Annotated in this window: 44 protein-coding genes; 20 read left to right on the top strand and 24 right to left on the bottom strand. The window is 41.6% G+C overall.

Annotated elements, in window-relative coordinates; genetic code table 11:
* Nucleotides 1-100 precede the first annotated feature (100 nt).
* Nucleotides 101-1,390 (bottom strand): alkaline phosphatase, encoded by a 1,290-nt coding sequence (locus GMES_RS04890; RefSeq protein ID WP_006991475.1) that lies wholly within the window; start codon nucleotides 1,388-1,390, stop codon nucleotides 101-103.
* Between the two features lie 434 nt (nucleotides 1,391-1,824).
* Here GMES_RS04890 and GMES_RS04885 point away from each other — a divergent pair, with 434 nt between their 5' ends.
* The 3 genes from GMES_RS04885 (at nucleotide 1,825) to GMES_RS04875 (ending at nucleotide 6,907) form a co-directional block, all read left to right on the top strand.
* Entirely contained in the window at nucleotides 1,825-3,426 is a 1,602-nt protein-coding gene (locus GMES_RS04885; RefSeq protein ID WP_006991474.1) for an isocitrate lyase, read from the top strand.
* 263 nt (nucleotides 3,427-3,689) lie between these two features.
* Entirely contained in the window at nucleotides 3,690-4,634 is a 945-nt protein-coding gene (locus GMES_RS04880; protein WP_006991473.1) for a LysR family transcriptional regulator, read from the top strand.
* Between the two features lie 98 nt (nucleotides 4,635-4,732).
* Entirely contained in the window at nucleotides 4,733-6,907 is a 2,175-nt protein-coding gene (locus tag GMES_RS04875) for a malate synthase G (protein WP_006991472.1), read from the top strand.
* Nucleotides 6,908-6,928: 21 nt separating this feature from the next.
* On the opposite strand, the gene GMES_RS04870 is transcribed toward GMES_RS04875, so the two are convergent.
* From GMES_RS04870 to GMES_RS04850, 4 genes are all read right to left on the bottom strand, one after another.
* Nucleotides 6,929-8,065 (bottom strand): nucleotidyltransferase family protein, encoded by a 1,137-nt coding sequence (locus tag GMES_RS04870; RefSeq protein ID WP_039986605.1) that lies wholly within the window; start codon nucleotides 8,063-8,065, stop codon nucleotides 6,929-6,931.
* Nucleotides 8,062-8,973 carry an HprK-related kinase A gene (locus GMES_RS04865; protein WP_006991470.1) on the bottom strand — a complete coding sequence of 304 codons (912 nt, stop codon included), beginning with the start codon at nucleotides 8,971-8,973 and terminating at the stop codon, nucleotides 8,062-8,064. Before GMES_RS04865 ends, GMES_RS04870 begins: the two co-directional genes overlap by 4 nt.
* Before the next feature lie 274 nt (nucleotides 8,974-9,247).
* A complete protein-coding gene (locus tag GMES_RS04855) occupies nucleotides 9,248-9,790 on the bottom strand; it encodes a hypothetical protein (protein WP_006991468.1) in 543 nt (180 codons plus the stop codon).
* A gap of 143 nt (nucleotides 9,791-9,933) precedes the next feature.
* Complete coding sequence (locus tag GMES_RS04850) at nucleotides 9,934-10,716, bottom strand: S1 family peptidase (RefSeq protein ID WP_006991467.1); 783 nt, start codon at nucleotides 10,714-10,716, stop codon at nucleotides 9,934-9,936.
* Between the two features lie 111 nt (nucleotides 10,717-10,827).
* On the opposite strand from GMES_RS04850, the gene GMES_RS04845 reads away from it, so the two are divergent.
* From GMES_RS04845 to GMES_RS04770, 16 genes are all read left to right on the top strand, one after another.
* Entirely contained in the window at nucleotides 10,828-11,844 is a 1,017-nt protein-coding gene (locus GMES_RS04845) for an NAD-dependent epimerase (protein ID WP_006991466.1), read from the top strand.
* Nucleotides 11,845-11,854: 10 nt separating this feature from the next.
* A complete protein-coding gene (locus tag GMES_RS04840) occupies nucleotides 11,855-12,610 on the top strand; it encodes a YdcF family protein (protein WP_006991465.1) in 756 nt (251 codons plus the stop codon).
* 91 nt (nucleotides 12,611-12,701) lie between these two features.
* Nucleotides 12,702-13,541, top strand: a complete 840-nt coding sequence (locus GMES_RS04835) for a patatin-like phospholipase family protein (RefSeq protein ID WP_006991464.1) — start codon at nucleotides 12,702-12,704, stop codon at nucleotides 13,539-13,541.
* A 31-nt stretch (nucleotides 13,542-13,572) separates the two neighbouring features.
* Complete coding sequence (locus tag GMES_RS04830; RefSeq protein WP_006991463.1) at nucleotides 13,573-14,382, top strand: PEP-CTERM/exosortase system-associated acyltransferase; 810 nt, start codon at nucleotides 13,573-13,575, stop codon at nucleotides 14,380-14,382.
* 312 nt (nucleotides 14,383-14,694) lie between these two features.
* Nucleotides 14,695-16,320, top strand: coding sequence for an FAD-binding oxidoreductase (locus GMES_RS04825; RefSeq protein WP_006991462.1), 1,626 nt, complete (start codon nucleotides 14,695-14,697; stop codon nucleotides 16,318-16,320).
* 152 nt (nucleotides 16,321-16,472) lie between these two features.
* Nucleotides 16,473-19,229 carry an XrtA/PEP-CTERM system TPR-repeat protein PrsT gene (gene prsT / locus GMES_RS04820; RefSeq protein WP_006991461.1) on the top strand — a complete coding sequence of 919 codons (2,757 nt, stop codon included), beginning with the start codon at nucleotides 16,473-16,475 and terminating at the stop codon, nucleotides 19,227-19,229.
* 37 nt (nucleotides 19,230-19,266) lie between these two features.
* Nucleotides 19,267-20,403: a GNAT family N-acetyltransferase gene (locus tag GMES_RS04815; protein ID WP_006991460.1), complete on the top strand. Its 1,137-nt coding sequence runs from the start codon at nucleotides 19,267-19,269 to the stop codon at nucleotides 20,401-20,403.
* Nucleotides 20,404-20,410: 7 nt separating this feature from the next.
* A complete protein-coding gene (locus tag GMES_RS04810) occupies nucleotides 20,411-23,023 on the top strand; it encodes an RIFT barrel domain-containing protein (RefSeq protein ID WP_153811050.1) in 2,613 nt (870 codons plus the stop codon).
* A 30-nt stretch (nucleotides 23,024-23,053) separates the two neighbouring features.
* Entirely contained in the window at nucleotides 23,054-24,010 is a 957-nt protein-coding gene (locus GMES_RS04805) for a glycosyltransferase family 2 protein (protein ID WP_039986602.1), read from the top strand.
* 41 nt (nucleotides 24,011-24,051) lie between these two features.
* Nucleotides 24,052-25,137 carry a glycosyltransferase gene (locus GMES_RS04800; protein ID WP_039986600.1) on the top strand — a complete coding sequence of 362 codons (1,086 nt, stop codon included), beginning with the start codon at nucleotides 24,052-24,054 and terminating at the stop codon, nucleotides 25,135-25,137.
* The gene (locus tag GMES_RS04795; RefSeq protein ID WP_006991456.1) at nucleotides 25,137-26,144 is read left to right on the top strand and encodes a polysaccharide deacetylase family protein; all 1,008 of its coding nucleotides are present in this window, start codon (nucleotides 25,137-25,139) and stop codon (nucleotides 26,142-26,144) included. Before GMES_RS04800 ends, GMES_RS04795 begins: the two co-directional genes overlap by 1 nt.
* Nucleotides 26,141-27,208 (top strand): GNAT family N-acetyltransferase, encoded by a 1,068-nt coding sequence (locus GMES_RS04790; protein WP_006991455.1) that lies wholly within the window; start codon nucleotides 26,141-26,143, stop codon nucleotides 27,206-27,208. Before GMES_RS04795 ends, GMES_RS04790 begins: the two co-directional genes overlap by 4 nt.
* A gap of 73 nt (nucleotides 27,209-27,281) precedes the next feature.
* On the top strand, nucleotides 27,282-29,198 hold the full coding sequence (gene asnB, locus GMES_RS04785) for an asparagine synthase (glutamine-hydrolyzing) (RefSeq protein ID WP_006991454.1): 1,917 nt from the start codon (nucleotides 27,282-27,284) through the stop codon (nucleotides 29,196-29,198).
* Nucleotides 29,199-29,211: 13 nt separating this feature from the next.
* Nucleotides 29,212-30,327 (top strand): glycosyltransferase, encoded by a 1,116-nt coding sequence (locus GMES_RS04780; RefSeq protein WP_006991453.1) that lies wholly within the window; start codon nucleotides 29,212-29,214, stop codon nucleotides 30,325-30,327.
* A 3-nt stretch (nucleotides 30,328-30,330) separates the two neighbouring features.
* The gene (locus GMES_RS04775; RefSeq protein WP_006991452.1) at nucleotides 30,331-31,380 is read left to right on the top strand and encodes a sulfotransferase; all 1,050 of its coding nucleotides are present in this window, start codon (nucleotides 30,331-30,333) and stop codon (nucleotides 31,378-31,380) included.
* Nucleotides 31,377-32,531 (top strand): glycosyltransferase family 4 protein, encoded by a 1,155-nt coding sequence (locus tag GMES_RS04770; RefSeq protein ID WP_006991451.1) that lies wholly within the window; start codon nucleotides 31,377-31,379, stop codon nucleotides 32,529-32,531. The genes GMES_RS04775 and GMES_RS04770 overlap by 4 nt, the downstream gene beginning before the upstream one ends.
* Before the next feature lie 77 nt (nucleotides 32,532-32,608).
* Here the strand turns inward: GMES_RS04770 and GMES_RS22000 are convergent, their stop codons facing one another.
* The 14 genes from GMES_RS22000 to GMES_RS04700 all read right to left on the bottom strand — a co-directional run bounded on the left by GMES_RS22000 (nucleotide 32,609) and on the right by GMES_RS04700 (nucleotide 48,034).
* Nucleotides 32,609-32,791 carry a DapH/DapD/GlmU-related protein gene (locus GMES_RS22000; RefSeq protein WP_052013383.1) on the bottom strand — a complete coding sequence of 61 codons (183 nt, stop codon included), beginning with the start codon at nucleotides 32,789-32,791 and terminating at the stop codon, nucleotides 32,609-32,611.
* Between the two features lie 330 nt (nucleotides 32,792-33,121).
* On the bottom strand, nucleotides 33,122-34,231 hold the full coding sequence (locus GMES_RS04760; RefSeq protein WP_039986597.1) for a hypothetical protein: 1,110 nt from the start codon (nucleotides 34,229-34,231) through the stop codon (nucleotides 33,122-33,124).
* Nucleotides 34,232-34,260: 29 nt separating this feature from the next.
* A complete protein-coding gene (locus tag GMES_RS04755; RefSeq protein WP_153811049.1) occupies nucleotides 34,261-34,929 on the bottom strand; it encodes a hypothetical protein in 669 nt (222 codons plus the stop codon).
* A 342-nt stretch (nucleotides 34,930-35,271) separates the two neighbouring features.
* Entirely contained in the window at nucleotides 35,272-36,123 is an 852-nt protein-coding gene (locus tag GMES_RS04750) for a glycosyltransferase family A protein (protein WP_006991448.1), read from the bottom strand.
* Entirely contained in the window at nucleotides 36,120-37,244 is a 1,125-nt protein-coding gene (locus GMES_RS04745) for a hypothetical protein (protein WP_039986595.1), read from the bottom strand. The genes GMES_RS04750 and GMES_RS04745 overlap by 4 nt, the downstream gene beginning before the upstream one ends.
* 19 nt (nucleotides 37,245-37,263) lie before the next feature.
* A complete protein-coding gene (locus tag GMES_RS04740; protein WP_006991446.1) occupies nucleotides 37,264-38,730 on the bottom strand; it encodes an oligosaccharide flippase family protein in 1,467 nt (488 codons plus the stop codon).
* Nucleotides 38,731-38,821: 91 nt separating this feature from the next.
* Nucleotides 38,822-40,171, bottom strand: a complete 1,350-nt coding sequence (locus GMES_RS04735) for a glycosyltransferase (RefSeq protein ID WP_006991445.1) — start codon at nucleotides 40,169-40,171, stop codon at nucleotides 38,822-38,824.
* A 168-nt stretch (nucleotides 40,172-40,339) separates the two neighbouring features.
* Complete coding sequence (locus tag GMES_RS04730) at nucleotides 40,340-40,921, bottom strand: acyltransferase (protein WP_039986592.1); 582 nt, start codon at nucleotides 40,919-40,921, stop codon at nucleotides 40,340-40,342.
* Nucleotides 40,905-42,134 carry a TIGR03087 family PEP-CTERM/XrtA system glycosyltransferase gene (locus GMES_RS04725; RefSeq protein WP_039986589.1) on the bottom strand — a complete coding sequence of 410 codons (1,230 nt, stop codon included), beginning with the start codon at nucleotides 42,132-42,134 and terminating at the stop codon, nucleotides 40,905-40,907. Before GMES_RS04725 ends, GMES_RS04730 begins: the two co-directional genes overlap by 17 nt.
* 139 nt (nucleotides 42,135-42,273) lie before the next feature.
* Nucleotides 42,274-42,639: a hypothetical protein gene (locus GMES_RS04720; RefSeq protein WP_006991442.1), complete on the bottom strand. Its 366-nt coding sequence runs from the start codon at nucleotides 42,637-42,639 to the stop codon at nucleotides 42,274-42,276.
* Nucleotides 42,636-44,228 carry a GMC oxidoreductase gene (locus GMES_RS04715; protein WP_006991441.1) on the bottom strand — a complete coding sequence of 531 codons (1,593 nt, stop codon included), beginning with the start codon at nucleotides 44,226-44,228 and terminating at the stop codon, nucleotides 42,636-42,638. The genes GMES_RS04720 and GMES_RS04715 overlap by 4 nt, the downstream gene beginning before the upstream one ends.
* The gene (locus GMES_RS04710) at nucleotides 44,225-45,580 is read right to left on the bottom strand and encodes an O-antigen ligase family protein (protein ID WP_006991440.1); all 1,356 of its coding nucleotides are present in this window, start codon (nucleotides 45,578-45,580) and stop codon (nucleotides 44,225-44,227) included. Before GMES_RS04710 ends, GMES_RS04715 begins: the two co-directional genes overlap by 4 nt.
* 246 nt (nucleotides 45,581-45,826) lie before the next feature.
* Nucleotides 45,827-47,173, bottom strand: coding sequence for a hypothetical protein (locus tag GMES_RS04705; protein ID WP_006991439.1), 1,347 nt, complete (start codon nucleotides 47,171-47,173; stop codon nucleotides 45,827-45,829).
* A gap of 141 nt (nucleotides 47,174-47,314) precedes the next feature.
* Nucleotides 47,315-48,034 (bottom strand): hypothetical protein, encoded by a 720-nt coding sequence (locus GMES_RS04700; protein ID WP_006991438.1) that lies wholly within the window; start codon nucleotides 48,032-48,034, stop codon nucleotides 47,315-47,317.
* A gap of 185 nt (nucleotides 48,035-48,219) precedes the next feature.
* Between GMES_RS04700 and GMES_RS04695 the strand changes: the two genes are divergently transcribed.
* Complete coding sequence (locus tag GMES_RS04695; protein ID WP_226990245.1) at nucleotides 48,220-49,308, top strand: right-handed parallel beta-helix repeat-containing protein; 1,089 nt, start codon at nucleotides 48,220-48,222, stop codon at nucleotides 49,306-49,308.
* Here the strand turns inward: GMES_RS04695 and GMES_RS04690 are convergent.
* The 5 genes from GMES_RS04690 to GMES_RS04670 form a co-directional block, all read right to left on the bottom strand.
* Nucleotides 49,295-50,341 (bottom strand): acyltransferase family protein, encoded by a 1,047-nt coding sequence (locus GMES_RS04690; RefSeq protein ID WP_006991436.1) that lies wholly within the window; start codon nucleotides 50,339-50,341, stop codon nucleotides 49,295-49,297. The genes GMES_RS04695 and GMES_RS04690 overlap by 14 nt on opposite strands.
* A gap of 17 nt (nucleotides 50,342-50,358) precedes the next feature.
* A complete protein-coding gene (locus tag GMES_RS04685) occupies nucleotides 50,359-51,258 on the bottom strand; it encodes an FkbM family methyltransferase (RefSeq protein ID WP_033186309.1) in 900 nt (299 codons plus the stop codon).
* 11 nt (nucleotides 51,259-51,269) lie between these two features.
* Nucleotides 51,270-52,763, bottom strand: coding sequence for an exosortase A (xrtA, locus tag GMES_RS04680; protein WP_006991433.1), 1,494 nt, complete (start codon nucleotides 52,761-52,763; stop codon nucleotides 51,270-51,272).
* Between the two features lie 21 nt (nucleotides 52,764-52,784).
* Nucleotides 52,785-53,630: an XrtA system polysaccharide deacetylase gene (locus tag GMES_RS04675; RefSeq protein ID WP_006991432.1), complete on the bottom strand. Its 846-nt coding sequence runs from the start codon at nucleotides 53,628-53,630 to the stop codon at nucleotides 52,785-52,787.
* 2 nt (nucleotides 53,631-53,632) lie between these two features.
* The coding region (locus tag GMES_RS04670; RefSeq protein WP_039986586.1) for a TIGR03013 family XrtA/PEP-CTERM system glycosyltransferase at nucleotides 53,633-54,962 on the bottom strand (1,330 nt) is incomplete at its 5' end.

Below are 54,962 nucleotides of genomic sequence, written 5' to 3'. Positions count from 1 at the left end.
GTATAGTATTGTCTCTATCAGCGTTTTTTATTGGCTGCTTAAAAATCGTAGTCGTGAACACTGACGACCTGAGCACTCAATAATTAGCCGATTAGATTGGTTACTCTCGGCCAAGCAAGGTGAAAATATTATCTGCGACCTGCGTGTTGTTTAACATACCACGGAATTTTTCGCTGCCAGGCCCTATGGCGTATACCGGCACGTCGACCCCGGTGTGCCCTCCCGTCGTCCACCCTGTATTGGTGCGAATATCTAATAAGGTTTTCACTGTTTGATACGCTAATTCGTCATCTTGAGTATCTATTGCGTCCAACATGGACTTTTCCTCATCATTAAGAGAAAAACCAAGAAGATCAGCAGCTAACGCACTTTTATTCTTAGCTGTCATTAATTGCTTAGCAATAGCGTACGGCGATGCTTTAAGGTTATCGAGCCATTGCGGCTCCCAACGATAAATTTTATTAGCACCAATGGTAAAACCGCCCGTACTGTGATCGGCGGTTAATACCACCAATGTATCAGGGTGCTCACTAACGTATTGCTCTAGCCACGTCATAGTGTCCGCTAAGTCTCGCATCTCTGTCATCGCTGCGCCGACATCATTTGAGTGGCCGGCCCAATCAATTTGACTGGCTTCAACGAGTAAAAAGAAACCTTTATCGTTTTCAAGGTGTTTAACAGCGGTTTGAGTGAGCGTTTGTAAGCGCTGTTTCGCCGGCATGTCTAACGACCAATTTAAGCCTTGGTCTGCAAATAAACCCAACAATGGTTTATTTTTGTCTGTGGCACTCAAGTCGGCTATTTTATCAACATATTGGTAACCGGCACCCTCGAACTCTGCGACTAAATTGCGATCATCACGAATGAAGTAGTCCCAACCACCGCCGAGCATGACATCAAGTACGAAACGGTTATCCACTTTGTCATCAAAATAACTGTCAGCTATCTCGTTGTAATTCTTCCTACTCTCGTTATGTGCTGAATATCCTGCAGGAGTCGCGTGGTTAATTTGTGAGGTAACAGCAACACCTGTTTTCAATCCATGCTCTTTTGCCCACTCAAGTACCGTAGAAACAGGCTTTTTGTCGACATCAACAGCAATCGCGCCATTATAGGATTTTACGCCTGTGGCCAAGGCCGTTGCACCCGCCGCCGAATCAGTGACATAACCAGAGACTTGCGCTGGGTACGTACTGGCCATACCTACCAGCATGCGGTCAAAAACGGTTAGCTCTACCAGTGGCGTATTTTTGTTATCTGCAAAGTAACGATATGCGGTGGTATACGCTGGCCCCATTCCATCACCAACGACCATAATTACATTCTTAGGCTCTTGCGCTACGGCTCCCATACACAGGGCTGATAGCAAAACGGTACTCACAAACTTCATCTCAATCCTATATTTGCTTAATATTCAAACGCTTGATTATACGCAGCCTTTTGTGACAAGGCGTAGTATTGGGGCGATATTTTTGAAAAAACCTTGGCGTTTTTTGTCGCAAAATATTTGAATTATAATTTTTAGGTACATCACGGTATAGAAAACCGTCCAAAATGGATAAAACGAAACAGATGTTGCTGGGATCTACATTTTTATTACGACCTTAAAAAGGCGACTTTATGCTGTTTTACAGGGCTTATTAATTCTCTTCGCCTTTATATTTAAAGCGAGCCAACAATCATTCATTAAGTAAATATCGAAAATCAATATCATTTCCTTTCGTTATTTTAATTCTGTTAGTAGGATTTGGTCATCGGTTAGCAGCAACATTCAGTTTACAACCTGCTAATCAAATTTTACCTACAAACATAAGGAACATCGTCATGTCTAACTACACAAATGACATTCAAGCTGCCCAAACCTTAACTGGCGAAAATAGCCAAACGTGGAGTGCTATCAACCCAGAGTATGTAGCACGTATGAAAGCTCAAAACCGCTTCAAAACGGGCTTAGACATTGCGAAATACACTGCGGGTATCATGCGTAAAGATATGGCTGATTACGATAAAGACTCAAGCTCTTATACTCAGTCTCTAGGTTGCTGGCATGGCTTTATAGGTCAACAAAAAATGTTGGCAATTAAAAAACATCATGGCACCACAGACAAACGCTACTTGTACTTGTCTGGTTGGATGGTAGCAGCTCTACGCTCTGAATTCGGTCCTTTGCCTGACCAATCAATGCACGAAAAAACGTCAGTACCTGCGTTAATCGAAGAGCTTTATACCTTCTTGCGCCAAGCCGATGCGAAAGAGCTTGGAGAGCTGTTCAGCGCACTTGATAGTGCCAAAGAAGCTGGTCAAGACACCCAAGAAATTCAAGCTAAAATCGATAACTACCAAACCCATGTCGTTCCTATTATTGCTGATATCGATGCAGGCTTTGGTAATGAAGAAGCAACCTACTTACTTGCTAAGAAGATGATTGAAGCAGGCGCGTGCTGTATTCAAATTGAAAACCAAGTATCTGATGCTAAACAATGTGGTCACCAAGACGGTAAAGTAACCGTGCCTCATGAAGACTTCCTTTGTAAAATCAATGCCGTACGTTACGCGTTTCTCGAGCTAGGCGTAGACGATGGTGTGATTGTTGCGCGTACCGACTCTTTAGGTGCTGGCTTGACTCAAAAAATCCCAGTGTCTCAATCGCCTAACGACTTGGCTGCCCAGTACAATGCCTTTTTAGAAACCTCAGCAGTTGATTCTGTTGATGATTTGAAAGATGGCGATTCAGTATTGAAACTTGACGGCAAGCTAGTAAAACCAGTTCGTTTACCGAATGGTTTATACAAATTCAAAGCAGACACTGGCTTTGACCGCGTAGTACTTGACTGCATTACATCGCTGCAAAATGGCGCTGACTTATTGTGGATTGAAACTGAAAAACCGCACGTTCAACAAATTGGTGAAATGGTAAGTGCTATTCGTAAAGAAGTACCTGATGCGAAATTAGTTTATAACAACTCACCTTCGTTCAACTGGACGCTAAACTTCCGCCAGCAAGTTTTCGATGCTTGGTCTGAAGCAGGTAAAGATGTGTCTGGCTACAATCGTGAAGAGTTAATGTCTGCGCGTTATGATGCCTCTGAATTGGCTCAAGAAGCAGATGAAAAAGTACGTACATTCCAAGCGGATGCAGCACGTGAAGCGGGTATATTCCATCACTTGATTACGTTACCTACTTACCATACGGCAGCACTGTCAACTGATAACCTAGCGAAAGGTTACTTCGGTGAAGAAGGCATGCTAGCTTATGTTAAAGGTGTTCAACGTAAAGAGCTACGTGAAGGGCTAGCGTGTGTTAAACACCAAGCAATGGCGGGCTCTAACCTAGGGGATGATCATAAAGAGTATTTCTCTGGCGACCAAGCGCTTAAAGCGTCAGGCAAAGACAACACCATGAATCAGTTCGACGTTGCAGTCTAACGTCTAACTTTCAAAGTATAAAAATAGCAGGGTAACCTGCTATTTTTTTGCCTGCAGAACAGCATTCATTTGTAAAATGAGTATTTCTTTAACATCAAACTTTTATATTAATCTTTCTACTAAATTCATCAGCACACGCAGTCAATAAAAAAAATAATCCTTTTAATACATAAACTTAAAATTTTTCACTCACCTACTAGTATCTTTTTCTCATCTGAGTACAATCTGCTTACACAATAGAAAACATTAAGTGCATTAATATTATGAATATTTCAAAAGTAGACCTCAATTTATTGGTGTATCTGGACGTATTGCTGCGAGAAGGCAGCGTCACCCGCGCAGCAAATCAACTCAGTATCACCCAACCTGCCATGAGCAATGGTTTAAAGCGCCTGCGAGATCTTTTTAAAGATCCCTTACTGGTGCGCACCAGTGACGGGATGACACCAACAAAGCGAGCTCTAGAACTGCAACCCGTTATACGCGATGTGTTATCTAAACTTGAGGCCTCTATTCAACCAGAGACAGACTTTGTACCTGAAACCAGTAAGCGTACATTTAGGATCATGGCCAGCGATTACGCTGAGTCCACGTTGCTCCTTGAGGTGATACGCCAGTTGGCCAAAGTGGCACCAAACATAACGCTGGATATGATTACCCCAAGCGACGTGACCTTTCATGATGTTGAGCAAGGTAAAGTGGATATGGCCATTAACCGCTTTGAAGAGTTACCGTTATCGTTCCACCAAAAAGTCGTTTGGTACGATCGCTTTGCCTGTGTTGTTAGCAGTAACAATCCCATAGTAGATAACTTTACGCTGCAAAATTACATCGACAGCAAGCATATTTGGGTAAGTAAAACCGGCTTTGGTGTGGGTGTCGGGATAGATCCGAATGAAGTGCAAAAATTGGGATGGGTAGATGCCGAGCTGACTAAAATTGGTCAAAAGCGCGACATCAGGGTGTTTACTCGCCATTATCACGTCGCTTTACAACTCGCCAAGGTGCAGAACTTAGTGGCAACATTGCCAAGTAAAGCAGCTGCGCTATATGAAAACGACCCAAATATTGTGATCTTAGACCCACCGTTTGATATCCCACCGATTGGCCTAAAAATGGCCTGGAGTGCTTTGTTGCACCACGATGCTGGGCATATTTGGTTACGTCGCTTGATAACAGACGTTGGCGAAACCTTGTCTGCACAATAATCATTCATAAAATAAATAGCTGAGATAGAAACCATAAATTAAACAAACTAAGTTTTAGTTCGTAGACTGGGTTCATAGCCTTATCAATGGAGTAGAGCATGCAACAATATATTCAACGTGAACAATTACAGGTAGCGCCTCAGCTTGCTGCCTTTATCGAAGAGCAGGCTTTACCTGGTAGTGAAGTCGCCCCCACAGAATTTTGGGCTGGTTTTAGCAATATTCTAGCCCAGCTTACACCAGTTAATGATGCCTTATTGGCTAAGCGCGACTTGCTACAACAAAAAATCGATGCGTATTGCCAGTCTCATCCAACCTTAGAGCCTGTCAGCTACAAAGCTTTCCTTCAAGAAATTGGCTACTTGGAAACGCCACCAGCGGATTTCTCTATTACCACCGATAACGTCGACGATGAAGTAGCTACCATGGCCGGCCCACAACTTGTAGTGCCTATCAATAACGCGCGCTTCGCTCTTAACGCTGCTAATGCCCGATGGGGGAGTTTATATGATGCAGCCTACGGTTCAGATGTTATCCCTGAAGATAACGGCGCTACGCGGACAAAAGAATACAATCCCGCAAGAGGGCAAAAGGTTATACAGTACGCAAGAAAGTGGCTCGATGTTATCGCACCATTAACCAATGGCTCCCATATCACCAGTCAAGGTTATGATATTACTTCGGGTCAGCTAGTGGTAACGCTAGCCGATGCGAGCACAGCGACCTTGTCTCATCCTAGCCAGTTACTTGGATTTATTGGCGATAAGAACAACCCTAGCGCCATTTTGTTGCAACATAATGGCCTGCACGTAGAACTGCAATTTGATCGCACTCATCAAATAGGGCAAAGCGACCCCAGTGGCATGAAAGACATATTAGTTGAATCAGCACTGACAACTATTATGGATTGTGAAGACTCAGTTGCCGCAGTGGATGCTGAAGATAAAACCTTGGTGTATCAGAACTGGCTAGGACTGATTAAAGGCACGCTTGAAGTAAGCCTAAGTAAACCAAGCGGCTCCTCCGTCAGGCGTTTAAGTGCAGATCGAAATTACACTACGCTTACAGGCAAGCCCTTTTCGCTAAATGGTCGCAGTATGATGTTTGTACGTAACGTAGGCCATTTAATGACGAACGACGCAATCTTGTTTCAGGGTAAGCCCATCTACGAAGGGATAATGGACGCGGTTATCACCAGCCTAATCGCCAAACATGATTTGCTAGACAATGGCCAATATCGCAACAGTAAAGCGGGCAGTATTTATATTGTTAAACCTAAAATGCATGGCTCAGAGGAAGTGGCGTTCGCTGACACGTTGTTTAGCCAAGTAGAAGATGCTTTGGCACTGCCTAAAAATACATTGAAAATGGGCATTATGGACGAAGAACGCCGTACAAGCGTGAATTTGAGAGCATGTATCAATGCGGCCAAAGCGCGCGCCGTATTCATTAATACGGGCTTCTTGGATAGAACTGGGGATGAAATTCATACCTCTATGCATTTAGGGCCGTTTGCGTTAAAAGCTGAAATCAAGCAACAGCCTTGGTTGACTGCCTACGAGTTGGCCAACGTAAAAATTGGTGTAGACGCAGGTATGTCAGGCAAAGCGCAAATTGGGAAAGGCATGTGGCCAATTCCAGATAACATGGCAGACATGATGCAAAGTAAAACCAATCACCCTCAGTCGGGTGCCAACACCGCTTGGGTTCCCTCCCCGACCGCTGCGACCTTGCACGCCTTGCATTATCACCAGATTGATGTATTTAGCCTGCGTAATCCGATTGCAAGCAATAACTTTGATGGGCTGGATGATATCTTAACCGTACCTCTTATGGCTAACCGTTCCAGCTTGAGCGAGCAAGACATTCAGCGTGAGCTAGACAATAATGTTCAAGGGATTTTAGGCTATGTGGTTCGCTGGGTTCACCAAGGGATTGGCTGCTCTAAAGTGCCGGACATCAATAACGTTGGCCTAATGGAAGACAGAGCAACGCTGCGTATATCAAGCCAGCACATCGCTAATTGGTTGTTGCATGGCTTAATTAACGAGGCGCAAATAAATGACTCAATGTTACGTATGGCGCAGTTAGTCGATGAACAAAATAGCTCAGATAAGGAATACATCCCTATGATGCCTGATCCTATAGAATCAATTGCGTTTCAAGCCGCTCAAGAGCTGATACTACAAGGAACGGAGCAGCCAAATGGTTACACCGAACCTGTTTTGCACGCTAAGCGCAGAGAAATGAAAGATAAACTAGTCACTCAGTAGCGGTTCTTTTAAACACAGACGTTAAATGCCTGGTGGCGCGTTGTTCTTCGCGCTATCCGGCTTATTCACTCCTTTGCCAGCCACCCACTTCAACATATTTCTGTAACCTTTGGCAGCCGTATGCATGAGCAAAATATGCACTGGCATTTTTATCCAATGCCCTCTCACCAACGCCATCGTATTGGCTAAGCCCAACCCACTCACGTTACATAATGTATGATGCGGTTGCAGTACTCTAGAGTAGATCCAATCAAATATTTTTAGTTTAATTTTAGGTGGCAGCCAAAGTTGGCTTTTATGTAATTCAGCTTGTGGAATATGGGTATCGAACAGCATATTTACATAACGTAATGCTAGGGCGAGCTCTAAACCAAATCCTGTTTTTTGCGCCAGAATAAATAGCTCATCCCAAAATGCTTGCTCACATCCAAACTCGCTAAACAGCAAGTGCAAGTCCGACAAGTCGCGAAAGCCATGATGGTATTCTTCTTGATAAAACAAGTGCACAGCGCTGTGCAATATCATAGCACCTGGCGATAAGACGCGCGCGCCACAGGATAACGTCCGAGCACCAGCGGTAAAATCATTTATATCTGGGGCTTTACCACTGATAAGCGGCACTAAATTATGGTGTACATCTAATATTGTGCCTCGCCCTGAGTGCTTCAAAGGCGGAATTTCATGGGCCCACTGACGATAATACATATCATCATAGTCATCTGTTGGCTGAGTAAACCATGCATATACGCTTAAACGTGCTTCAACTTCACGTAAATTGGTTTTTGATACCAACATATCAATATCAGAGAAAACACGCCCTCTACCTGCGGTACATCCTGATAATGTGTAAGCAGCTCCTTTTAGATAAATAATTTCGGCTTGCAGCTCAACAGGTAAAATTCGCTTGAATTCGCGGGCCTCAAATTGCACTTGCTGAGCGAGTAATTTTGCATGATATTTAGCGGAAATAAGGTGCGTTTGCGCGTACTCAGGAACCGATTCCATGACAGTATCAAGCGCATAAGCAACTCTTGGTAAGACCGATGCTTCACGAGCGATCCTTATAAGCAATTCCCACTCTACGAGCGAAATAGACTTTGGCACACTACCTGACAGCAGTGTGACTAAGTGGCCTGTATACCTAGTTATAGCATTCACGGTGCAAACTGCCCTTCATTCAAAAAGGCCGAGACTTCGGCTAAGTCGTTATAATGTATTTCCACTGCGTCCGTACTTTCGACTAACTTTTGCAGTGCGAGAAAACCGTCAGCTCCTAATACCGAGTCGTTGAACGCATTGTCTGACAGCGCTTGAAACGCATCTGCCTTGGTTAAACTGTAGATATCTAACATAACATCAGCTGTGTATTTGGGTAATACAACAGCTATCACCTGAGCTGTTTGCTTAATATTATCAATACTTGCAATAGGCGGCTTGACGTGAGCCACATCGCCTTTGTTAGTGTCTCTGGCGATATTTGAGATAGTCACCTCAGGAAACCACGATTTTACCAAATCTATTGAATTATTCTTTAAACAGATTGGACGAACAAACGGGTGAACTAGGCCGGTTTCTAAATTAATAACCGTCATTTCGTCTGAGAGTAAGCGCCAACCGCTATGGGCCAAGTAGGCCGTTAACGTGCTCTTACCTGAGCCAGGTGGTGCCGGGAAAATTATCGCTTTGCCGTCTTTTTCAAGCACAGCACCGTGAAGCAATAAATATCTGTGCATATGAGACGCCATACACCAGTTCATTCCCCACTCTAACACTGGATACGCTTGCGAGCGTGGTAAGGGTAAAAATGGCACGAACTCATCGAGAAGAAAGTGAATTTGCGGTTTATACCAGCGTCTCAAGGATTGAGGCGATTGCACGGCAACCCGAAAATCCGCAGGAGATGCTTCATCAAGTAACTTATAGTCACCATACAGCTGATAGAACACACGCTGCACATCGGGCAATGAAGATTGAACACCAAATGCTGCCACGCCCAAATCGATGTTGATTTGACCCTTTATCAATCTCTCAGCGGCTTCACTTTCTGATATGTTCTTAAGTCTCAATGGGTTCGACCTTCTGAATGACGCACTCAGATTCGAGGTGCCTGATTGATTGTTGAATGTCGAACAAGGAGGAATCGGGAAATAGAGCGAGCATTTGCTCTTCATTAAAGCGAATACCAGAATGATACTGAGTAAAAAAAACCAAAAATTGGTCACTCAATCTCAGAGAGTTGCCCGTGATAGGCACAAACACAAAAACGCCAGACGAATCGCTGGCGTTATAGAACAATATGTTTGGATTGACTTGGTAAAAACTCAACGGCAGTGGTTTCAACTATCGCGTATAGGTTTGACTCAAGGCATCCATAAGCGCACCCTGATTGTTCATCGCTTCTTCCTCAAGCATTGAAGCATACATCTCAGGGGTCACTTCCGACGACAATGGATAATTTCCATAATAAGCATTCAAGTAACCAGCGACTAAACTTTTGTCGATGTCAGAACCTTGCCATAAAACACGATACAGATGAGGTCGGCTAACCACTCCCCCATTATTGTTTGTATACGTACCTGTAGTAGAAATACTAAAAACGGTGTCCCACTTAACCGCTTTTAGCGAGTCTTTTAGGTTTTGATCATTCTTAGCATCTACTAGCCAAGTAGCGGGTGATACTCCAGCAATCGTTGTGGTGGTACACGCTTGTGATAAATTTCCTGACAAGTTGCCCGATACCGTAAAACCATTGGCCGTTGTAGCCCAGGTAGCTTTCGATGGAAGGCTCACTATGAGTGCAGCGGCAGATCCCTTTAACAGAAACTTACGTCGGTTAGAAACAGCATCTTGGCTATTCTCAGTTTTTTTGTCGACGACATTCATTGTTTTTAATACTCCGTTGGTAACGCTTATCAGGCAGTACAAGCAAAATCCGGGCCCATACTCAAACCGCTGATTTTTAAAGATATATTTAGCATTGATTTAAAAACTGTAAAGTTTAGTGACAGATTTTAACAAACTAATAATTAGTTTACTGCAATCCCTTTCTTTTTGCTTAATAATCTTAAATATTTGACGGGAATAGCATAGCTGATGCCACTTGGTTTTTCTAAAACCGCTTCCTTTGTTTCTTTGATAAAAACTTTATTAATTATCCCTACAACACTGCCTGTTTCTGCATCGTAAATAGCACTACCACTATTGCCAGGGTAAGCTGTCATATCCAATTGATAAATCATGAAAGGATTCTCTAAACGATTGCGCATTTTCATGGTTAAGTTGCGCGCATTGGCACTTGGTATCACATCTGGGGTTAGTGCTGCGATCATTCCTTTGTGAGTCGCTGGATATAATCCTAATATCGAACCAATTGGGAAGCCTGTCATTAATATATCTTGTCCATCATCAACATACTCATCCGGCCCAAGCTGCAGGGCTGGTAATGTGTCACGAATTTTTAATATTGCTAAGTCGTGCACTGGGTCCTTAGCGATAATTTCAGCTTTATGGATTTTAGGCTGTCTCCCCGTTCCCGAAAAGACAATATGATATTGGACAATTTGCGGATCAAGCGGTTCTGATACAACGTGGAAGTTAGTCGCAATTAGCGTTCCATCACCAAACACAAAGCCACTTCCCCGCAGCTGATGCGAAACAGCAGACATTGCATCATACAATCCTACCCCCACTACAGATGGTTTAACTTTTTTGACCACACCCGTTTTTTGCGATGCACTGACTGACATCGTTAAAAACACCAAAGAAAAAACCACACAAATGATTTTATAAATATAATTTTTCGTTATCATAATAAGCTACTTACTATTTCGTAGGGCTAGTGTGAACAGAAACTTTGTCACAACAATAGCGTAACGTGATTAATATCTTAGGGTTATACACAAAATATTAGGATTAATGAAATGAAAGTATTAGTCACAGGGGCTGCCGGATTTATCGGTTTTCATGTTTGTCAGGTGTTGTTATCACGCGGTGACGAGGTCGTGGGTATCGACAATATAAACGATTATTACGATGTTAATTTAAAGCATGGCCGTTTGGCAGAGCTTGATGCTCACGAAAAGGCACAAAATTTCAACTTCGTAAAAATGGATATAGCTCAACGCAACGAAATGGAGTCTCTGTTTTGTGAACACAAATTTGACAAAGTAGTGCATTTAGCGGCTCAAGCAGGTGTGCGTTATTCGATTGAAAATCCCCATGCATATATTGACAGCAATATTGTTGGATTTACTAATGTTTTGGAAGGGTGTCGTCACAATGCAGTCAAGCACTTAGTGTATGCTTCATCAAGCTCAGTTTATGGCGCTAACGAGTCTATGCCTTTCTCGGTATCTGACAATGTTGACCACCCAGTATCTTTGTACGCTGCAAGCAAAAAAGCCAATGAATTGATGGCGCATACTTATAGCCACTTGTACGACTTGCCTACCACCGGCCTGCGTTTTTTCACCGTTTATGGGCCATGGGGACGGCCTGACATGGCACTCTTTAAATTCACCAAGGCGATACTCGAGGGTGATCCTATTCAGGTATACAACTTTGGGAATCACAGACGCGATTTCACCTATATTGATGACATTGTCAGCGGCGTTATATCCACCTTGGATCACAACGCAGTGGGTGACCTATCTTGGCAAGGCAAAGAACCAGATCCAAGTACCAGTAAAGCCCCATGGCGCGTATACAACATTGGCGCACAAACTCCGGTCAATCTACTAGATTTTATTACAACCTTAGAGGGCGCATTAGGTAAAGAAGCGGAAAAAGAGCTATTGCCAATGCAACCAGGAGACGTCCCAGATACCTTTGCTAACGTTCAGGCGCTTGTTGACGATGTCGGTTATCAGCCCAAAACCCAATTAAAAGAAGGGATCACCAACTTTGTGGATTGGTATAAAAGCTTCTACAAGATTTAAGGAAATGTAAATGCTGCAGTCATTAGCAAATAGTTTAAGCTCGCCGTTAGTTCATGGGCTTTTGCTGTTTGTTATCTTGCAGCTATTGTCTCGCCTGCCGCTTCGAGGTCGGCATATATATCGATGGGCGTCTTGCGTGCCAATCTTATGGATATTTTTTTGTAGTCTCGTTTATCCCAGTGTTCTGTTAATTAAGCCATTGGAAGACCAATATCCGACCATCAAACTCTCTTCAAATGAATGGCAACTGACCGATGGTATCGTAGTGTTAGCCTGCAATCATTTCGATGATGATGGCTTACCTTTTGTGAGTAAATGGCCACAGTGCACGATGCAGCGAAATTTACACGCGGCATTAATGTACAACGAAAAGCCCCTGCCAATATACCTAGCCGCTGGGATCTTAAATGAGACGGACTCAAAATCTCAAGCGCAATATAACAAGGACTTTTTGGTCACTTTAGGTGTAAACCCAAAGGATATTCATATCTTTCCTCAGGGGCATGACACAGAATCAGAAGTAAAGGCATTAGCGCCGCATTTACAAAACAAATATATTGCATTAGTAAGCTCAGCGAGTCACCTGCCTCGCGCAGTGGAATACTTTAGGCTACATGGGCTCTCCGTATTACCCATACCTGTAGAGCACCTCAGTCGGAAAAACGTTTCATTCACCTTAGGCTTGCCCAACGCGTATAGTCTTTATCGCAGCGAACGAGCAATTCACGAGTACTTAGGTCTAATATACCAGCGCTATATTAAGTGATAAAACTAGTTAACAATGCATTGACGCTATAAATCACCAGTCAGATTACAGGCCATAGTAGGTTCGGCGAAGGATAAGCAAGGAACTAAACATGAAATCAATAGTGCCAATTTTTTCGGGGGGCGGAACCCGGTTAACAGTACATATTGGCGTGTTCGATGCCTTACAAAAGCTCGATATTCAGTTTCAACATATGGTGGGGGTTTCTGGCGGCTCCATCGTCGCAGCTCTCTTCTGCTGTGGCGTGCCCTTGGCAGATATTAAACACCTAGCCATGACAACTGATTTCAAAAAGTTCAAAGGCTTTTCGTTACTCAGATTATTACGTCAAGGCGGTTTGAGTTCAGGGGATCAATTTGAGGCGTGGATGGACAAGCACCTTAAAGGCCTAACGTTCTCAGACATAGATAAAGACTTGCACATTTTAGCGACCGATGTTAACGGCGGCGGTCCGGTGGTATTTAGCCGTAAAACGAGTCCCGATTTAAAGATATCGAAGGCGGTGCGATTTTCAATGTCGATCCCACTTTTTTTCAGCTTTCAAGCCTATAAACAGCATGTCCTTGTAGACGGTGCTATTTTATCAGAAGATGCATTATATCAAGATTGGGCAGGTGATGGCTCACCTGTGATGTGTTTTAAATTAAAAAGCGAGCATGTGACAGATCCGAACTTCAAAAAAAGTTGGCTGCCATTACGGCAATATGTGATGATGCTGATTAGGACCTTCATGACGGCAATGTCGCGAGAGTATGTGCATGCAGAGTATTGGCGTAATACTATAATCATTAATACGGGTAAATTATCTCCCGTTGACTTTAATATTACGGCGCTACAAAAAGAGGAGTTGTACAATATTGGTTATAACACCGCGTTTGAATTTGTGCCTAAACGAATGCAGATTTATACCGATACACAACTAAGGAACTAGATGTGGACTACCGTTTTAAAGAAATGAATCTATGAAGCAACTTCGAAAATACGCTGATCTCCCTATTATTGGGCCAGTGGTAAAAAAAGTAATGAATTTGGTGGTAAGCCAGAAGGCTAATCAGATCTCTAGACATTTCGCGGAATACCTCAGTCCTGTTGTTGCCCTGTCAGACGATCTGCGTAATGAATCTTATAAAATTAGGCACAAAGTTTATTGCGAAGAATTAAAGTTTGAAGATGAACGTTCAGACAAAATGGAAACCGATCAATTTGATAGTCACTCTACCCATTGTCTAATCAAGCACCTTCCTACCGGTGAATATGCCGGTACGGTTCGTATCGTGCGCTCTATGAGTGAAGAGCAACTCCTACCAATAGAGAAATATTGTATTAGTTCTATCGCTGACGATGCGGTACACCCAAGTGACTTTCCGCGAAGTGAAATATGTGAAATATCACGATTGGCAGTCCCCGCTCAGTTTCGAAAGCGTGCCACGGATAAATTTAAGGGTTCAGCCACAGGTGCCATTAATGAGCATATCTACTCTGAGCGCGAGTTACGCTGTTTCCCATTTATTGCGGTGGGACTCTATTTGTGCGCCGCGTCCACCTCTCGCAAGCACGACATTAAACATTGTTTTGTGATGATGGAACCCAGACTGGCCCGCAGTTTACGTTTTGTAGGGATCCCATTTCAGCAAGTAGGTCCCGTTGTGGAATATCACGGCAAGAGAGCCCCATACTATATCAGTCGTCACCTATTGATGAGCGGCCTGACACCTGGCTTCAAACGCATGCTGAAAAATATCGAAAAGAAAGTCGCTACACAGTTTAAATAAAAATCAAAACCTTGTTTTAGCATGTATATTCAGAACAAGTTTTATACCTGCAAAATAGGGGAAGATATTTAATATCTTTCGTCAGTGGCTTTTGACGGAATATAAATATGCTTTGATCGATAAGCCCATGATGGTTAATCGCCAAATAACACCGTATATCTTTTCTTTGAGTAAAAATATTTAGATAATCTGTGCTCTTTTATTCGTTTTTACTCATAAAATTCAAGATTCCCCATTAATTTACATTTACTCTTTGTGCTACCAGTTTGTATAGTATATTCACCTTGCTTCGTGTCTAACCTAGGAAAAAAAATGGACGTAAAGGAACTTATCCAAACAGCTATCTCTAAAGAAGAAGCTGCAGTATTTGAGCAAGTTCAAGCAACTGAGCTTTACGGAAAAACGACTTTTTCCACTGACATCCATATCGATTTAGCAGTAAAAATCTTTGACGAGGCTGCAATCCCTAAGCTTCTGCACTTAGCAAATGAGCTTAAACTTCATCTTTACCCTGTCAGCACCGGAAATAATTGGGGATATGGCTCAGTTCAAAATACGCCTGTCACCGGCATGAGAATCGTCGTCGATTTAAGCCCACTTAAGACAATTATTCCCAATAATAAAAAAGCGGGGTTAGTGACCGTTCAACCGGGTGTAACCCAGCAGGATTTATTTGATTTTTTACAAGAAAACGACTGGCCATTCATGGTGCCCGTTACCGGTGCTGGGCCCCACTGCAGCATTCTAGGAAATGCATTGGAGCGAGGTTATGGTATCACCCCCAGAACGGATCACTTTGCTGCTGCCAACGCGTTAAAAGCATATCTTCCTCACCCTAATTTGTGTCACACGAAATTTGAATCCGCGGTTTCTGCCCTAGATGGTTCTTCCGATGACTATATCGATAAAACGTTTAAATGGGGTTTAGGCCCTTACATAGATGGTCTATTCACCCAAAGTAATTTTGGAATTGTCACCGAAATGACAATTCGCCTCGCCCCTAAGCCCAAGCACTTTAGTGCATTCTATTTGCAAGTCTTTGATTTAGAGAAGTTCACTGATGCAGTCGCCCTTATTGAGCAGACCTTACTAGAGTCTGATGGCATTGTTGGCTCTATAAATTTGATGGACCGCCGTCGTCTTGTATCGATGGTCGCGCAAAATCCGAACGGTCAAGGTCAGCACAGTGTAATGACTGATAGGCAAGTTGAGGCTATCGCCAGTGAACAGCGCTTACCGCACTGGATGATCGTGGGTACAATTTACGGTTCCAAAAAAGTGGTTTCAGGCACCCAAAAGCAATTTAAGCGTCGAGCAAAGCACTTAGGTCAACTGAACTTTTCAAATAGTTGGCTGATTAACGTCGCTAAGTTTGTTGTTAACCTACCATTGCCATCTATCGGGGCCATTGACAAGATAAGAGCGCAACTAAGCACCCTGGACGAGGGTATTGAAATCATGCTAGGTAAACCCAATCAGGTTGCCCTTCCCCTTGCTTATTGGCGCAATCCAAGAATAAAAGTGAATAAAGCCAACGCCCTCTTGCCTGATAAAGATAAGTGCGGTTTGTTGTGGTACGCCCCCCTCATAAAAATGTCGCCGGAAGTACTAACTGATTTTGTTGCGTTTGTCAGAAAAACCACACCTAAATTCGGAATCGAGCCTTTGGTTACGTTCACTAACCATAAACATGACTGCATTGATTCCACCGTGCCGCTTGTTTTCGATTTAGAAAATCCTGAGGCGGTGTCCGCCGCTCACAACTGCTTAGAAGAACTCTTTATCGAAGGATGCAAAAAAGGTTTTGTACCTTATCGGATCAGCACAACACAGCAAGCTACTTTATCGTCTGATGATATTTTCTGGCAGACAACAACTGTTTTAAAGCAAGCCATTGATCCAAATAACATTTTGGCTCCTAATAGGTATAACCCTTAATATATACACCAGTATTTCCCCCTTTATGTTTTAACATCTCATATTGTTCCTAATATGATAATACAATAAAGTGGTAGTACCCTTCCGCTGTGCCTCTGCCTCAACGGTATGTGAATACACAACGGCAAGAAGAATTAACTAATGGAGTTAGTATGCGTATCAAGCTTTTATCATCTCTAGTCGCAGTTTCAGCACTTACCCTTATAGGGTGCGATAGCAAGTCTGCAGAAGAATACATCGCAGCTGCGAAGGTTCAATATCAAAAAAACGACACACAAGCCGCTATCATTGATTTGAAAAATGCCATTGCTTTAGCACCACAAAACAAGGACGCGCGCGCGAATCTCGGGAAATATTATTTGGCGGGGGGTTCTTTCGTAGAGTCCGAAAAGGAGCTGCGTAAAGCGTTAGAATTGGGAGAGAGCAAAGACACCATTTATCCCGATTTGGTAAAAGCGATTTATTATCAAAATGACTTTGATAGATTATTGAGGTTAGTAACAGATTTTATGAGTGCTGATCCGGTGGTGCAAAGTAGCGTTGCTCTGTATTCATTCTTGGCAAACCTGAAGCAAAATAACAATGACGTGGAAATAGACACTGATTTTTCACTTATGCTGGGCGATGATAAATTATTAGCGCAAGTTTACTACGCTTTTTCACAAGGTGATCTCGAATCAGCAGATCAGCTTCTATCAACTTTTCGAACACCAGAACAAAATCATATTGAAAAGCTTATTGTGACCGGGCTTCTCAAAGCACAATTGAAAGAGTATGCCCCCGCAATAGCGGCCCTTGAGCAAGTAGTCGCCTTATCTCCAGAGTATTTTGTTATTCAGTTTCAATTAGCCGAGATATTAATTAACGCACAAGAATACAAAAAAGCCAGGAAACTCACAGATGAGCTACTGAAGATAAATGCTCGAAGTGCTTATGCCAATTTATTAATGGCAAAAATAGAGTTACACGATGAAAACTTTAAAAACGCGTTCGATGCCGCCGAAATAGCAATCCAAAATGGCATAGACAGCACTCAAAGCAATTTGTTAGCCGGTGTTAGTGCCTATAAAATAGAGCGTACTGAAAGTGCCTACAGATATTTAGCGAAAGCGTCGAAAAATCTACCACCAAATCATATGGCAAATCGTCTTTTGGCGGATGTAAAAATAAGACTTGGAGAAACGGATAATCTTGTTGAAATGCTTGATGGTATTTCAGGACAAGATGCACAGAAGTCATCTCTTTTAGAAAACGCGGCAATGCTTAAGTTTCGGGAAGGTGACATTGAGAGCTCTAAGAGCTTATTTACTCAAGCAAAAGAAGGCGCTCCCGATAACGCAGTAACTCTACTTCGCGAAGGATTGGTAAAACTGTCATCTGGTGATCAATCAGGCATTGAGAGTCTTGAGTCGGCAATAAAGCTTGACCCTACGCTAAATGAAGCTTGGAGCCTTCTTGCGCAAGCCCATATGCAGGCCAACGAACCGCAAAAAGCAATTTCTGTTGCGAAGCGCTGGCAAAGTGTTAATGAAGTAGACGGTTTGGTATTGGAGTCATATTTACTTCAGCAACAAAATAAGGATACTCAAGCGAGAGTCTTACTCGATAAAGCTCTATCGATAGAGCCTAACAATTTTCCCGCTATGCGCTTCCTGATGTTAATGAATGCGCGAGAGAAACGTTTTTCTGAAGCGCGCGAACTAGCAGAAAAATTAATAAAATCTTCAGATAACCTTGATGGAAGATACCAATTAGTATTGACTTTAATCAACATATCTATCGCACAAGATGACATGTCATCGGTAGAAGCATTATTCAAGTCGTTAATCAACGAGAGCGAAGACCCCGAGACAGGTAGTGTACTTCAACTAAAAGTCGGACTAGCTACGCTATATAATTATCAAGGAGAGTACCCAAAATCACTTGCCCTTCTAGAACCCATCGAGGACTCGAAAGACTTTTTCGTTCTCTCAGCATTAGGGGAAACCTACGCTGGGTTGAATGAATTTAATAACGCGAAATCGACTTTTCAGGCGCTGATTAATGCATTTCCAAGAGACACGCGAAGTTGGGTACAGCTAGTAAATTTACTTAATCAATTCAACTTTCAACGTGATGCAGTTGATACCGCTGCTCGTGCAGAAGCGGCTATACCAAATGATCCACGCTTAACAGTTCTAAGCATTCGAGCACTTATTCGTTCAGGTGATGTTAAAAAAGCAAAGCAGAAAATGGATGCTATGAAAACTAAGGGAAATAGCTCTCCTATGTTTGACTTATTCGATGGCGAGATGGCGTTAGCTAACAAGGATTATGAAAAGGCCAGTGATGTCCTCACCCAGTACTATAACAATCGCCCTTCTTGGGACTCAGCAATACCTTTGGCAAAAGCGTTAGCGTTTCAAGGCAAGGCTGAATTAGGTGGAAAATATTTAGTTCAACAAACGGCTAAGAGTAACTCTAAGCTAAGTAAAATCCATTACATTGCGGAATATTATGCTAAACACGGTCAGCTGGAGTCTGCCGCAGAGTACTACGAAGCACTTTTAGATATCATACCTGAAGACTTTGTCACTCTTAATAATTATGCCAACCTCGCAATCGCCCAAGGGAACACTGAGCAGGCCATAAACCTCGCTCAACAAGCTATTCAGATACAACCAAATTCACCTTATGCTATGGATACACTTGGCTGGGCACTATTTAGAAATAATCAATTTTCAGACGCGCTAACTTACATCAAAAAGGCAAATGCGGAATTACCCAAGAACAACGAAATTACCCTCCATCTGATTGAGCTGTTGATCGCTACAGGCAGTAAAGATAAAGCTAAAGGGCTTATCAATCGATTTAAGCCTGCTAATGATACTGAGAAAGACAGATTATCGCGCCTAAGCGCCAGTATTTAAGTCACGGCAGTCACAGGCCAAGCAAAAGTTTTTTTGCTTGGCCTGTTTAATATATTTCAACCGAGTAAATCGTATCTATACCATCACTCATTATCCATTAGAAGATATCGCGCTGCATGAGGCTCTGTGGGGCGAGCTTTATAAACAGTCTGATGCTAGCGTTTTTCTTAATTGGTCCTGGATAAAAGCATGGTTAACGTCAATAGATTCTGTACCGGTTGTGTTAGCTGCGTATGAAAATACTCGCTGTGTAGGTTTAGCTTTTTTAACGCAGCGAAACGCCCGTTCTTCGAGCAGAATAAATATCAAACAGCTATGGCTGCATAGAAAAGGTGAGCAGGCGTCAGATCAAATGTGGATTGAGCATAACGATTTTCTGGTGCATCAAAACAACAAAGAACAGATACGTTTAGCCATGTTGGAATATCTGTTTGCGCAAAAAAAACTTTGGCACGAATTGTATTTTGGTTTAACGAATTCAAAAGTGATTGATTCACTCAAACTAAACTGGCCATCCTGTCGAGAAGTTATTAGCTCCCCCGATTTCGAAGTCGATTTACGTCACAAAGCGAATTTAAATGATTACTTAGCTGATTTATCGAAAAACACTCGTTCACAAATTAGGCGTACAAAAAAGCTATTAACACAATCTGGTGAACTAGAGCTTACCTTGGCTCAAACCGCAGCCCAAAAAGAAACGTTCCTAGAGGATATATCTCGACTTCACAAAGATAAATGGAGAGATACAGAATTTGGCAGTGGATTTGATAACCCAATTTTTGAGCAATTTCACAGACATCTTATTTTTGAAGATGATGTAACTAATAAAACCCGACTTTACTGTCTCACTCTCGATAAAAAACCAATCGCCTACATATATCTATTAATAGATGATGACACTTGGTATTTTTACCTGTCCGCCATAAACGGCCATGACGACAACAGAGTCAAAGTCGGATTAATTGCACATGCATATATAATTGAACAAGCCATAGCTGAAAAAGTCGGTAAATATAGCTTTTTAGCAGGGGAAGCACGCTACAAGCGTTCGTTATCAAACCTCCCTGAAACAAGCCAAACACTGGTTTGTTTTTATCAACCTACTGTGTTTATGCGTCTACGAGAATGTGCAAGACGATATAAAAACGCATTACCAAACATACTGAGACATTAGAATACAAATGATGACTGAAGATGCCGGTGACTACTCTGTTCCCATAAAATTAGACACATTGCAAAACAGCGCTGTTACTTCTGTGAGCGTGCCTCTAGCAAAAGGCGTATTACATGAACTTACAGCAAGTCAGCTATTAGCAAATGGAGCACCAATACCTTGTGGTGCAAAAGCACTCACCAATTGGCCTGATGGCAGTATTAAATGGCTACATCTAACCTTTGCCGTTCCCAAACACTTAACAGGAGACCTAATATTCAGGGTTGCTAAGGCCAAGCAAAGCGAGACCGCTAATGCACCAGAGAGCCTATCTTATATTTCGAATGACTCACACACCACAGTCACTCATTCGCTTTATCGCTTTACGTTAACCCATGCTGATGGCAGCTTTTCAATCGCGCCAGGCACAGCAGATGACGCCAATAAGGTTATCCGAGGTTGTCTGAACTTACATGACGCCCATAGCCGATTAGGCGCCGTTTCATCTTGTCAGGTATCCATAGACCACACCCAATCGCTACTTGATGGCGCTATCTACGCTTTATCAGTGCAGGTCGATATGACTTACGCGCTCGTAGATGACGACACTGTTTCGAATATTACGTCAACAAGCGTTTTTTTATTCACCTCCGCCCATGAAGCGATAAAGTTAGATGTCACCCTACATAACGCGAATGCGGCAGTGCACTCAGGGGGGAGTTGGGATTTAGGAGATGCCAATTCGTTTTACTTTTCAGCACTTACCCTTGCTATGAAAGGCGATAATGCTTCAACTTTTAGTTATCGAACAGAACAGGACAGTCCGTGGCAGACTCATCTAACAGAGGCGGCCACAGATACAAGTAACGTGAGTATTCAGCAATTTTCAAGTGGTGGTGAGAATTGGCTAAGCCCTGTGCACGTTGACCATAGAAACACCCTCCCATTTAGTGTTAATGGTTACCAAGTCGACAAAGAAGGCGAAGTCATTACTTCGGGTCAACGGGCGACGCCTTTAGTATCTTGGGCCGACAAGGTAAGTGTTACGATTGAGAACTTTTGGCAGAAATTTCCTACATCGATAAACATGACACCTAATGAGATGCTAATCAGCTTTTTTCCTGCACAGAAAAACCACCTGCACGAGCTTCAAGGTGGCGAAAAAAGTACGCATTCAGTATGGCTCTCAACTAACGATAAACCTGACTCACTTGACGAACTCACTAGTAGTAGTAAAGGTATCCTTTTTTGCGGTGAATATTTACATAGTGAAATACCGCTGTACACAGAATGTCAAAATGCACACAGCACCATACAGGACTTGATAAATAACGGTTTACACTCACAAAATAATTTCTTTGAAAAACGTGAAAAGCTTGATGAATACGGATGGCGGAATTTCGGTGATATTTATGCTGATCACGAAACGGCAGAACACCAAGATGATTCAATTTTCGTTTCACACTATAACAACCAGTACGATCCAATTTATGGTTTCTTGCGGCAATTTATACTAAGCAATGACCAACAGTGGTTTACGCTAGCCGATGATCTCGCCAAGCATGTTATGGATATCGATATTTATCATACTAAACAGGACAAGGACGAATATAATGGCGGCCTTTTTTGGCACACTGATCATTATTTGCAGGCTTTTACATCGAGTCATCGTTCATATTCAAAACATCAAGGTATAGGTGCCTATCAGGATCACGCTGGCGGCGGCGGACCCGGCGGCCAACATTGTTACACATCAGGTCTAGCGCTGTATTACATATTAACTGGCAACCCAAACGCCAAAGAAGCCGTGCAAACACTGACTCAATGGATCACTTATGTGTATGAGGGCGGCAATACATGCCTAGAGCTGTTACTCGCCCTTAAAAACAGACATGTACTCGGCCTAAAGAACCATTTTACCGGTCAATACCCTCTTGACCGTGGTACCGCGAATTACATTAACGCGTTGCTCGACAGTTATGTGATCACAAGCGAACGTGCATCGCTACAAAGAGTTGAACATGTTATCCAACATACTATTCATCCAAATGAAGACGTCACATTACGCCATTTGAGCAACGTCGAAGAAACGTGGTTTTACACCGTATTTCTACAATCTTTAGTGCGATACCTAGACATTAAAAGCGTTAATAAGGAGTTCGATGACGCTTTTTATTATGCGCGAGATGGACTGTTATGTTTTGCTCAGTGGATGCTCGAACACGAATATATGTATCTCGATAAACCGGAAATTTTAGAATATCCAAATGATACCTGGACGGCTCAAGACTTGCGTAAAGCCCATGTACTTAGCGCGGCCTACTTTTACGGAAATAAGCACGATCACACACTTTTGCAAAAAGCTGAGTATTTTGAGAACGAAGTTTCGGCTCGATTAGAGCAAAGTGACACTAAAACCTATACCCGTATCATGGTTTTACTGATGCAGAACGACGGACCAACGTCTCACTTCAAGCACGCTGTGCTGCCGTCTGAGTTCAATGCGCGAAAGACGGACTGGGTGGCTCCAGCTTATGCCAAGGGCACAAATGTGACGCGCATAGTAAAAGCATTTGTGAAACGTATGCTAGCACTTTCAATTAGCAATGAAGTAAACTGGCTTAAAAAAAGGCTAGGATAGCCAGTGATACACTCAGGAACACCTAACTAGATGCAGATTTCTTTTATCATTCCCCACAAGGGAAGGTTTGAAATGTTAATTCAAACCATTGAATCTATTGCTAAACAGACCTTTGACTTATCCCAAGTAGAAGTCATTGTGGTCAGTCAAACGAAAGAGGCGCTGAGCCACACCTTTTGTAACGACCATTCATTACGTATCAACACATTTTTACGTCCTGAGTCAGACACCATCTCGGCCCTTAGAAATTACGGCGAGACTCAAGCTAGCGGAGAGTTTCTAGCGTTTCTTGATGCAGACATCTATTTGTCAGAAAACTGGCTTGAGCAAATGTTAGACACCTTAGATTGCGATCCAACTCGGATTGTCGCCAGTGCTATGCAAATTTGTCTGCCAGAGGCACCGCCACTAGAGAAAATTCGCACGAGTTTGAGCAATGCAGAATTGGATACCAACGTAGCGTTTTTACCCGGTCGAAATTTATTTCTTACCCGCAGCGCATTTCACAAAATTGGCGGATTTCCAGAACACTTGCTGACCTGCGAAGATTACTATTTTACTGACAAAGCAGCGCAACTAGGTGCCCTATTTTATACCTCAGCAGCTAATTACATTCATCTAGGTGAAGATAAAACCCTAAAAGGTATGTTTGATAAGGAGATATGGCGCGGGCAGTCAAATTTGAAATCTATCGAAGGCCGGCATATTCCACTCAGAGAGTGGCCAAGCTTTATTGTTCCCCCAGCGATTTTTTTATGCATTCTGTGTGCTCTTATTCTAATATGCGCCGGGCAAATGGCCCTAGCCTTACTTAGTTTGATATTGGCCCTGGTACCTTTACTTGCATACACCATACGTTTGTATCGCTTAGATACATTGAAGGTCTCTTTTTTAAACACATTCACCTTCTATACGGTGTACTTTCCCGCTCGGGCGATTGGTACCTTTGCTGGCATATTTAAATCCATTAGCAATAAAAATACTTAAGGCATGTTACCCATGAAAAAAAACGTAAAGTACTCCAATTTATTTGCCCTACAGGCTTCTACGGCGCAGAGCGTTGGGTACTTGCCTTAGCAAAGCATTTAGATCCCGATACGACAATATGCGACTTAGCAGTCACCATGGAGCCTGGTCAAAAACCGCTAGAGTTGGTCAAGGAATACCAAAAGTTAAATTTAGCAACGCATATTGTCGATATGAAGAATAAGTTTGATTTAGGGGCGGTGGATAGACTCGCCGCGCTAATTCGCGAGCAAAACATTGATATTATTCACACCCATGGCTACAAATCAGACATTATAGGCGTACTGGCCGCCAGACGAGCGAAAATCCAGTGCGTGGTGACTCCACACGGCTTTGAGAATGCGAAAGACTTCAAATTAAAGGCGTTTATCTGGCTTGGCTGTCAGTCTATGCGCTTTGCCCATAAAGTCGTCCCTCTCTCACAACAGCTTATGCAAGACGTGTTGGATATTGGCGTTAAGCCTGAAAAAACACTGTATATTCAGAACGGTGTAGACTTGTCTGAGGTGGAAGCAGAGCCCGTACCTGCGCGCGTGGAGCCAAACAAAAAACGCATTGGTTTTGTGGGCCAAATGATTAGTCGAAAAAACATTCGTGATATTCTCGACATTTTTGAGGAATTACATACCAAGCATCCTGATACTGAATTAATTTTGCTTGGGGATGGCGATGCGCGACAAGACTTAGAGCAGCATACTCAAACGTTAGCCAGTAAAGACGCAATAGAATTTTTAGGTTTTAGGGATGACAGATTAAGCTTACTGAAGTCGTTTGATTTATTTGTTATGACCTCAACGTTAGAAGGGATCCCAAGATGCCTTATGGAAGCGACGGCAGCCAGCATACCTGTGGCTGCTTATGATATAGCCGGTATTGACCAATTAATCAGCCATGAGAAAACAGGATTACTAGCAACGTTAGGGGATAAACAAACCCTACTTAGCTATTGGGAAAAATTGTTATACGACCAACCGTGTGCGACAGAAATGGCTGAAAATGCTAAGCAATTCGTATACGATAATTATTCTGCTCAACGTATGGCAGCGCAGTACAGTGATTTGTTTGAAGAGATGACAAAGGATAGTTAATGCAACGAAGCAAATCGCCACCCATTATTTTTATACTCTCCATTGATACAGAGGAAGAATGGGATTGGTCAGGTGCGTTCCCACAACAAAATGCTGATGTGAATAATGTGGCATTGCTACCCAGCTTTCATGCGCACCTTGATGCTCTAGGGGTTCGGCCGACATATCTAGTCGACTATGCAGTTGCGGATTGCCCTGCTGCTGCATCGACTATCAGAACAATTGCCGCTCAACAAAATTGCGAAATTGGTGCCCACCTTCATCCTTGGTGCAATCCCCCGTATTTCGGCGCTGCGACAGATGAAAGCTCACACGTAGTTAATTTGCCTAAAGAGCAAGTATCGCAAAAACTTGACGTATTAATGCGCCGCATCGAAGAGCAATTCTCAGTTAAAGCCAAATCGTTTCGCACTGGCAGATGGGGAATTGATTCCAATGTTTTAAAGCTGTTAACCAATGTAGGAATAACCGTCGATTCCAGCGTTTATCCATTTTATAGCAACGATTATTTCAGCTGTCTTGGGGCACCATCACTCCCCTACTGGCCTGATTTGAACGATCCCCTTGTGTCATCACAACAGCGGGATATTTTTGAGTTACCAGTAACTGTTGGCTTTAATCGTCCGAACTTTTCACGCTGGAATGACATTCACACCAAATTTGCATCTCCTCCATATAGCTGGACGAGGTTTAATGGTATTGCTTGGCACACACATTTTTTACGTAAACAATATTTGTGCCCGGAGCTATCAGCACCAAAAGACATGTTATCTCTGTGCGAAACCGTTATAAACAAAGGATACACAGTGCTTCACATGTACATGCACAGCTCAAGCTTATTGGATAACAACAACAGCTTATTAGGAAACCGTAACGCCTATGAGTTTTTAAGCGAATCCATAACTGAGGTGATCACGACGTTGCGCGCTAAATACCAACTGGATTTTTGTACGCTATCTGAAGCAGCTGAAAAAATTCAGCAACCTCCACAGAAGAACACAAAATGACGGTGCACGTACGCTTAGTCACACAAGCAGATAAATCCATCTGGAATGCCTATATCAATGACCACCCCAGAGCAACGCCATATCATCATTTTGGTTGGGTAGAGAGTGTAGAACAGGCATACCAGCACAAAAACACCTCAGCTATTGCCCTTTGCGGCGATGACGTTGTTGGCGTGTTGCCTTGTATCTTGATGCGCAGACCCCTGTTGCGCCCTGCGTTTTGCTCCTTGCCCTATTGTGATTTGGGTTTCTTGCTCGCTGATGACAGCACAACTGCAGATAAACTACTGGCATTCATGAAGCAGCAATTATTGAATGTCACTGGGCAAACATTTCAATTAAGAGACTACATAGACGAACCCGCGCCAGAATCACAAATGGAAGGCCAAAAAGTACGTATGCTTTTGCCCTTACCAGCAACAAGTGAAGAATTAATGAGCGGTTTCAAATCAAAATTACGTAGCCAAATACGAAAGTCAGAAAAAAATGGCCTGCGCTATGAAATCCATAAAAATGGTAATGGCTTAGACGATTTTTACCACATATTCGCGATTAACATGCGTAAATTAGGCTCCCCTGTACATAGCAAGACATGGTTTCAACATATCATTGAAAACTATAAAGAAAACAGTATATTATCCGTCGTTTATAGTGAAAATGTCCCCGTTGGTGCTGGGATAACGCTTTCTACTGGGGGAGTGACTTCAATACCATGGGCATCGACAGTTGCCCAGTACAATCGTTTAGCTCCTAACATGCTGTTGTATTGGTCTTTACTAAAAGAAGCGTGTGACAATAACATGCAAACGTTTGATTTTGGGCGCTCCACTTTTAATGAGGGGACTTATCGATTTAAAGCTCAGTGGGGAGCCACGCCACAATTACTGAATTGGTATGATGCCCTAACCCAAACTCAACAAGATTTTAGCGCTCAGGATAACGATGAGCGTGAAAACGTACCACAGGGTAAAATCAGACCCATAATTGAGAAAGTTTGGGCAAAGTTGCCTTTGCATGTAACGACCGCGCTTGGGCCTAGAATTCGTAAACATATCAGTTTGTAAATATGACCTGCCATTTGGTATGCATCAAATGGTTTGTTCAATAAAGAACACCAACTACAGGGCCGAAATATCTATGTGTGGTATTGCAGGGTTTACACAATTTAGCGGGAACATGGGTAACCAGCAAACCCTAAAAAAAATGGGTGACAGTATTTATCATCGTGGTCCAGATGCTGGTCGCGAATACATTGATGAATACGTAGGTCTAGCCCATCGCCGGTTGGCCATTATCGACTTGTCAGAAGCCGGCACGCAGCCCATGTACTCACATGACGAAAGATACATTATTGCCTTTAACGGAGAGATATATAACTTTCAGGCACTTCGCGATGACTTGGTCAGCAAAGGCTATCCATTTAAAACCCACACAGACACAGAAGTGATTCTTGCGCTATATGCAACGCACGGTGAAAAAATGCTTAGCATGTTAAATGGCATGTTCGCGTTTGCACTTTGGGACACCACCAGTAAGCGTTTACTCATTGCTAGGGATCGTGTGGGCAAAAAGCCTCTTTATTACCTTCAAACTGACACTCAGTTTGCGTTTGCCTCTGAAATTAAAGCATTACTTACGCTCCCCAATGTGTCGCGGGAGGTCAGGCTCGACGCAGTACATGACTTCTTTGCTTATCAATATGTACCAGACCCAAAAACTATTTTTACCGATATTCACAAATTGCCTCCAGCGCACTTTATGTGGGTGTCGCAAGACGGAATACAGATAGAACAATATTGGGATGTTTCCTTTAAGCAAACCAGCGATAAGTCTCAGGCCGAACTGACTAAAGCACTTTACGATTTAGCCACAGAGAAAACCTGTTCTCGTATGGTCAGTGACGTGCCATTAGGCGCATTTTTGAGTGGTGGAATAGACTCCAGTGGTGTGGTCGCTATGATGGCATTGAATAGCGATAAGCCAGTTAAAACCTGCTCAATAGGATTCGATGAAAAGCGCTTTAACGAAACAGAATTTGCCCAAATTGTCGCTGATAAATATAAGACCGAGCACCACGAATTTACCGTTCACCAAAATGTAAAAGACAACTTAGAAGAGATAGTCGGCTATTTTGACGAGCCTTTTGCCGACCCATCTTTAGTACCAACGTATTTTGTTTCTCAGTTGGCGCGCTCTCAGGTGACGGTAGCGATCGCCGGTGATGGCGGCGATGAAGTGTTTGCAGGCTATGAAAAATACACCACAGATGCACTTGAAAACAAACTACGCGAACGCTTTCCCGAAGCGCTGCGAAAAAAGCTATTCCCTAAACTCGCCAGCGTATTCGCTAAAAGTGAGCACCCACTATTGCGAAAGGCTAAATCTCTGCTAACCAGTTTGAGTTTAGACCCCGCCATGGGTTTTTATGTGACTAACTCTATGATTGATGATCGCCTTTGGGAACGTTTGGCCTCATCAGATACCAAGGCTAAGTTAGGCGCTTACCACCCAAGTGAAGTAACACTCGAAAATTACCACAAGGCCGATGGGAAAGACCATTTGTCTAAAATCTTATACACGGACATGAAGACCTACCTGCCCGGCGGCATTTTAGTAAAAGTCGATCGCATGAGCATGGCGCATTCTTTAGAAGTACGAGCGCCACTGCTAGATAAAGACGTGATCGAATTTTCCGCTACCCTGCCTTCGAATTTAAAATTTCGCGATGGCGAGAAGAAATTCATCCTCAAAGAAGCGTTTAAACCAGTTTTGCCTGATGATATTTTGTATCGCAAAAAAATGGGCTTCTCAGTGCCCTTAGCGACATGGTTACGATGTGAAATTAAAGAACTAACCGAAGATTATTTGTTCAGTAAGTCACAAGGCATTCAGCAATATTTTGATATGGATGTGGTTAAGCAACTCTGGCAGCAACACCAAGCAGAAAAAGCCGATCACAGCACGGTATTGTGGAGCATGTTGATGTTTCAAATGTGGTGGTTCCGTTATATTCAGTCGCCTGAAACGACCCACTCGCTATCCCAAGCGCAATAGTGAGCTGAATTTGATGAATATACTTCACCTTACATTCGATATGCGCATAGGCGGCACAGAGCAGGTGATAAAAAACTTGATTTTAGGGGCCGACAGAGCGCGTTTTACTATGTCAGTGCTGTGTATTGAATCACCTTTAGGCCCTTTCGCAGATGATTTAATTGCAAAGGGAGTTCATATCGAAGCCTTAGGTCGCAAGCCAGGATTTGATATCAGCTTGATTTCTAAAATACGTCAGCACATCAAAACCCACAAAATCGATATTATTCATTGTCACCAATATACCCCCTACGTATACGGTGTGTTAGGTGCATTAGCGACGTCAGCTAAAATCGTTTTCACTGAACACGGTCGATTTTACCCAGATTCAACCACCTGGAAGCGCAAAATAATCAACCCTATTCTTCACCGCTTCACGCATGCGACCACGGCTATTTCAGCAGCAACACGTGATGCTCTAATAGAGTATGAGTATATCCCTGGCAAAGATATTGACATAGTTTATAACGGGATCATGGGTGTTGAGCCTGAGCGTGCAAGAATAGAAGAGCTACAGCAACAATTCCCTCTGGCACAAGGGTGTATTTTGTTTGGCACTATCGCAAGGCTCGATCCGATAAAAAACCACAGCATGATGCTACGGGCATTTAAACGGGTTATCGATGCTGGCGTAAACGCAAAGTTGATGATTGTTGGCGATGGTGACGAGCGAGAAAACACAGAGGCATTAATAAGTAGCCTTGGTTTGTCACAGAGCGTGATCATGACCGGCTATGAGCCAAAGCCTCATGGACATTTAGCGTTAATGGATATTTATCTACTGCCCTCACTTAGTGAAGGCACGTCCATGACACTCTTAGAGGCGATGTCATTGAGTAAGCCTTGCATTGTGACCCGTGCAGGAGGCAATCCCGAAATAGTCTTACATGACGTCACAGGTCTTGTCACACCAAATGACGACGAGCAAGCTTACGCAGATGCAATGATAACGCTGGCACAAAATAAGCAACAACAAGATACCTTCGGCAAAGCATCCAAATTACGTTTTGAAAATACGTTCGATATCAAAAACATGACACAAGCATATGGGGCGCTTTATCTGCGATTATTCTCAGGCGGTCAGGCATAGACAATGAAAAAAGCACTAAAAAAGATGATGGTCGATATGACCGCTAAATTATTGCAACAGCCTTCTATTGAGCAACAACTAGACGACAATGCACGTCACTGTGCACAATCGCTACCTGCCTTGAATAATCTAGTCTCGCCTTATGCATCAAAGCACGCTCAATTCACACCTGTAACGTCTGAACGAGATGACATTGTCTTTATCACCAGTCGTTTTAGAAGCGGTTCAACCCTGCTGTGGAATTTATTCAGGCAAACCCCTGATTGCAGTGCCTATTACGAGCCATTTAATGAGCGCCAATGGTTTAATGAGCATATGCGCGGCGACAACGTTGATAACACACATCGTGGCGTAGACGATTATTGGGCTGAATACAACGGCCTGAATCAGCTAAGTGACACCTATAACGAAGACTGGATCCGCAAGAGCCTATATATGTCTGCCCAATCATGGGATCCGCAGATGAAACGGTTTATTGAGCAGATGATAGAAGCAGCACCAGGACGCCCAGTACTGCAGTTCAACCGAATCGATTTTCGTTTGCCTTGGGTAAAACACCATTTCCCCAACGCGAAAATTGTGCATTTGTTTCGTCATCCAAGAGATCAATGGTGTTCGTTCCTCACTGATCAGCAGCTAATGAACAAAGATGATGTACATAACACGTACCAAGATGCTTTCTACTTGGATGTGTGGTGCCGCGATTTAGCCAAACATTATCCTGTGCTTGATAAAATAAATACGCCTCATCCCTACCAGCGTTTTTATTATTTGTGGAAATTATCCTATCTACATGGTCTAGCGTTTTCGGACCTGAGTTTAAGTTTTGAGAACCTCACAAGTGCGCCTAAAACCGTTATTTCAGATATGTTTACTGCACTGAATATGGACACAAACAAGGTTGAACCTTTAGTCGGTGTCATTAAAGCGCCTCCGGCTGAGCGTTGGCGTAAATATGCCGACGAAAATTGGTTTGCCCAGCATGAATATATTTGTGAGCAGAACCTGTCACTGATGCTCGAAGAGCGCTCTATCACGGACCCAGAACGATGAAAAAAACCTTGTTATTGAGTGAAATATTTCCGCCCGTTAAAGGAGGAAGTGGCCGGTGGTTTTGGGAAGTCTATACGCGCATCGCTACAGGCAATGTCGTAGTGGCCGCTGGACAAGATGATAAAAGCGATGAAGTTGATAGCATTAGTCCTCTTAAAACATATCGCTTACCACTTAGCTCATGGAGCTGGGGCTTAAAAAGCCTGACGGGGCTAAAATACTACTTTCGCGCATTACGTGCCGTATTAAAAGTCGTCAAGCAAAATGACATCGAGGTCATTCATTGCGGACGCTGTTTACCCGAAGGTTTTATTGGTTTCCTCATCAGTAAAATAAAGGGTATTCCGTATATTTGCTATGTTCACGGTGAGGATGTGGAAACAGCAGCGACCAGCCGAGAATTAAGCTGGATTGTTAATAAAGCACTTGGTGGCGCGACTCGACTTATCGCTAATAGCCAGAATACGGCTGACATATTACTCAATAAATGGCATACCGACCCAGCAAAAACCATGGTATTTAATCCAGGCGTAGATGCAAGTTTGTTCATACCAGCTCCACCTTCACAAGATGTTAAATCCCTATTGGGCTGGGAAGATAAAAAAGTGGTGCTCACTGTTGGGCGCTTACAGGAACGCAAAGGGCATGACAAACTCATAGAAGCATTGCCTAGCATCATAAAACGCATTCCTAATGCCCTATACGCGATAATCGGCGATGGCGAACGCAAGAGTGCCTTACATGCTCTTGTTAAAGATCTTAATCTTGCAGAGCACGTCTTATTCATGTCTGAGCTGAATGATGAACAAATGATCCAGTGCTATCAGCAATGTGATGTGTTTGTTCTGCCAAATCGCACCGTAGGCAGCGATATCGAAGGCTTCGGCATGGTGCTAGTAGAAGCGCAAGCATGTGAACGCCCCGTTATCGCTGGGGACTCAGGAGGCACATCTGAAACCATGTTACTAGGCGAGACGGGTTTTATCGTTGATTGCACCCAGCCTCAAGCGTTAGCTGAAAAGATATGCGATTTACTCGAAAACGACACGCTCAGAGAAATGATGGGCAAAGCAGGTAGAAATCACGTTCAACAAACCCTGGACTGGCCAGTGTTGAGTCAGGCTTTAAAAGATGAATTTGATAAAATTTGAGTATTTTGCCGGATGTACAGGGGTAGTGTGATTATTCATGGCTAAATTCTAATCTCTGATGAATTTAAATTATCTATTTAATCATGTATATTCTTTATGAATCTTGCTGGCGTACCACCCACAACTGTATTGGATTCTACATTCTTCGTAACAACAGAGCCTGCAGCGATAACTGCGCCTTTCCCAATAGTTACTCCTTGAGTAATAATACAGCCCGCCCCAATCCACACTTCGTCTTCTACTGTAATGGACTTCGTCATTGTCCCGCGGCCGGTTCCACTACACACATTCGTAAACTAAACCATGAGTAACAGTTTCAATCATAACTCTGGGTCCTATTTGGACTCTTGATCCAATAATAACCTTGTCTTTTGGTACGCCGAACCTAATATCAGAATTGATAAAAGTATCGACACCAATTTCTATATTTTTGACACCACCAATAGGACGTATAGTAAATGGTCCCCATAGGTTACACTTTCCTCTTATTTCCATCCCGGCTAATCGAAGAAAAATATATCTATACTCGTCAAAAAAATGAGCTCTAGGAAGGTTGTTTGCAATAGTTAAGAATAAGAACTCCCTCATGATCACCCTATTATTGACTTAAATATTCGTGTCAAAATATAAACCCCAAAAAAGAAAGAATGTGTAATAGCAACAATGAGAATTTTTACATAATCTAAAAAAGAAAGACTATCTACAGAACGTTTCTTATATTTAAATTCGGTGTCTACACTCTCGCCTAAATGTGCCTTCGACATGAGTAATCCATCTCTAATTTCGGTAAAATACTTTATCGCCACATCATTTTCAACATTAAACTTTTTATCAGATTCAAGCCAATGTAATTTCCGTTTAATTAACTCATATGCCAAGCTCTTAAGTCTATGTGAATCCTTAAATTTATTTAAAAAGCGATATAGTGAAGTTAGGTAGTGCACTTGTAGCAGGTTAAAACCTTCATTCTCCCTACGATAATTCAGAGCTTTTTTATGTAGCTCTTCGCAGTTTCCTAATTCAAGGATTTTAAGGATTTCAACTAATAAGTTACCCGCCAATAGTTTTTCTTTTTCTAAGCTTTTAACCGTAAAATCATTCAGGAAAACGTCTTTCCAGGGTAAAATATTTCCAAATGTATAATGCTCGAACAAGAATTGCTTACGTAGATGTGCACTAGATAAACATGGGTGATTATAATCGGTTAGAACCGAGAGTGAATTTGGGTACTTTAACCCCTCAGTATAAATACTGATTGCAAATGAAACTGGCTCTCTTACGTAAGCAAGAACTAAAACTTCATGAGCGACTTCCAGTAATTGAGCTTTTAACTCTTCTATATCTGCTAGGTTTACACACCAAGACAAAGCTTCACTGGATATCATTACTCGTTTTTTCTGGCTCTTTCTAATATTTGTTAACAAAAGTGGTATGTCCAATTGATAAGAGCGTTTGCTAGAATACCAATTTTTCTGCTTCAATAAAAAATATGCATTTCCATCTTCTCTAAAATAACCCTCTTGCGTATAACAAACATAATCTAAATCACCTAGTTGGTTCCTATTTTCCGCTAAAAACTGCTGGATTGAAGTAGTGCCAGTCTTATGCAGACCAATATGAAGTATTACCTTTTCTTTTTTTAACATTTCTGGACGGTCAACTTGATAACGTTTATAAATTAGTAACTTTTCCGCGCCCAATAAAGGATTCGAATATAAATTTTGAAATCTTAAATATCATGAACAATTGGCCAACCAAATTTCTTTAACATCTTTTCAATATTCTCATCGTTTTTATTATTTTTTACATTTTCGTTAATTAGTCCTACCTTTTGAGAACTAGGCCAACAAATAACTTTAAAATTTTTCTCAGTCTTTTTAGTGGTAGTACCGTTCAATCTAGCCATCCAAAACAGCCAAATATCATCTGTCATTGGACTTTCTTTCAGAAAAATATCACTACGCACCACCAGCTTATCTAAACAATTGGGGGGATATAGCACCCCCCCAGCTCCGACTGGAAATCCCAATAACGCATCTACATCATTCTTTTTACAACTGATCCAATCGTCATACGGCATAAGCTCTTTCTGGTCACTTTTAAATGTCACTTCATGCGCTATATAACAAATAACCTCGCTGTTATTACCTTTGTATTCACGTAACAGATTTGAGAGCCACCAGCTAGGATAGTAAACATCATCATCTGCAGTTACGATAAAGTGGTCACGGTAATTCTCTATTGCGGGGATTATCTTCTTATAGGGACCTGTATCGTCGGTTTTACATATCTTAAATGTTGTTCCCGCACCGTTGACTATTCCTTGTAGTTGAAATATTTCATTTGGGAGATGCTCATAGTCAGCCTCGGAAACCCAAAGTAAAATCTCATTAGGCACAGTGTGTTGCTGAACTATAGACAATATAGTTGGGAAGAGCGTGGCAAATCTTGGCTTATAAGAAGTTAACGATACGACAAGTTTGTTAGGAAGCTGATGTATCGTTGCTTTATTCAAATTACTTGAAAGAAATTTCACCTTTCGTATGTAAACTTCAGACAGAAGCCTGCTAACGTACCAATTAGTTTTAATCTTAATTTTTGACAATGTTTATACTTCCGCCAGTTTCAAAACCATTGTTTTTAACAACAAGTTTCAAAAATTATTTCTACACAAGGAGTTCTCTTATATGAGTTAGAAGTAATTTCACTGTACAAGTGAAATTAGCGAAAAAATCGCGTTTTATTTGCTAATACTCGCAACCCAAGACTTCATTAAGCGTATTTTTTCTATCAATTTCTCAAAAATTGACGCTTGGCGCTCTTCGATAGTAGTGATAGAAAATCGAGTTAAAAACTCTTTATTTATACTTCGACTACCGAACGGGATTTTTGTATTTGATTCATTTGCTCCGGTGTTAATTTTCCAGCACGTCAATGGGCGCAATATTTTCTGTAGAGGGAGTCCCAGTGACGCCATAAAGCCCCTCACAGCGATGTGATCACCCAACACCTGCACTAACACATATTCATCGCAAGCCTGTAAGAATTCTTGATAAGTAGACATCTTCTCACCTGTTGCGACTGAGGTAAATAACTTACTCGTAAGTGTTGAAGCAGACAAGATTAAACTACTGCCACAGTAACGATTAAATCCGTATTTCTCTTGCGCTTTTCGATTATACATATCGAGCAAATAGCCTCTTTCAAGCCAATAGCCACCAGGTGACTTGGTCCAATCTTGTTGCTGCAAATACTCTACGCAATCGGTGCTAACAAGATCATCCGCGTCTAACAGAAAGAAAAAATCAGGCTTTATTTCATCATTTGCCGTTTGTATGGCAAGAGCTCGCTTAACTCCTTTATCAAGCAAAACTTCTTTTCTGCTACTAGGTATCGGGCAATCAATTGTACAAATACGCACTTTACTCGTATCAATATTCAAAACAGGTGCAACGTTGCAACCGATATATACTCGGTAATTTTCATTCGTCTGGTTAGCCAGAGAGCGTAACGTCGCATTGAGTAATTCAACAACGTGCCCATAGTTTTTAGTAGAATTTGGATGACGAAAGGCAATGATAAATGCGATCATGATTTTACTCTTTTAATTATTTTTGACATCGATAGTGTGATTAATTTATCTACTAGGCGAAGGGTAAGATAGACAAGAAAATAAAGTGAATTCATTAGGTAGAAAAAGATCTTTGAGAATTTTCTTGGTAACTTCGCATTCTGACATGCATTAATGTAACTTGCGCCAACAATTTTAATATCGACTCTCCAACGCTCTGCATCACAAAACCGCTCAACTTTTTCCCTATACTGGTTGGAGAGCAAATATTCTAACTCCGTTAGTTTGGCAACTTGCAATCCGTGTTGCTTAAAATACTTAAACGAATATGAGCTCTCAGAGCAAGCAAAAGGTAGCTTATTATAAATAAACTGCTGGGCTTTAGTCGGCGGCTTCAAGTCATATGCGAACGAGTCTATTTTTGTATCAAAGGCAGCAACACAAGACTTCATTAGGTCAGCTTGCTTCTGTTCGGACCATTGTTCAACATATAATCCACAAATTACTGCCCCGTCCTCGGTTTTGTTGGCAACCGTATATGGAATACGAATTTTATGCAGGCTCTTTTCCAGATAGTTTTCGTAGGCTGGTAGCTTTTCTAAATCCGTTAATGCCCTAATCCTTAGATTGAGGCTACGTTTATTTACAAAGCAAAGGAGACTGGGAATATACTCCAAATGGCCTATCCACAAGAGCGCTTTCTGCTTAGGAATACGCGAGTCATGCTCTACCTGATACTTTAAATAGTGCTCAATAGGAAACTGAGGCGCTGGTGCTGTTTTTGCGACTAAGTCTCCCACTCTATCGTTGTGCACCAGAAAGCCTGAAAATAGCTTTAGACGCTCTTTGTATTGCCAATAGACATAGTGAGAGTGAAATATGTCAACTGGTGCGTATAGCACTTTTATGCCTGCGTCAGCTTTGTCTAACAACCATTCCACGCTGGGCATTAACTTTACGACAATAATGTATTTAGCCGCAATAGGCGTATTGAAGTCACTGAATTTCTGTATTTTTACGTTCTGTCGCAGCAAGTAATTTGCGACGTCTTCACCCACCCAGTTACTTGACGGCAAACCAACTAACGGCCCTATTGCTATTGAGCCGTTGAAATCCATTGTAGTTCTTTGAGAATAATCCATAGCGTTACTCTAACTTATTTTAGTTCAATCCCTTACGCCTAATAAAGTTTCTTACCGCCACAACATAAGACAGGAATAGCTTACATTCATAGCGCTTCCTGTTTAGATACACAAGAAGCAGTAATATCACAGCATAAACAATTGAAAAAACGCTACAACCTAGGACTAGCCTAGCAAACCAATGCATTGCAGTTAGATCCAAACTGATTATGCATAACATAGCGCCCCCTGCAGCTAACATAGGGAGCGCGAACAAGTAAATATCCAGAAATTTAAATAGCCTATACTTAAACTGAAAATAGCTTGCAAAAATGAATATACTCGTAAAGGAAATAAAGACTCGAGTTTTAGAGAACTCATCTAAATTCCCACCGATAATCAAATAAAGAATACCTAATGTAATGAGTGTCATCGAAACTTGATAAAATACAATAGGCTTATACCCCCCTTCGGCCATTACATATTCAGATAAGACTTTGAACAGCACGCCCGGCACCATCATAAAAGCTAGGATAGAAAAAATATAGGAATGCTCAACCCACTTATCACCCAGCATCAGTAATACTATTTCCTTATCAAAGCCAGCCATCATTGCCGTTAGCGGTACCACAAGAGAAAGCAGTAGCAATAGCACTGTATTCATCTGATAGGGCTGGAAATCGTCCTCTCGAATAGCTTCAGAGAACGTCGCTAGAAGTGGATCCGTAGCGGGGTTAATAAGCTGAGTAAGCGGCATGCTTGATAGACTTTTAAAAATAGAATAGATACCGATCATCTCCAAATTAAAATACTTTGCCACCAGAATAGAATCTCCTTCCCCTCTTGCGAAACCGACTAAACTATTGATTACTACCCATTGGGAAAACCTCAGCTGCGATCCAATATTACTCAGCTTGAACTTTCGCTTATGAGTACATACAAAATTCGAAAATATACTGGGCAGAAGATATTGTAAGACCAGTCCATATAACATAGCCCAATAAGTTCTATCGAAATACGCAATAATTAAAACAACAGTAAAGGAAATAAGCTTTGAACCAATATCGATTTTGAACAAAGGCTTATAATTCAAATCCCTAGACAAAAGCCAAATACCTGGGTTTGATATCAAGCCAACGATAAGAATAATGGATAGAAACCGCAATGGATTTTCTATCTCAGGTTTATCCATAAATGCAGCGATTTCGGGGGTGAATACAAAAAATATTAACCAAATTAGACCTTTGATTAGAATATTCAGGGTCCAAGCGGTATTGATTAAATCATCATCAACCGTTTTCGCCCTGATAATGTATTGTTTAGCTCCAACATCGCTGACTGAATTGAATAAGAATACCGCTAATGTACAGATCGATACTAAACCAAAATCTTCTGGGGTGAGAATTCGCGCTAAGATCAACATGCTGACCATGCCCAAACCACGTTGGACTAGTTTTGTGGACCCCGTGTAAAAGATACTGGTAACTGTTTTGCCTGTTAACGACATAATAAAGAGTCTGTTGCGTTGAGCTTTATGACATCAGCAATACACTGGCACCAAGCATTGATAATCAATTCCATATTCAACGTTTGATATCCTAATGTTTGAGAGAATCGTTGATTGGATACACGTAGTCTTTAAGTGCCAAATAACAATTGGCGTAGAAATCTTCATCTCGCTCCAAGTAAGCCATTCCGTGTAAATCATTGACTTTAATATCTAGATCAGTGCGCCAAGGGCGCCCTTGCGCCAACTCATATGACTTAATCACGTCACTCATTATTCGAGTGCCTACTTGGCAATTGCGATTTTGCATCACATATAAGTTAGGGGACATTTCCTTAACACGCGAAACAATCCTTTCATATACACTCTCAAAGTTATCTTCGTCAGCAAAGTAACCAGTTTGAGGATTTATGAAATCATATTCTTCTCCATAATTATGCCCTTTACGCATAATCACCGGCGTACCACAAAACATTCCTTCTATGATCGCCCTATTATTACCTTCAAACTTGGACCAAAGTACGTTCACCTTTGCTCGCTTCTGTAAGGCGGAAACTTCTTGAGGTGTAATCCATTCAAAGACTTCGATATTGTGATCTACTTTGTGTAGAGTCGCGAGTTCAAGGATCTGTTCTTTCGACATATCAACTGGATAGCCAACTAAGACTATTTTAAGTCGCGGGTTACTTTTGACTAATGGGGTAATGGCTTTGAAAAAGGCACCATGGCGCTTGAATTTGGCCCATGCAGCTACCATTAAAAGATCGATATCTCGCTCGCCTGATGTAGGGGGAACAAAATTATTGTGGTTAATAAACCAACTCGGTCCCACTTCAATAGGAATTATATTGCTATCAAGCTTTTCGATAAATTGCTTATCTCTTTTTTCATAAACCTGTAGAAATATCGGCGCATCAACCAACGTATAGGCAAGAATGTTTTCTTCGCAAAAACCAGCCCAACTCGGCTCTAGAATAATATTGAATTTATTAGCAACTCGCTTTATGTCAAAAAACCTAAGAAATAATGGAAAGTAGTAACTGTAGTTAATAATCAAAGCCCCCTTTTCTTCTCCTTGGGGTTCCTTGAGCACTGTTATGATTCCGTTCAGCATAGCCTCGGGTTGCTTAAAAAATTTCTCCGTATTTTTCAAAGGGGGTAAGTCATTAATGAATTGTTGTGTAATAGCACGCCCTAAATGTGGATTTAATTTAAAATAGTAAAGCGCAACACTAAGTCCTAACTGTTCACTTTTGGCCCATCCAGTCCGATAAATATTACTTGCAACTTTAAACGCCAAGCTATGTTTATTCAATTTTTGCAAAAGTGAAATGATGCCATGGCTCGCTAGAACAAGAGGATACTTAAGGTGGTTATAATCGTACTTAATAAATTCTACAATACGATTTAGTAGCAAATTTATCCTTAATTTTACATTCATTATCGGTCTATCCTAAATGTGGTCTTTCCACTTAAATATTGCTTTATGATATGTTCTAAAAAACTGGAGCTATCACTTAATTAATAATGTTGATTAGGCGCATTTTATCTACTAAAGCTCGATGCTTGGTGCAATTATTCGTTGGTTTCACAACTAACTGCCCAAATCTCAGTCTCTACTCTTAATAACACGTGCAGGATTCCCAGCCACTATTGAGTTATCAGGAATGTCGTTAGATACCACTGAGCCAGCTCCTACTATACAGTTAGCACCAATATTCGCCATTATCATTGCCCCGTTTCCGATCCAACAATTTTGACCTATTCTGACTTTTTGAAATCTACCACCTTGCTCTTTAATCGGCCGTTCTAAATCGCTGAAATTATGTTGCTCTTTACCACTCATTACATGTACACCACTCCCCAATAGAGCGTTTTTTTCGATACAACAGCGGCCAATATTACTTTGAGGGCCAATGTAGACACCTTCAGCTATTTCAGTGTCTTTTTGAGAAAGTAGTACTAAAAAGGAAATGACTGCATCAGGGCTACAACGCGTCAAAGTAAATCGATAAAAACCGGCTCTTAAATAAACCCCTAGCTTGCTGGGTACTAGACTCAAAAATTGACTAAAACTTGCCAACACCCCGTCGTTATTAAGCAAAGTACTTAGCAAGATACATAACACGCTCAGTGGTAAAATGACTACCGCGGAAGTGAAGAATAGAATGTGTTTAAGTGCGCTTTTCATTTACATTCTCTTGGGTAATTAAAAAGCTGTTAAGTGGGGCTAACTGCCCCTCCCAAGAATAATCTTGTTGAATAAGGTGCAATGCCTCCGCTCCAATACGTTTATTAAGTTCTTTATCTGAAACTAAGCGACACACCTGCTCAACAAACTCATCTGGTGTAGATGCAAGCAAAATACTCTTGTCAGCAACGCAATTGATACCTTCCGCGCCCATAGGGGTTGAAATGACCGGTAGAGCACATGAGAAAGCTTGAAGGACTTTGTTCTGCACTCCTCTTGCCAATCGAAATGGGGCAACAAAAATATCTGCGGTTTGGTAATAAGGTAGAATATCGTCAACGAATCCGGTCACGTCTATCCCTTTAAATTGAGCTAACAATTCAACTTCTTTAACGGGATTCATACCGGCAATAACAAATTTAGCTTGAGGGAAATGAGAAATGATTGTCTGCCAACAGTTTTCTACAAACCAGACAACTGCATCTATATTGGGTTTGTAATCCATTACACCTGTGAATAAAAGCACAGGTTGCGCATTTTGTGTTTTGGTGAGTGAAGGGTAGAAGCTATTTGTATCCAACCCATTCCCTAGTACCTCGATATTGTTGCAGTCCAGCACTCTGTCTTTAAATAATTTCACTTCCGCCTGTGCAATGAGATAGCATTTATCAAAGTGCTCTGCTATTCGGCGTTCAAATTGAGATACTAATCGCTGTTCTCTAGCGTATACCCAGGACATAGGAAAATGGCTAGTGTTTTGATATTGGGCCCACTTATCTGAATCTACGTCCATAAAATCCATGACCAATAGAGGCCTACAGCGCTTGCTCATAAGGGGTTGGCTATTGAAGACATATTCTGCCATGGAGGAAGCAGTACAAAGAATAACGTCAATTTGATTTTCAACAATGAATCGGTCAAAGCTCTTTTGCAGTGACTTCACATAGAAATTTGCAACACTAAAAGATTTACCCGACAAAATAGCTGATAACAATCTGAATAATTTTGCGGGCAACCGGAAAGGTGAAGTGCTTTTACAACTAGTGTTTTTCAATGAAGTAAAATATGTCAGTTCTTCATCTGAATCATAGGGAGAAAACAAATGAATTTCATGGCCTAAAGAGGCAAGAAATTTCACTTGATTATAGGTCCTAATTTTTTCCCCTTTATTAGCAGGAAACGGAACTCGGTGGGCCAGAACAACAATTTTCATATCTAGTAGATTTAACTTTTAATACCTAGTTGTCCGCGCTTTTCAATGCCCCGGACAGCTCATTTATGTCTCATTGTTTTTGTACGAAATACCACACAAAAACATCTTAACTTCTTTAGGATATTATCCCGCGTAAACACTATGCGTAAGAGCCGATATGTGCGATTACCGCCGCTTCATACTTACTCAATATAAAGCTGCCCAGTTCAACCGTGTTATCTTGCGCAAAGTCGTGCTTGACTATCTCTGAACTTTTCATCATTCCATGCTCTTGGTTACGCAGCTCAATATACTCATAAGGATTTTGTTCAAATTGGGTCATCCAAGCACTATAAAACTCTGCATAGTGGTTCTTAGCTGAAGGCTCTAGAACTCTACTTTTGTCGTCAGTACCTGAGTAAAGCAGCTTCGATTGAGCACTAGCAGTAAAAGGTAGTATTCCTGAAAAAATACAAAGCTTTCGTCTGGCGGTATTTATTTGTGTTAATTTTTTTTGTGTGCTCATACAGACACTTCCTCTAGGAGATGCTCGGCTAGCCTGATCGTCAACGCAGCTATAGTCAATGTAGGAGGAACGTGGCTCCCAGTAGGAAATACTGAACTTCCAGCGATATAAAAATTCTGAGTGTTAAATACCTTCAAATTTCGATCTACCACTCCACTTTCTTGACTATCTGCCATTCTCGTTGTTCCCATATGATGATGGCTGAAAAAGAGTTTGTCGGTCCGTAAACGCTCTTCGTATTCTCTCATTACTTTTAAACGCCCTAAATCAAGACGCCCTAACTCTTTACCTAACACTTCTAGCGAGCCCCACATACGAGCAATATCGTCGTCATGCAAAGTCCAATCTATTAGAATTTTTTTCATGCCCTGGGCATCGACTTCATCAGAAAGGTAGACTCTGTTGTCGCGTTTGGGAGTTTGCTCAATCATGATTGGCAAATCATACCCTCCGAAATCTTCGGAGTAATCAAACAATTTATCGCCAAACGCTTTTCTTGAGATAGCTTCTGTCACCATGTCGATGTCAGACAACACATTCACCACATGTTGCCCAAAATTATCCGGCAGCTCTTTGTCATCCCAAGCCGTTCCAAGTACATGGAAAGACTCTATGCCTTCCGAAATAACATAATGAGATGCAGGCGCAAGTGGCACTCTAATATTACTAAGTTCTTTGGAGATCAATGCGTCTTCACTGATCTCAATAAACCCATTGAGGAGACGGTCACCTACTTCCTTCCTCATAGTGTAAAGCGACAATTTATCTTTGTCTTCAGGATAGAGCTTTGCTGCTCTTAGCACTGGGTGATCCATAAAGTATCTGCCAACACAGTCTGATGAATTACCAAGTGAGTTTTCGTATTTCTCATTAAATACCAGCATTAAGCGCGCGTTTTCAATACCGCCCAGACATAATATAAATTTGTCTGCAGTCACTAATTGCTTAACACCGGAATAATTAGTAAAGACTATTTGTTTTACTATTGATGATGCTTGATCAAACTCTAAATCAGTCAAGTTAGCATTTTTGAAGATTGTCACGTTACTTGCTTCGACAAGTGACTGACCATGCTTTGCAAAAAAGTGCACAGGCGGTATAGCGGCTTTCACTATGTTTGAGCCAATCATGGTAGAGTCACTCAGAACATCCTTTTTATCTAGCGTTTTTGCCCAGTACTTCGTTTCATAACCATCAGTTCCTGTGCCGCAATATTGCGCAGCACGCTTGTAAAACGGTTGAACATCTTTATATTCAATAGGCCATCCGCTATGCTCAATCCACGACTTAACTTTGAAGTCACTGGGCTTGAATTCTGAGGTGCTATTTTCCCAATGGTTACTAGAACCTCCTAAAAACCGCAGTCTATTGTATGTCGTATCCTCATACGTCTTCGGCTTTTTAGTTGGGGCATAAAGACTTTGCGACTCCATGGTGAACGTTTCATCACCCCCTTCAACAATACACACCGATTTTCCACTGGCTAATAATTCGTTTGCTAGTGTGATACCAGCTACACCGCCGCCGAGAATACAATACTGAAATCGGTGTTCCTGTGTTTCCAACAGGGTGTTAGCATCAATAATCATTGCTTTCCTTTCTTTTCTAACTTAGCTGGGGATGTATATCCGTCAAATAGGGTGATAAGAATAGCGGTCAACCCCCATAGTAACCAAATGATATCGTTGTATGCCATTGCATAAAACGATGAACCAATAAAAAAGACGATAATACTTACAATTAAGAAATTGGCTGCGTTCACAAAAAAGTAATCTCTGTCGCTTTGTTCAACTTTATTTTTGACTATTTTTCTTATTTTAAATAGCTTTACGATTGACACTATGTACAACAATATCCAGCACAGTAAACCTAAATAACCTATTTCGGATAAAACCTCGAAGTGAGCACTATGCACCGTCCTGTAAAAACCATATTTGCCAAACGACCCATCATAAATATTGTAATAGGTATTGTAACAACCGGGCCCTACACCTAAAGGGTTATCTGCCACCATATCTAATGCTATATTCCAAAAATGCGGGCGAGATGCTGCCGAACCATCTAATTCTTCTTCATCAGCAAATGCGCTGGCTAATCTTGCCTCATATCCCTCAGGCAAACCAACGACAGAAAGTACTAGCAAACCTGCAAGACTGAACGCAAGAACATGTTTAAATTTCAGGAGTTTTGAGAGACTAAACCACATCATTAAACCAATGAACATTGCCAACGCTGACCCTCGTGAAAACAACGTGATTACATTGTAAATGATCCCTAAACATACAATCGGACCGCCCAGCTTTATCATCTTCAAAGTAAATTCTTTGCGAATAATGCTAGGCAGGTATTCCATCGCATTTTTTGCGTAAGCCATTCGAATCACGAATATATTGAAAAACAACAAAACTGCCGATCCAAATGCGAAGCCATTACTGCCACTGAAAAGTCCTTTCATGGTAGCAGCTCCGTAATAGGTCCCTCCCATGCCAAGCATGCCCAACAAACCCGCTTTACCTGCATGAAACGCTAAAGAAAATCCGACGATAGCAACCAACCAACAGAATCGTTGCTCCGAATCTGTCACTCGTATAGTCAAAAGAATCGCGAAGATCAGAATACAAAACTGCTGTAAGTACTCAGCCCTAAAACCTATCGGCGAGCATGATGAAACGAGTTGGGTTAGCAGTGTGAGCGTGATATACACTAAAAATATTTTACTTATAATGTCTCTAAATCGGGGCCAAAGCCCTTGTATTAAGCAGGGAATGACAAATAGCACGATTGCTATCAACGGCAATTTAAGCGTGTTGATATTACCCCACACCCAATCTTGTGGACGAAAAATCCCGAACCACCAATAGCCAATAGCTCCCGCAAAACGGCTCGTGAGTGCAGCTAAAATAAATGATAGAGATACTAGTAAAACGACTATGTCACGCATGAAAGACTGCTCTTTTCAATTCAGTTGCACACAACTGATTTAAACGACTTGATGCACATCTACTCAGGCTTTCTCTTTCAAAATGAAAAGTCAAAATGGTAGGGCGGAGTTTTGACAATATACTAACGCGATTTTTTACTAAAAACCGCTAAAAATCAATACTAATGCCAATAAGGAAATTGAAAAATAACATTAAAATGGAGCTTAGAACCCCCGTTATTTTCACTTTTAGAGTGCGAACATCGCTCATTTTTTTACGCCACTGGTTATTTCATAAACTAAGACAACAGGTGGTCTTAAATATTTGTTCAGTTTGTCTGCTCCAGGAATGGAAAGGTATAACAAGCCACTGTCTTGATCATATGCTCCACCGCTGACCATAGCGCGTTTGTCTTTAAAAGGTGTGGGGAACTCTCCATAATCATAAGGGCGAACATCATAGGACTTAATCAGTCCAGATTTCACTTTCAAAAGCTCATTAACATCCCATAACCAATAGTAACTCGAGTAATCATCGGCGGATACTGCACAGTAACCTCCACACAAACGCCCATCATCCTGTTTAATTTTATAACCTACTCCAGTTTTGTGCCCTCCTGATCTACCTATCGTCATATAAGTACTAGTGCCGGGAATAATGAAACCGTACCCGGCCCCAGACAAAAACGTCCATAGCTGGTTTTTACCATTATCATTTCTTAATATGTCATCCGGGTAAATTTTCCCTGGGTAAGCAGATTTGTCGTAAAGTAAGTTTGCTAGTGGAAAATCCAATAATCCGCTAGCCGGCACCCCCCCTTGTCCTTGCTGCAAAATACTTTCTTCAGGAGTAATGACAAATGCTGATGGTCCTACTGAGCGCCTACTGATGATGGAAGCATTTGGTTGCGAACCACTTATGTGCGTTCCACCAAGCGATTTTTGCCACTCCGTCGGTATTTTTGAAATCCAACCAGCAGAATGTGCCGCTCCCTGCAGTTGATAAGGTCCATTTATTTTACTATGAGCCAAGTCCGAAGCGTCATCGAAAAAGACGCTGGTATCTGTTTCTTTTCCCCCTGCATCATACCAGTCGATGTAGTTCACCATTAGACCTTTGCCGACCAACCCCAACCCAGTCACTCTAAAATGATTGCGAATACCTGTATCAACGCGTTTTGTCTTATGAAACCGTGTAAAACTCTGGATTAATTGACTAGCGACGTTAAAATCGCCAACACTTGAGCTTTCTACTAAAGGAGGAATCTTAATTTCAGCGACTGCGGCGTATTCTGGATGCCCAATGATGAATATAGAGTGATTTTTCGCATTATATGTAAAGACACCTCCAGAGTAATTGAGTGAGTTTCCCTTTTCTTTTTGATAAAAACGTCCCGTTGTTCTGAACCCTCCCTTGTATTCCAACTGTTCAATATTAAATAACGGGTAGCGGATCACTGGGGAGTTTTTGACAGAAGCAACCGATGAGCGTTGATGTTCATCATCAGCAAAATTTTTCGGAGTTTTGTCGAGCGCCAAACAAATAGATGAAAAATTCAGAGCGACAAAATTTATAAACAATAAAACAGTGAGTACACGCGTAACATATAGCATTCTTTCGTCCATACTGAGTATTTAGCACATTCGTATATTATCATTTTTTCACCACTCAGAGCGGTCAATAATGCTGAATTACAATTGATATTAATGCGCCCATGTACGTAATACCTGTAGCGAGAAAACAGGAATCGGTATTTAGCCCCACAAGCGCTTTAGTATACTTTTCTTCGGGTTAAGGTATTCAGCGAGCATGAACCTGTTTTGCAGTATGACGGTGTCTTCTCTGTATTTATGCTCTCTATAATTCCATTCGGGTGGCAGTACACTTAATCTCAACTTTGAATGGTATACCAAGTATCTGAAAAGACCTTGGTCATGTGGGTGGCTAAACTTATCTTTCAAATACAACTCGGCCCATCTCGAGAGTAAATCCCTTACCTCTGTTGAATTGCGATATAAGATCAAATCGCAATTGAGTTCAGGGAACGCAACAGGTATTTCTGGAATGGGAGTATTGCCTAGCTCAGTATTAATTCTCACTGGAGCGTGTGCGGCTGCGATATCAAAGTGTTCTAAAATATCGGGCAGCCCCGTTACATGTTCTTTTAACGCATAGGTATCCGCCCCTAATAGCAGCACATGCTCCTCGCTCATCTGTTGCATTGCGGCATGTTTAACAATCATCTGACCATTTAAATGAACACGGTCTTTAAGGTGTTCCGGAACGAAGAATTTATAAGGAATCACTTCGTCAAATTCACAATCGGCTATTGGTTTTTCATAGTCCGTGTAAAGATAATACTTCGCATTGGGTAGGTATTTTTTAAAGCTTTTTGCCGAAGCGTTAGCTTCTTTTACGTAAAAGCCATCTTTATGGTGTGTATTGATGTACAAAACGGCCAGGGATTTAGTCATATTAACTCCATGTCATTTACTCAATTTAGTAGCATCCATTAACTCTAAATATGTTTAACAACTTCAATTTCTTACTATAAGCTAACGACTCTAGTGCCCACCAATAACTTGGTATTTTGATAAAACCGTCATAGTTAAAGGTAGCAATCAAAATGGGAATGTAAAATGAGATGTGGACAAGAATTATGAAAAGACTATTAAAAATGCTCAAAGTCGCTCTGAAAATCACATGCTTTGGTTCAATGCTTGTTACTTCTCAATTAGTTATAGCCCAAGACTCTACAGAGTTGAGAAAAGTGATTCATGTCAATAATATTTCCTCTTTTTATCATGCGATAAATCAAGCCAACAAGTCAGGCATGACCGATATAGCATTGGCGCCAGGCACCTATAAAATTTCGAAAACCGTTGTGATTTCAGCCCCTAACATCAGGCTCATTGGCAATCCAATAGATCCATCCTCAACACATATCATCGGTCATGGTATGCGCAACAGAAGCGCCGTAGAAAACATACTGAATATTAATGCTAAACATTTCACGTTAGATGGCATTAAATTATCAGACGCTGGGAATCATTTAATTCAAATATCAGGCGAAAGAGATGCCGATTTCCCAGTTCTGAAAAATTGTATTTTACAGGACAGCTTTGAACAATTAGTGAAGGTTTCCTCTGGGGGCAATTCTAAAAGGGCGAGCGATTACGGTATCGTGGATAACTGTGAGTTCAAATACACCAACGGAATTGGCCCAAATTATTATATTGGTGGGTTAGATGCGCACGGAGCTAGAGGCTGGATGGTTGCAAACAGCATTTTTCGCAATATAGCCAGCCCAGATAACCGAGTAGCTGAATTTGCGATACATTTTTGGAACGGCGCTAAAAGCAACACTGTTGAAAATAATATCATAGTCAACTGTGATCGCGGGATAGGGTTTGGTCTTCAAGGTAGGCCTGCTGAAGGGGGCGCTATCATCAATAACCTTATAGTCCATCAAGTCAAAGAACATCCCAGTTCAGATGTTGGTATAATCTTAGAGCAAACACCTAACACTCAGGTGCTCGACAACAGAGTATACTTAGCTCACAGTTACCCCAATGCCATTGAGTATCGGTTTAAAGAAACTAGCAATGTAGTCATCATGGATAACATCACGAATAAACCAATACAAAAACGAAGTAATGCTCAGGCGTCTTTATTCAATAATGTAGTCAAAAAAAACTTATCGGATATTGTTACTGCCGATGAACTTTTAATCATCAATCAGCAGTAGTTGTAGTAGATTGGGACGCTCTCTCTCGAACGCGCGTACGGATATGCTCCACGTAATCATTGATATATTTGTTAACCGCCATTGAGACAAGAATAGTTAAACCTAAACCGAGTAGAAACACCAACAGGCCCTTACTCATGTCGTCTGTTATTACCCAAGAAACAAGCGCCACACTTGACCAATGAAATAGGTATACCGGATAGGATAAATCGCCAAAGAACCTATCCACTTTTTTACTAAAATAGTGACCACCAAATTTGAATAAAACAATGGTCATTAACGCGCTGAGAAGCAAGTTTACCCAAGTTCCTAGCATACTAACAAACCATGCTTTATCAGGAATGAAAATTTGGCAAAGTACAACAAATACTATATTTGCTGAATATAGAAACACGATCGTTCGACCTCGGATAATCTGAATTAATTTAGTCACCAATGCTTGATAATGATAAATCCATGCGCCTATCGAAAACGGGAGAGAAGCTTGTATTACGTTCCCGTATTCTAGAAATAGATACCCAGATTTGTAGACGGTTACCGCAACCCAACTTAAGCTTAAAATTAACCAAAGTGAGCTGATTACCGGTGACTTTGATAACCCCAATCCAATAAGAATATAAAAAACAATTTCAATACTCAAAGCCCAAGTAGCGGGAGAAATACGCACTGGATAAGTCACAGGCTCAAATGCAGGATAGATCATAGTGACGTTTGCTATCGCACTTGCAAAGTCATTAGGTAAAATCATTTTAGCGTGAAATACGCCTGAGACGTCATTTCCAATCAATAGTATTATGCAGATACCTATTAGCAGAAGGCACCAGTAGACAGGGTAAAGACGAAGAAATCTGTTTAAAGCATAGCGCTTAAAACCATCTAATGAATACCCGTAGGACTCATTCATTATCATGGTCATTAAGAAGCCGCTGAGTACAAAGAAGCTATAAACCGCGTAAGGTCCAATAGAAGCGACGTCTAGTACGTGATATATCACCACATTAACCGCTAATATAAACCGATACACCCCGAACATAGCTTTCCCTTTGTTATCTATTGTTGCTCAACTGGGATCGAAATACCGATCACATCGTATTGTTTCATTTCGTACTGCTTGAAAAACGCTGTCGTTCTATCGACCTTTTTATCTTTGGAGACGATAGGTACATACCAATCGAACCCTCGTAATGCTTCAGCTTGGCGAAACAATTCTTCGGGTGTAATGTTCGTTTTAATCAGCACGTCAGGGTGAATTTCAAGCAGCAAAATGACTGAATCTACACTGGTTAACAACTGAGCCGCACCGGCAAGCACTTGTTGTTCTTGCCCTTCGACATCAATTTTAACAACAACACGCGAACATAATTTCACCTGAGGATTCAATCTAAACCAACTATCTAAACTGACGACATCGACAGCTCCCGAATCAGCTCTGATTATCTGCCCTTCATGGTCGTTAGCACGGCTCATATCAGCTTCAAGGTCAGCCTTACCATTAAAGTTAGACACCGCTGAATTAAGCGCCATTGCATCGAGCGCAAATTGAGAGAAATTCTGCTCTAGTACAGTGAAAGAATTTGGATTTGGCTCAAAAGCAATAATGTTATTTAAGTTTGTGCAGCGAGATGCAACTAAAGACGAGACTGTACCGATATCTGCCCCTAAATCTAAAAGAGTAAAAGGCTTTTCTAAGTCACTCAGTAAATCGCAGAAGGGTATAAACTCTTCTAAGTAGTAATTATTAGGCCCACCCTCCAACCAAAAACATAATTCGGTTAACGGGACAGAAAAGAAACGTTCTTTGACTTTATAACGGATCAGTTTTTGCGGAAAATGTGCACTCATCCATACATAAAAACGATGCTTCCCTCGCCATTCATGGGTTTGTGCCCAAACCAAGCAACGATTAACAAGGGGATTAAAGTGCCGCTTAGCAAAATTGAAAGATTGCATATTATTAGTAGTTACGGAAATATTTGATTGATAGCGCTAAACTTGCTGCTCATCATTCTACTGAACCATGCCTTATCTGTGTCTAACGTACTATATTCAATTTCTGCTGAGACCATAACAAGGCCACTTCCATAATGTTGCCCTAACATTATTTGATAAATTTCATATAACTTTGCATGATTTTTATTAGAAAATATCTCACCATCAACGAAATACCAATACCCAAGCAAGCGTACACCGCGCGCATTAACTATTTGCTCAACGTTAATCTCTGTCTCTGTGTTCATAGGGACTGAATAGACCGACTCCAATGTCCAAGAGTCTTCCAAATACATACGATTAGCAAAACTCACCAATTCTCCGCGTCCTTTAGGGTACCAAACCGCATACATATCAACCGCCTTGCTTTCGAACATGAATCGAGAAGCATTTTTGTCAAAATAATCGACAAACTCAGGCGACCAGTTAGCTGTTACTTGTGCACTCGTAAAAGGCAATGCTTTGAGACGCTCAGGTGAGGTTCCTGCTACTAATTGGCTTTGAATCAGTTGGTACCAGAATAGGAAAAACAACATAGCAACCGATATTGTCACACTTGCCTTTATATAAACTTGATTAGAGGATGCGAAGGGGATTGCAAGTGGCGTTTCTGATTTCAGATCAGAAGACTTTTCTCTTATTAACTCGCCCAGCCCTATTAAGCATATGATCACTAAACTAAAAAACACCCATCCATAGATGAGGTGATCTGCGCCGACCGCATGTTCCATATTCGTTAAATGGCCGGTCAAAATAATTCCAAACACCCGTATAGCATTGGCTATGATCGGAAACAAAATGGATATGCATACGAACGAAAACCTGCGAATACGTGACTGCATATTCATGTAGGCATACAACGAACCAATCACAATCGAAGCAATAAAAAAGCTGATACCTGAACATGCTTCCGCAACTAGAAACCGTCCCTCTGGGATCTCTATGTATAAACCACTGCGATAAATTGGCACATTGACCCACTGCAACATCATGACAGACAGGTCAGCTGTAACAGCTTGCAACGTAGGAATTAACTCTTCACCAACCGGAATACAAAAAACAATAAAGAATAAAGGAAACAAGATTCTTTTAGCTTGCTCATTTCCTAATAGAAACCAAATGCTAAAGGGTAAGAAGGTAAATGTAGCAATATGCATGAAAAGCTGAACACCACCAGAAAGCCCAACACCATAAAGTCCTAAGCTACCAAAGCATAAAATTAAAACCCAGTAATTTGGTTTAATGGCAGAAAGCGAGAGTTGCTCTTTTTTACAATAAATAAAATAGATGCTGGCGGGGATCACAAATAAACAGTGATTAAAAATATCGGAAATAATCCAAATATCAATCGCTGAAACAAGCCCTTGCCAAAATGTAGCCACCCAAAACGCGACAACAATTAGCAATGCTATAATCCCTTTTGTTGAATGACGTTCTTCAGGGGCATGCATACTTCCATCATTCATTGGAAAGACTCCGTCCTATTCCTAGCTAGTTTTATCAATATCATAAACACTCTTCATGGTATCCCATGAAAAATCATTAAGTAAACGCTCCAGTTTTCCTTGGGTTTTATTCAAGTTCACATAGTGACGAAATCTTGATTTAAGTGGTGCGTTAGTCATACGAGGTTGGTCAGCGTCTATTTCCCAGGGATGAAAATAGAAAGAGTATGGCTGCTTCTCTTTTTTCAGATAGCCAGTAATCAAAGACTTAGTCAAAGTATATGGGTACAAACGGAAGTACCCCCCGCCACCTATCGGTGTTTGCCGGCCCATCACTTTATGGGTAGGAATTGGAATTTCAATAATGCCTTCTTTACGCGTATAGGCAAAACGCGGCCAGTCTGGTGTACCGTATAAATCATGTTTCACAGGATAGGTGCTAGAACTATATTTAAAACCAAGTTCAGCTAATACCTCAAATGCCCATTCATTATTGTATCCTATGGAAAAGCTTGGGGCTCGATAACCAGTTAGCGCTTCCCCAAGCAAGTCTTCAAGGTGATTTTTTGAGCGAGTGACATCAGCCGTAAACTGCTCTCGCGTTTGTTCTGTAGCGCGTCTATGAGCATACCCGTGGCTGGCTATTTCATGACCTTGGGCGTGAATTTCTTTAATTAACTCAGGATATCTTTCGGCAACCCAACCCAGCACAAAAAACGTTGATTTAACATTATGCTTGGCAAACATCTCAAGCAGAGTGCGGGTATTTTTATCCACTCTCGGCTGATAATCTTTCCATTGATCAGGTGTAATAACTGACTCAAACGCAGAAACATGGAAGAAATCTTCCACATCTACCGTCATCGCATTTAAACCTTTGACAGGCATCCCTATCTCCCTTTACCAAAAAGCACGACTTCAACGGTCCGAATTAAAATAAGGATATCTAACATTAAGCTTTGATGTTTAACGTAATACAAATCAAATTTCAGTTTCTCCATGGAGTCTTCAACGCTTGCTCCGTAAGGATAATTCAGCTGGGCCCAACCTGCTAAGCCAGGCTTCACATTATGCCTTTGATTGTAATAGGGGATTTCACGGATAAGTTGCTCAACAAATTGTGGACGTTCAGGTCGAGGACCGATAAATGACATCTCACCTCTGAACACATTTAGCAACTGAGGTAACTCATCAATACGATATTTACGAATAAATTGCCCCACTCTGGTTACTCGATCATCATTTGTAGTGGCCCACTTTGCACCATCTTTTTCTGCATCAGGGCGCATGCTTCTAAACTTGATGATATTGAATAACTTGCCGTTGAGTCCTACACGCTCTTGCTTGTAAAATACTGATGCTTTTACACCACTATTATCTTCAAAGTAAATAATGAGCGCAGTAAGCAACATAAATGGCCACGTGAACATCAATACGACAAATGCCAATAAACTATTCATTCCGTAGTCTAAAGCATCTCTAAGATAGTTTTGTGAATTGAAACCATTCGAATAAATGACCCAACTCGGGTACATAAGATTGACTACAATCTGCCCTGTTTCACGCTCCATGAAATCTAGTAAGTCTGTGACTTCAACTCCGCGTAACCGGCAATCAAATAATATCTCCACCGGCAATGTGCCACGCCTTTGGTCACAAGCTATAACGACTTCATCAATATCATTATCAGCGATGAAATTGCGAAAATTTTCATCGACTTTCACGTGAACTAATTTCTCGTTTTGAATTCCCTCTTCACGGTTATCACCAGGAATCGGAATAAAACCTAAAAGCTCAAAGCCAAAACGATCAACTTCACGGCGCATGCGCTTTTCAATAATCGACGCTCGCTCTCCGGCTCCAATGACCACTATTTTAGTTTGCCCTAAACCTAGTAGTCCCAGCCGATTAATGAAGTAACGAAAAATCACTAAGGCCACGATACACAAGCCTGCGGCAATGGGGAGGAAGTACTGATGCAAATCGATATAGGCAAGAAAAGTATTTCCTAGGATTTCCATGACGAAATACCCTAGGGCGACACTGACGAATATGCGCCGGATAATGCCGCGGAATGTCTCTCTTAACTTTGATTCATACAACCCTACTGACAGCGCAGACACAATCACTAAGAACGTGAATAAGCCAATATAGAGTGTCACATCACCTATAGTCGGGACAGATGAACTGGTAATCTCACTGACTATACCTAAGGTCAAA

The sequence above is a fragment of the Paraglaciecola mesophila KMM 241 genome, from assembly GCF_000315015.1.
Classification (GTDB): domain Bacteria; phylum Pseudomonadota; class Gammaproteobacteria; order Enterobacterales; family Alteromonadaceae; genus Paraglaciecola; species Paraglaciecola mesophila.
The sequence above is the reverse complement of the archived record's forward strand: the minus strand, read 5'-3'. Positions and strand labels throughout refer to the sequence as shown.

Excerpts from the sequence above, each read along its gene's own strand:
- GMES_RS04890 (WP_006991475.1), bottom strand. The coding sequence starts at position 1,390 with ATGAAGTTTGTGAGTACCGTTTTGCTATCAGCCCTGTGTATGGGAGCC.
- GMES_RS04885 (WP_006991474.1), top strand. The coding sequence starts at position 1,825 with ATGTCTAACTACACAAATGACATTCAAGCTGCCCAAACCTTAACTGGC.
- GMES_RS04880 (WP_006991473.1), top strand. The coding sequence starts at position 3,690 with ATGAATATTTCAAAAGTAGACCTCAATTTATTGGTGTATCTGGACGTA.
- GMES_RS04875 (WP_006991472.1), top strand. The coding sequence starts at position 4,733 with ATGCAACAATATATTCAACGTGAACAATTACAGGTAGCGCCTCAGCTT.
- GMES_RS04855 (WP_006991468.1), bottom strand. The coding sequence starts at position 9,790 with ATGAATGTCGTCGACAAAAAAACTGAGAATAGCCAAGATGCTGTTTCT.
- GMES_RS04850 (WP_006991467.1), bottom strand. The coding sequence starts at position 10,716 with ATGATAACGAAAAATTATATTTATAAAATCATTTGTGTGGTTTTTTCT.
- GMES_RS04845 (WP_006991466.1), top strand. The coding sequence starts at position 10,828 with ATGAAAGTATTAGTCACAGGGGCTGCCGGATTTATCGGTTTTCATGTT.
- GMES_RS04840 (WP_006991465.1), top strand. The coding sequence starts at position 11,855 with ATGCTGCAGTCATTAGCAAATAGTTTAAGCTCGCCGTTAGTTCATGGG.
- GMES_RS04835 (WP_006991464.1), top strand. The coding sequence starts at position 12,702 with ATGAAATCAATAGTGCCAATTTTTTCGGGGGGCGGAACCCGGTTAACA.
- GMES_RS04830 (WP_006991463.1), top strand. The coding sequence starts at position 13,573 with ATGAAGCAACTTCGAAAATACGCTGATCTCCCTATTATTGGGCCAGTG.
- GMES_RS04825 (WP_006991462.1), top strand. The coding sequence starts at position 14,695 with ATGGACGTAAAGGAACTTATCCAAACAGCTATCTCTAAAGAAGAAGCT.
- prsT (WP_006991461.1), top strand. The coding sequence starts at position 16,473 with ATGCGTATCAAGCTTTTATCATCTCTAGTCGCAGTTTCAGCACTTACC.
- GMES_RS04810 (WP_153811050.1), top strand. The coding sequence starts at position 20,411 with ATGATGACTGAAGATGCCGGTGACTACTCTGTTCCCATAAAATTAGAC.
- GMES_RS04805 (WP_039986602.1), top strand. The coding sequence starts at position 23,054 with ATGCAGATTTCTTTTATCATTCCCCACAAGGGAAGGTTTGAAATGTTA.
- GMES_RS04795 (WP_006991456.1), top strand. The coding sequence starts at position 25,137 with ATGCAACGAAGCAAATCGCCACCCATTATTTTTATACTCTCCATTGAT.
- GMES_RS04790 (WP_006991455.1), top strand. The coding sequence starts at position 26,141 with ATGACGGTGCACGTACGCTTAGTCACACAAGCAGATAAATCCATCTGG.
- asnB (WP_006991454.1), top strand. The coding sequence starts at position 27,282 with ATGTGTGGTATTGCAGGGTTTACACAATTTAGCGGGAACATGGGTAAC.
- GMES_RS04780 (WP_006991453.1), top strand. The coding sequence starts at position 29,212 with ATGAATATACTTCACCTTACATTCGATATGCGCATAGGCGGCACAGAG.
- GMES_RS04775 (WP_006991452.1), top strand. The coding sequence starts at position 30,331 with ATGAAAAAAGCACTAAAAAAGATGATGGTCGATATGACCGCTAAATTA.
- GMES_RS04770 (WP_006991451.1), top strand. The coding sequence starts at position 31,377 with ATGAAAAAAACCTTGTTATTGAGTGAAATATTTCCGCCCGTTAAAGGA.
- GMES_RS22000 (WP_052013383.1), bottom strand. The coding sequence starts at position 32,791 with ATGACGAAGTCCATTACAGTAGAAGACGAAGTGTGGATTGGGGCGGGC.
- GMES_RS04750 (WP_006991448.1), bottom strand. The coding sequence starts at position 36,123 with ATGATCGCATTTATCATTGCCTTTCGTCATCCAAATTCTACTAAAAAC.
- GMES_RS04745 (WP_039986595.1), bottom strand. The coding sequence starts at position 37,244 with ATGGATTATTCTCAAAGAACTACAATGGATTTCAACGGCTCAATAGCA.
- GMES_RS04740 (WP_006991446.1), bottom strand. The coding sequence starts at position 38,730 with ATGTCGTTAACAGGCAAAACAGTTACCAGTATCTTTTACACGGGGTCC.
- GMES_RS04735 (WP_006991445.1), bottom strand. The coding sequence starts at position 40,171 with ATGAATGTAAAATTAAGGATAAATTTGCTACTAAATCGTATTGTAGAA.
- GMES_RS04730 (WP_039986592.1), bottom strand. The coding sequence starts at position 40,921 with ATGAAAAGCGCACTTAAACACATTCTATTCTTCACTTCCGCGGTAGTC.
- GMES_RS04725 (WP_039986589.1), bottom strand. The coding sequence starts at position 42,134 with ATGAAAATTGTTGTTCTGGCCCACCGAGTTCCGTTTCCTGCTAATAAA.
- GMES_RS04720 (WP_006991442.1), bottom strand. The coding sequence starts at position 42,639 with ATGAGCACACAAAAAAAATTAACACAAATAAATACCGCCAGACGAAAG.
- GMES_RS04715 (WP_006991441.1), bottom strand. The coding sequence starts at position 44,228 with ATGATTATTGATGCTAACACCCTGTTGGAAACACAGGAACACCGATTT.
- GMES_RS04710 (WP_006991440.1), bottom strand. The coding sequence starts at position 45,580 with ATGCGTGACATAGTCGTTTTACTAGTATCTCTATCATTTATTTTAGCT.
- GMES_RS04705 (WP_006991439.1), bottom strand. The coding sequence starts at position 47,173 with ATGCTATATGTTACGCGTGTACTCACTGTTTTATTGTTTATAAATTTT.
- GMES_RS04700 (WP_006991438.1), bottom strand. The coding sequence starts at position 48,034 with ATGACTAAATCCCTGGCCGTTTTGTACATCAATACACACCATAAAGAT.
- GMES_RS04695 (WP_226990245.1), top strand. The coding sequence starts at position 48,220 with ATGAAAAGACTATTAAAAATGCTCAAAGTCGCTCTGAAAATCACATGC.
- GMES_RS04690 (WP_006991436.1), bottom strand. The coding sequence starts at position 50,341 with ATGTTCGGGGTGTATCGGTTTATATTAGCGGTTAATGTGGTGATATAT.
- GMES_RS04685 (WP_033186309.1), bottom strand. The coding sequence starts at position 51,258 with ATGCAATCTTTCAATTTTGCTAAGCGGCACTTTAATCCCCTTGTTAAT.
- xrtA (WP_006991433.1), bottom strand. The coding sequence starts at position 52,763 with ATGAATGATGGAAGTATGCATGCCCCTGAAGAACGTCATTCAACAAAA.
- GMES_RS04675 (WP_006991432.1), bottom strand. The coding sequence starts at position 53,630 with ATGCCTGTCAAAGGTTTAAATGCGATGACGGTAGATGTGGAAGATTTC.